General features: G+C 70.5%; 36 protein-coding genes and 1 riboswitch (1 of these 37 cut by a window edge). Of the genes, 14 read left to right on the forward strand and 22 right to left on the reverse strand.

Features of this window, described 5'->3' with window-relative positions:
* The 3 genes in view from L942_RS33080 to L942_RS33090 are tightly spaced (at most 50 nt apart) and all read left to right on the forward strand, a layout consistent with a single transcriptional unit that may run on beyond the window.
* A protein-coding gene (locus L942_RS33080) for a DUF309 domain-containing protein (protein WP_037367827.1) crosses the window boundary here: on the forward strand, nt 1-140 show its end. 325 nt of this gene lie to the left of the window's left edge; only the last 140 of its 465 coding nucleotides appear in the window; its start codon lies beyond the left edge, outside the window; its stop codon occupies nt 138-140.
* A 50-nt stretch (nt 141-190) separates the two neighbouring features.
* A complete protein-coding gene (locus tag L942_RS33085; RefSeq protein ID WP_158684572.1) occupies nt 191-1,156 on the forward strand; it encodes a hypothetical protein in 966 nt (321 codons plus the stop codon).
* Nucleotides 1,153-1,992: a hypothetical protein gene (locus L942_RS33090; protein ID WP_235079549.1), complete on the forward strand. Its 840-nt coding sequence runs from the start codon at nt 1,153-1,155 to the stop codon at nt 1,990-1,992. The genes L942_RS33085 and L942_RS33090 overlap by 4 nt, the downstream gene beginning before the upstream one ends.
* Before the next feature lie 4 nt (nt 1,993-1,996).
* On the opposite strand, the gene L942_RS33095 is transcribed toward L942_RS33090, so the two are convergent.
* Entirely contained in the window at nt 1,997-2,620 is a 624-nt protein-coding gene (locus L942_RS33095; RefSeq protein ID WP_037367828.1) for an MBL fold metallo-hydrolase, read from the reverse strand.
* A 94-nt stretch (nt 2,621-2,714) separates the two neighbouring features.
* Between L942_RS33095 and L942_RS33100 the strand changes: the two genes are divergently transcribed.
* Complete coding sequence (locus L942_RS33100; protein ID WP_037367829.1) at nt 2,715-3,935, forward strand: NADH:flavin oxidoreductase/NADH oxidase family protein; 1,221 nt, start codon at nt 2,715-2,717, stop codon at nt 3,933-3,935.
* On the opposite strand, the gene L942_RS33105 is transcribed toward L942_RS33100, so the two are convergent.
* The 5 genes from L942_RS33105 to pdxR all read right to left on the reverse strand — a co-directional run bounded on the left by L942_RS33105 (nt 3,895) and on the right by pdxR (nt 10,906).
* Entirely contained in the window at nt 3,895-4,542 is a 648-nt protein-coding gene (locus tag L942_RS33105) for a Pr6Pr family membrane protein (RefSeq protein ID WP_037367831.1), read from the reverse strand. The genes L942_RS33100 and L942_RS33105 overlap by 41 nt on opposite strands.
* 102 nt (nt 4,543-4,644) lie before the next feature.
* Entirely contained in the window at nt 4,645-5,949 is a 1,305-nt protein-coding gene (locus L942_RS33110; RefSeq protein ID WP_235079550.1) for a S53 family peptidase, read from the reverse strand.
* Between the two features lie 157 nt (nt 5,950-6,106).
* Entirely contained in the window at nt 6,107-7,705 is a 1,599-nt protein-coding gene (locus L942_RS33115; protein ID WP_235079551.1) for an ATP-dependent DNA ligase, read from the reverse strand.
* Between the two features lie 69 nt (nt 7,706-7,774).
* A complete protein-coding gene (locus L942_RS33120; protein WP_037367907.1) occupies nt 7,775-9,454 on the reverse strand; it encodes a PstS family phosphate ABC transporter substrate-binding protein in 1,680 nt (559 codons plus the stop codon).
* Between the two features lie 90 nt (nt 9,455-9,544).
* On the reverse strand, nt 9,545-10,906 hold the full coding sequence (gene pdxR, locus L942_RS33125) for a MocR-like pyridoxine biosynthesis transcription factor PdxR (RefSeq protein WP_081655333.1): 1,362 nt from the start codon (nt 10,904-10,906) through the stop codon (nt 9,545-9,547).
* A gap of 88 nt (nt 10,907-10,994) precedes the next feature.
* Here pdxR and L942_RS33130 point away from each other — a divergent pair, with 88 nt between their 5' ends.
* Complete coding sequence (locus L942_RS33130; RefSeq protein ID WP_235079552.1) at nt 10,995-11,894, forward strand: DMT family transporter; 900 nt, start codon at nt 10,995-10,997, stop codon at nt 11,892-11,894.
* Nucleotides 11,895-11,896: 2 nt separating this feature from the next.
* Here L942_RS33130 and L942_RS33135 read toward each other — a convergent pair whose 3' ends face one another.
* Nucleotides 11,897-13,294 carry a class II fumarate hydratase gene (locus tag L942_RS33135; protein WP_037367834.1) on the reverse strand — a complete coding sequence of 466 codons (1,398 nt, stop codon included), beginning with the start codon at nt 13,292-13,294 and terminating at the stop codon, nt 11,897-11,899.
* A gap of 116 nt (nt 13,295-13,410) precedes the next feature.
* Here L942_RS33135 and L942_RS33140 point away from each other — a divergent pair, with 116 nt between their 5' ends.
* Complete coding sequence (locus L942_RS33140) at nt 13,411-14,382, forward strand: NAD(P)/FAD-dependent oxidoreductase (protein WP_037367836.1); 972 nt, start codon at nt 13,411-13,413, stop codon at nt 14,380-14,382.
* A gap of 1 nt (nt 14,383) precedes the next feature.
* Here the strand turns inward: L942_RS33140 and L942_RS33145 are convergent, their stop codons facing one another.
* From L942_RS33145 to L942_RS33170, 6 genes are all read right to left on the reverse strand, one after another.
* Nucleotides 14,384-15,136: a S1 family peptidase gene (locus tag L942_RS33145; protein WP_037367837.1), complete on the reverse strand. Its 753-nt coding sequence runs from the start codon at nt 15,134-15,136 to the stop codon at nt 14,384-14,386.
* A gap of 19 nt (nt 15,137-15,155) precedes the next feature.
* Entirely contained in the window at nt 15,156-16,211 is a 1,056-nt protein-coding gene (gene glpX, locus L942_RS33150; protein ID WP_037367838.1) for a class II fructose-bisphosphatase, read from the reverse strand.
* 89 nt (nt 16,212-16,300) lie between these two features.
* Entirely contained in the window at nt 16,301-16,525 is a 225-nt protein-coding gene (locus tag L942_RS33155; protein WP_037367840.1) for an exodeoxyribonuclease VII small subunit, read from the reverse strand.
* On the reverse strand, nt 16,522-16,977 hold the full coding sequence (locus L942_RS33160; RefSeq protein WP_037367841.1) for a hypothetical protein: 456 nt from the start codon (nt 16,975-16,977) through the stop codon (nt 16,522-16,524). Before L942_RS33160 ends, L942_RS33155 begins: the two co-directional genes overlap by 4 nt.
* Nucleotides 16,977-18,242 carry an exodeoxyribonuclease VII large subunit gene (gene xseA, locus L942_RS33165; RefSeq protein WP_037367842.1) on the reverse strand — a complete coding sequence of 422 codons (1,266 nt, stop codon included), beginning with the start codon at nt 18,240-18,242 and terminating at the stop codon, nt 16,977-16,979. Before xseA ends, L942_RS33160 begins: the two co-directional genes overlap by 1 nt.
* Nucleotides 18,239-18,871 carry a lipid droplet-associated protein gene (locus L942_RS33170; protein WP_037367843.1) on the reverse strand — a complete coding sequence of 211 codons (633 nt, stop codon included), beginning with the start codon at nt 18,869-18,871 and terminating at the stop codon, nt 18,239-18,241. The genes xseA and L942_RS33170 overlap by 4 nt, the downstream gene beginning before the upstream one ends.
* Nucleotides 18,872-19,021: 150 nt before the next feature.
* On the opposite strand from L942_RS33170, the gene L942_RS33175 reads away from it, so the two are divergent.
* Nucleotides 19,022-20,032 carry a 4-hydroxy-3-methylbut-2-enyl diphosphate reductase gene (locus L942_RS33175; protein ID WP_037367845.1) on the forward strand — a complete coding sequence of 337 codons (1,011 nt, stop codon included), beginning with the start codon at nt 19,022-19,024 and terminating at the stop codon, nt 20,030-20,032.
* Between the two features lie 136 nt (nt 20,033-20,168).
* On the opposite strand, the gene L942_RS33180 is transcribed toward L942_RS33175, so the two are convergent.
* Together L942_RS33180 and rmuC are read right to left on the reverse strand one after the other, a co-directional pair.
* Nucleotides 20,169-21,065, reverse strand: a complete 897-nt coding sequence (locus tag L942_RS33180; RefSeq protein ID WP_037367846.1) for a DUF6542 domain-containing protein — start codon at nt 21,063-21,065, stop codon at nt 20,169-20,171.
* A 1,453-nt stretch (nt 21,066-22,518) separates the two neighbouring features.
* A complete protein-coding gene (rmuC, locus tag L942_RS33185) occupies nt 22,519-23,433 on the reverse strand; it encodes a DNA recombination protein RmuC (RefSeq protein ID WP_037367848.1) in 915 nt (304 codons plus the stop codon).
* Between the two features lie 228 nt (nt 23,434-23,661).
* Here rmuC and L942_RS33190 point away from each other — a divergent pair, with 228 nt between their 5' ends.
* A complete protein-coding gene (locus tag L942_RS33190) occupies nt 23,662-24,816 on the forward strand; it encodes an exonuclease SbcCD subunit D (protein ID WP_037367910.1) in 1,155 nt (384 codons plus the stop codon).
* Nucleotides 24,813-27,776, forward strand: coding sequence for an AAA family ATPase (locus L942_RS33195; RefSeq protein ID WP_037367850.1), 2,964 nt, complete (start codon nt 24,813-24,815; stop codon nt 27,774-27,776). Before L942_RS33190 ends, L942_RS33195 begins: the two co-directional genes overlap by 4 nt.
* Before the next feature lie 1,114 nt (nt 27,777-28,890).
* On the opposite strand, the gene L942_RS33200 is transcribed toward L942_RS33195, so the two are convergent.
* Nucleotides 28,891-29,394, reverse strand: a complete 504-nt coding sequence (locus L942_RS33200; RefSeq protein WP_037367852.1) for a methylated-DNA--[protein]-cysteine S-methyltransferase — start codon at nt 29,392-29,394, stop codon at nt 28,891-28,893.
* Nucleotides 29,395-29,407: 13 nt separating this feature from the next.
* Nucleotides 29,408-30,817, reverse strand: coding sequence for a DNA-3-methyladenine glycosylase 2 family protein (locus tag L942_RS33205; RefSeq protein ID WP_037367912.1), 1,410 nt, complete (start codon nt 30,815-30,817; stop codon nt 29,408-29,410).
* 102 nt (nt 30,818-30,919) lie between these two features.
* Between L942_RS33205 and ychF the strand changes: the two genes are divergently transcribed.
* A complete protein-coding gene (gene ychF, locus L942_RS33210; protein WP_037367853.1) occupies nt 30,920-32,002 on the forward strand; it encodes a redox-regulated ATPase YchF in 1,083 nt (360 codons plus the stop codon).
* A gap of 63 nt (nt 32,003-32,065) precedes the next feature.
* Here ychF and L942_RS33215 read toward each other — a convergent pair whose 3' ends face one another.
* Nucleotides 32,066-32,656, reverse strand: a complete 591-nt coding sequence (locus tag L942_RS33215; RefSeq protein WP_037367855.1) for a cysteine hydrolase family protein — start codon at nt 32,654-32,656, stop codon at nt 32,066-32,068.
* Between the two features lie 103 nt (nt 32,657-32,759).
* On the opposite strand from L942_RS33215, the gene L942_RS33220 reads away from it, so the two are divergent.
* Nucleotides 32,760-33,740, forward strand: coding sequence for a GlxA family transcriptional regulator (locus L942_RS33220; RefSeq protein WP_037367856.1), 981 nt, complete (start codon nt 32,760-32,762; stop codon nt 33,738-33,740).
* Between the two features lie 422 nt (nt 33,741-34,162).
* Here L942_RS33220 and L942_RS33225 read toward each other — a convergent pair whose 3' ends face one another.
* Entirely contained in the window at nt 34,163-34,453 is a 291-nt protein-coding gene (locus L942_RS33225; protein ID WP_037367858.1) for a 4a-hydroxytetrahydrobiopterin dehydratase, read from the reverse strand.
* Between the two features lie 24 nt (nt 34,454-34,477).
* A riboswitch (TPP riboswitch) is annotated at nt 34,478-34,590 on the forward strand.
* A gap of 31 nt (nt 34,591-34,621) precedes the next feature.
* On the opposite strand from L942_RS33225, the gene L942_RS33230 reads away from it, so the two are divergent.
* The 3 genes from L942_RS33230 to L942_RS33240 are packed head-to-tail and all read left to right on the forward strand — an operon-like array spanning nt 34,622 to nt 38,306.
* On the forward strand, nt 34,622-35,689 hold the full coding sequence (locus L942_RS33230; protein ID WP_037367914.1) for a thiamine ABC transporter substrate-binding protein: 1,068 nt from the start codon (nt 34,622-34,624) through the stop codon (nt 35,687-35,689).
* Complete coding sequence (locus L942_RS33235) at nt 35,665-37,302, forward strand: ABC transporter permease (protein WP_235079554.1); 1,638 nt, start codon at nt 35,665-35,667, stop codon at nt 37,300-37,302. The genes L942_RS33230 and L942_RS33235 overlap by 25 nt, the downstream gene beginning before the upstream one ends.
* Nucleotides 37,302-38,306, forward strand: a complete 1,005-nt coding sequence (locus tag L942_RS33240) for an ABC transporter ATP-binding protein (RefSeq protein ID WP_037367859.1) — start codon at nt 37,302-37,304, stop codon at nt 38,304-38,306. Before L942_RS33235 ends, L942_RS33240 begins: the two co-directional genes overlap by 1 nt.
* An 8-nt stretch (nt 38,307-38,314) precedes the next feature.
* On the opposite strand, the gene L942_RS33245 is transcribed toward L942_RS33240, so the two are convergent.
* Genes L942_RS33245 through L942_RS33255 form a run of 3 tightly spaced genes read right to left on the reverse strand, consistent with a single transcriptional unit; the run spans nt 38,315 to nt 41,320 of the window.
* Nucleotides 38,315-39,193, reverse strand: a complete 879-nt coding sequence (locus L942_RS33245; RefSeq protein WP_037367862.1) for an ABC transporter permease — start codon at nt 39,191-39,193, stop codon at nt 38,315-38,317.
* Between the two features lie 34 nt (nt 39,194-39,227).
* Nucleotides 39,228-40,229 (reverse strand): ABC transporter ATP-binding protein, encoded by a 1,002-nt coding sequence (locus tag L942_RS33250; RefSeq protein WP_037367863.1) that lies wholly within the window; start codon nt 40,227-40,229, stop codon nt 39,228-39,230.
* Complete coding sequence (locus L942_RS33255) at nt 40,226-41,320, reverse strand: LolA family protein (protein ID WP_037367864.1); 1,095 nt, start codon at nt 41,318-41,320, stop codon at nt 40,226-40,228. The genes L942_RS33250 and L942_RS33255 overlap by 4 nt, the downstream gene beginning before the upstream one ends.
* Nucleotides 41,321-41,569 lie beyond the last annotated feature (249 nt).

A 41,569-nucleotide genomic window follows, 5' to 3' on the forward strand; every position in this document is an offset into this window, starting at 1 on the left:
GTGCGGAGAACATCGCGCCGTTCCGGGAGAAGCCGCACGGGGTGGACGTGGCCGGGTTGCAGCAGTGGGCGCAAGCGCTTGCGGCGGAGGCTCGGGAGCGGGCTCGGGTGGTCCCGGAGGTTCCTCGGCTGGCTCGGTAATTTTCCCGATTCGCCGGTGGCGCCCGGCTGCGGTCACTACTGTGCTGAGCGTGACGGAGACCGACGAAGCGGTACCGCCAGAACCGACGATCACGGTCGCCTGGCTCGCCGGTGTGGTGCTGGCCGGCATCGGCGCTGGGCTGGCTCTGGTCGCGCTCACCTTGCCGTGGATTGTCGCGGACGCCGGCCGGAACCTGCACAGCCGCGGGCTGGCGGTGAGCGAGATCGGCAGCCAAGGGCTGATGTTCGCGGTGCTGCTGGTCGTCATGGCGATCGTCGCGGCCGCTTCGCTTTCGGCGAGCCGGCGTCCGACACTGGCCGTCCGGTGGTTTTCGACGTTCGTGGGGCCCATGTTGCCGGTGCTGGCGATTCTGCTGGGTTCACTGCCCTCGAAGGCGGCGCTGACCGCCGCGTATGGCCCGACGTCGCTCACCCTCAGCGCTAAGCCCGCCCAAGGGCTGATCCTGTTCACCTTCGGCACGGCACTGCTCGGGTTCGGGCCGATGCTCGCCAGCTGGATGTCGGGTCCGGCGGTGACCATTCGTCGACCGAGTCCCCGGCCCGCCCGGCGACGCTCCGCCGCGCCGGTGCCGGTGGTGCTGGCTCTTGCCCTGGTGCCGGCGGTGCTGTCGTTTTCGCTGCCGTGGTTCACCACGGAAACCAACGGCGCTCCGCCGCCCGCGCTGGCGGCGAACTGGCTGCTCGTTTACCAGATCGCCCTGGCCTCGGTGCTGGTGCTGGCGGTTGGCGCGGCGTTGACCGCGGGCCGGGTTCGCTGGGGCTTCCGGACCGCGGCGCTGTATGTGTGCGCGGGTGTTTGGGGCGTGCTCGGCGGGTGCGTTTTGTTGTTCTGGGATCCGCTCGGACTCGCCGACCGGCTCGACGTCGAACTCGGCACGGTCCAGATCGGCGGCGGGTACCTGGCCGCCGTGATCGCGGTGCCGTTGCTGCTGCTCGCCCTGTGGGCGGCGCCCGCTCCGGAGGTTTCGCAACCAGCGCTGGAGGATGCCGCGTGAACCGACGGCCGAAGCGGGTCGCCGGGCGTCTCTCGGCCCCGGAGCCGGCGAAACGCGCGAGCCGGTTGCAGACGCTGCTCAAGGGACCTAAACGGATCGTCGCGGCAGTCGCCACCCTGTTGCTCGCCGCGGTCGTTCCCTGGGCCGCGCCCTGGCTGGTCGACCGGGGCAAGGACGTCTTCGGCGGGGAGCCGGTCACCGCGTCCAGCCACGACTTCCCGGATGTGGTCGCCGGGCGGTACTGGGCGACCGCCGCCACGATCACCGGGCAGCCCGAGTCGGTCGGGTTCGAGATATTCCAGCGCGAGGGCGCCCAGCTCGGCGTTTCCGGCCACGAGATCGCCTTGACCAGCAACCGGTCCGGCCGGATCGACCTCGTCCGCATCACCGCTGTGGTGGAGCAGCGGCTCGCTCCGCTGTCGGGGACCGCGTACGTCCAGGATCCGCAGGGCACCGCGGAAGAACCGATCATGGACTTCCACCTGGACTCCGGGGACGACGTGCCGGCGCTGGTGGCCGGACCCGACCCGGACCGAGCGAGCAGGCCCTACCTCGCGGACGGCAAGCTCCAATACCTGGAGAGCGGACAGACTCTCCACCTCATTCTCCGGGGCTCGACGCACCGGTGCTTTTGCACTTGGCGGGTGCGGATCGAGTACTCCTACCGCGGAGACCGGCGAACGCTCACCCTGCCGCCGCCCGGCTCGCCCGGCTTCAAGACCACCGCTTGGGGCTTCCACCGGGTCGAGTACAACCAGAACACCGCCGACGGCGGTGGCGCGAAGCGGTTCGACTGCACCTCGGAGCCGGCGAAGTGCCGCACGGCTCCGAGGTGACCCGCTAGGCGTCCGGCCAGTCGGCCGACGCGGCTTTTTCCTTGCCGATCGTCGTCGCTTCGCCATGGCCGGTGCGGACGATCGTCGCGTCGGGGAGGGGGAAGAGGCGGTCTCGGATGGATTTCACGATGGTCGGGTAGTCGGAGTACGAGCGGCCGGTCGCGCCGGGCCCGCCGTGGAACAGGGTGTCTCCGGTGAACAGGACTGCCAGGTCGGGGCTGTGCAGGCAGATCGCGCCGGGGGCGTGGCCGGGCGTGTGCAGCACGGTGAGGTCGGTGCCGGCGACGGTGATGACCTGTCCGTCGGCCAGGTCGCCGTCGGGCGCGCGGTCCGGGTGGGTCAGGTCCCAGACGACCCGGTCGGCCGGGTGCAGCAGGATCGGCGCGCCGGTGCGGTCGGCCAGCGCGGGGGCGGCGTTGACGTGGTCGTTGTGCGCGTGGGTGCAGACGATCGCGCGGACCGTGCGGTCTCCGACCACGTCGGCGATCGCGTCCGCGTCGTGCGCGGCGTCGATCACGATCACCTCGGAGCCGTCGCCGACTATCCAGACGTTGTTGTCCACGTCCCAGCTGCCGCCGTCGAGCTCGAACACGCCCGACGTGACCAGGTTCTGCACTATGGCCGTCATGCCGCAGACCCTAGTGGCCCGCGAGGCATACCGCCGGTACTTACTTTCGAGTATTCTTACTCGCGGTAAGTTAGCCGCGACGACGGGACCGCTCATGACTGACCCCCGGGATCTGCTCGCCGAGCCGCTCAAGCTGCAGTGCGGGGCCGTGCTGCCGCATCGTCTCGCGAAGTCCGCGCTCAGCGAGCAGCTCGGCGACCGGCGCAATGCGCCATCCGCCGAACTCGCGCAGCTGTACCGGACCTGGGCTCGCGGGGGCGCTGGACTGCTGGTGACCGGCAATGTGATGGTCGATCCCACCGCGCTCGGGGAACCGCGCAACGTCGCGGTGCCCGCTGTTCCGGATCCGGCGGTGTACCGGTCGTGGGCGCGGTCCGTGGACGGGACGGACGCGCAGTTGTGGGTGCAGCTCAACCATCCTGGCCGGCAGAGTCCTCGGTACTTGTCCCGGCAGCCGGTCGCGCCGTCGGCGGTGCCGTTCGGCGATCGAGGGGTGCGGACGGCGTTCGCCGCGCCGCGAGCGTTGACCGGGGACGAGATCGAAGCGGTGGTGGAGCGGTTCGCGTTGTCGGCGCGGACGTTCGTCGACGCCGGATTCGCCGGCATCCAGATCCACGGTGCGCACGGGTACCTGATTTCGCAGTTCCTCTCGCCGTTGGTGAATCGGCGCGACGACGAGTGGGGACGCGACCGCAGCCGGTTCCTGCTCGAGGTGGTGCGCGCGGTCCGCGCCGCGGTGGGGGATCGGGTGCCGGTTTCGGTGAAGCTCAACAGCGCTGATTTCCAGCGCGGCGGCTTCGCCGAGGACGAGTCGTTGCGAGTTGTTCGCGCGCTGGGCGAGGCGGGCATCGACCTGCTGGAGATTTCCGGCGGTACGTACGAGCGGGCTGCGATGATGGGGTCCGGCCGGGCGAGCACGCAGCGGCGCGAAGCGTATTTCCTGGACTACGCGGCGAAAGCCCGGCAGGTCAGCGACGTCGCGCTGATGGTCACCGGCGGGTTCACCACGGCGGCCGGGATGGCGGAGGCGCTGGAATCCGGCGCGCTGGACGTGATCGGGATCGGCCGTCCGTTCACTGTGGACCCCGCGTTGCCGGGACGGCTGCTCGCGGGCGAGGACGTCCGCGCCGAACGGCGTTGCCCGCACACGGGAATCCGGCTCGCCGACAGCCTGCTCGAGATCCAGTGGCACACCCAGCAGATGCACCGCGTCGCCGCGGGCAAACCGGTCGACCTGAAGCGCGGCGCGTGGCGGACGCTTGCCCAGGCCGGACTCAGCGATCCGCTGAACGCGTTTCGGCGGGTGCGCGCGTGAGCTTTCGGTCGGCGACCCGGGCACCGCTGGCGAGCACGATGAAGAAGGCGCCGATGAACAGGCAGTTCAGCGCGACCTGTCCGTAACCGAGGCGATCGGCGTTGACGAACGGATACGGGTAATAGCCGTCGATCGCGCCGCGGACGAGCGTGAAAGCCAGCCACACCAAGGGATACAGGAGCGACCACCAGACGGTGCGCCATTCCAGCACGCGCGGAGCGAAGAACAACCAGCCGAGCACGCACAGCACCGGCGTGACCCGGTGCAGCAGGATGTCCGCGGCGAGCCCGAGCCCGTGGAGTTCGTACAGCCCGGCGAGCGCGACCTGGTAGACGACGCCGGTGACCACGATCCCGACCAGCGCGTCCAGCCACAGCACCCGCATCAGCGGCGAGGCGCCGCGCCCGCGAGCGAAAGCCGCAGCGGTGACCAGGACGAGCACGTTCGAGAGGATCGTGAAGTAGGTGAACAGGTTCGCCAGCCGTCCGCCGAAACTGGCGTACTGTCCCTGCCTCGGCACCAGCGCGACGATCTGGATCACGAGCGCGGCCAGCACGACGACCGCGGTCACCCCGAACCACAGCCGGGCCAACGCTTTCGACGACATACCGCTGACACTACGGGTTCCGAGGCGGTCCTCCCGGCCCGACACGACCATGATTGATCGAGCCGGGCCGGGCGCCCCGTTCGCGACTGGGCGACTACCGCATCACCGCACCGCCTTGACCAGCGCGGGCACGAAGACCGACGCGTCGATCGTTCCCCAGCCGCTCGCGATGTCGTAGCCCGGACCGGCCTTGAACCCTTCGACGCCGTACTGGCTGTTGTCCCCCTTGGTGACGTCGACGATCCCGGCCGCGGTGCCCTTCGGGCCCAGCTTCGAGTACAGCGCCGGGTTGATCTGGCCCAGCCGGCCGTGATTGGCCTGCACCGCCAACGCCAGCACCCCGGCGAACAGCGGTGCCGACTGCGACGTGCCCTGGACGCCTTCCATGCTGATGTCCGGGTAGGCCCGCATCGTGCTGCCGGTGATCTGCTTGACGCGGTTCTGCCAGGACGGCCGCGCGTACGCCTTCGACAGGCCCGCACCTTCGCTGAACCCGTTGTCCGCCGCGTTGACGAGGTCGTCCGGCTGAGTGCGGACGCCGTTCGCGTCCAAGTGCAGCTGCGTGCCGCCCAGTGCGGTGACGTTCGGGTCGCTGGCCGGCCAGCTCGCCACGCGGTACGGATACCTGCCGGTGCCTTGCAGGTACGCCCCGGTCGGGCCGTCGTCGCCGGACGACGCGACCAGCGTGACGCCCGCCTTGCTCGCCCGCTCCAGCGCCGGGTCGAGGGTCTTGATCGACTCGAACGACGGGAAGTTCTCCTCGGTGGTGCCGAAGCTCATCGAGACCACGTCGGCGATCCGGTGCTCGGTCAGGTAGTCGACGGCGTGCATCATTTCCGGCAGACCGGCGAAGCCCTGCGTCTCGGCGACCGGCGTGGCCGCGACGACGATCTTCGCGGCCGGAGCCATCGCGTGCATCATCGTGACGTCGAGATCGGTTTCTCCGCCCCACGACTGGCAGGTGGCGGTGTCGACCCCGGGATCGGTGCACGCGGGGACCGCACCGGACGGCTGCAGCACCTCGACGTTCGCCGGCGGCAGGCCGTGCTGCCGCGAGTATTCGTCCAGCACCTGCTTGACCTTGTCGTCGCCGAACGACACCAGCGTGGCCACGGTGGACCCGGCGCCGGTGATGCCCTGGTTCCACAGCTTCGTGGCGTTGTACGCGCCGCTTTCCTTCGGCAGTTTGGCCATCGCCGCGTTGAGCCGCGCCACCCGCTCCTGCACCGTGGTCGCGCCGACGAACGACTGCGCGGCAGCCGAGAAGTGGTGTCGCGACGGCTGTGCCGGCGGCGCGGGCGCGGCACTGGCCGGTGCCGCCACCACGGTGGCGGCGAGCGCCACGCCCGCCAGCAGGGTCATCGGCCGCCCGAATCCCCGGACGGCTGATTTCACCCGGAACGTCATGCTTTTCTCCTATCGACGCAGGCCAGTGCTTCCACTCTCGGGTACGCGGCCCTGGGCGCGACATCGACTTTCGTCGGGCGTTTTCCGGAATACGGCGAGGAAAACTGCCCGATGTCCGTAATGTGCCCACTCCTCCGGGGACCGCGGTCGGCGAGCATCATCCTCGCGCCTCCCCGGAACCGGGCTGGTCGTCGGGACCAGTCCGCACCGCGGCACCGGGCTGCCCCTCGGCCGCCGCCGGACGGCTGCCGCGCAGCAACCCCCGGACGGTGTCGATGGTGTCGGCCTCGCCCGGATCCTTGTCCGGCCGGTACCGCACCACCCGCGCGAACCGCAGCGCCAGCCCGCCCGGATACCGCGTGCTGACCTGCGCCCCGTCCAGTTCGATCTCGACCACCATCTCCGGGCGCACGTGGACGGTCCACCGGTCGCGGTGCGTCTCGATCTCCTGGAACCGCTCGGTCTGCCAGGCCAGCAGTTCGTCGGTGAGCCCCTTGAACGTCTTGCCCACCATGATCGGCGGCCCGCCGTCCGGGTCGCGCGCGCCGAGGTGCAGGTTCGACAGCTTGCCGGTGCGCCGCCCGTGGCCCCATTCCGCCGCCAGCACCACCAGATCGATGGTGTGCACCGGTTTCACCTTCAGCCACGCCCGCCCGCGCCGCCCGGCCGCGTAGATCGAATCCAGGTCCTTCACCATCACGCCCTCGTGCCCGGCGTCCATCGCCGCCTCGAGCACCGCCGCCGGTGACTCCGGCCGGACCGCGCCGGGGATCACGTGCTCGCCCGCGACCCGGCGCAGTGCCTCGTTGCGTTCGGCCAAGGGCGCGTCGAGCAGATCGACCCCGTCCAGATGCAGGCAGTCGAAGAAGTACGGCCGCAGCAGCAACGCCCGCACCTGTTCCTCCCGCGTGCTGCCGAACCGGCTCATCGTTTCCTGGAACGGACGCGGCCGCCCGTCGTCGGTGAGCGCGAGTGTTTCGCCGTCCAGCACCACCGATTCGCACGGCAGGGCCCGCACCAATTCGACCAGTTCGGCGACGCTGCCGGTGATCTCCCGCAGCGTCCTCGTGTACACGTGCACTTCCGCGCCGCGGCGGTGCACCTGGATCCGCGCACCGTCCATTTTGTACTCGACGATCGTGTTTCCGTGCTCGGTGACGGCCTCCTCCAGCGATTCCGCCGGGGACGCGAGCATCGGCCGCACCGGACGCCCCAGCTCGAGCCCGAACGCGGCGAGCGCCGCCGCGCCCCCGGTCAGCGCCGCCTGCCCGGTGACCGGCAGCCGTCCGGACAGCATGAACGCCCGCCGCACCTGGTCCACCTCGACCTCAGCCGCCGCCGCGACCGCGTCGACCATCACGCCCTCCAGCGCGCCCTGCCGCAATTCCCCGGTGACCAGCCGGAAGACGAACTCCTGTTCGGCACGGGTGAGCCGGGAGAACAGCGCGGTGAGCGCCTCGGCCCGGCGCTTCACCGAACCCGCGCCCGCCGCGGCCGCGACTTCGGTGAGCGCGGCGTCGACCTCCGCCACCGAGACCGCAGGCTCGGCCGCGGGTTCGACGGCGAGGTCGGCGAGCGTGCGCCAGCCCGCGCCGAGCCGGTCCTGCGCGGTCTGCCCGGTGAGGTACGCGATCACCGCGGGCAGTTCGCCGGGTTCGGCCGCGCGCAGCACGGCGGCCAGCACGGCGATCTTCGTTTTCCGTGACCGCGTGGCCGCCAGTTCGGCGGAGGCGGTGACGAGGTCGGTGAACAACACCCGGCCATCATCGCCCCCGCCACCGACAAAAACTCCCGCGCCAGCCTCGACCGGGTGAAAAGGAGCTGGTCAGGCATCCGGACGAGTGCAATGCTGGTCCAGCAGCCCCTGTTTCGTCACACACGGCGTGTACCCTGCGTCCTGCAATTCCGCCCGGGCCGTGCTGCTGCGCAGATAGTCGATGAACAGCTTCAGCAGCGAATCGTTCTCCGGCACGCCCTTGGTGTAGAGGTACTCGACCGTCCAGAAGCGATAGCCCGCGTCGATGCTGGTCACGTCGGGGTAGCGGTCGTCGAGTTTGGCCATCGCGACCCGGCCGGCCGCCGCGGCGATCTTGGCCGCCGGCACGTCCGCGTAGCCGATCGCGCCGGGGGTGTCGCCGACGGCGCGCAGCAGCTCGTCGGTGGTCCCGCGTTCGCAGCGCACCACCGCGGCGTGCGGGGCGCGGGTCGGCGCCAGGCAGTCGTCCGACGACAGCCCGGGCTCGGCCGCGCCCAGCACTTTCTCTTCGAAAGTCTTGCGCGTGCCCGATTCCTGCCCGCGTCCGACGACTCGGATCGGGATCGACGGACCCTCGCGCAGTTGTGCCCAGTCGGTGTACTTCCCGCTGAAGATGCCGCGCACCTGCTCGCCGCTCAGGTGGTCGACGCCGACGGATTTGTTCACCACCAGGCTGTACACGAGCACCGCGACCGGTTGCGTGACCAGATCCGGTCCGGCGTCCGAAGCCTTGCCGTCGGACAGCACGGCCAGGCTGTCTTTCTGGTCCGCTGGCAACGGTCCCAGCTCGCGCACCGCGGACACGCTTCCGACTGCCTGGGTCGTGATCGTCGCACCGGGACATTGCCGGTGGTACTCCGTCGCGACGCTGTTCATGATCCGCGCGAACGCGCTGGATCCGTGCACCGAAAGGGATCCGGTGCCGCACCCGGGCTCGGATCCGCGGGACGCGGCGACCAGGAGCATGCTGAGCAACGCCCCGGTCAGCAGCACTCCGATCGCTCCGGTGACCACCGGCCACGAAAGCCAGCGCTGTTTGCGTTCGTCTTTGATCCGCCCGCCGCTGAGCCTTCCGGTGACGTGCAGTTCCTTGGACAGCGGCCCGCCTCGCCAGTCGTCCGGTTCGCGCAGCACGACCACGAGCTTGAACTTTTCCCGTCGCTTCAACGAAAGCTGCTCGAGGCGGACGCCGTGCCACTGCGGCGCCGGGGCGGCCGGGGCGTCGGGTTGCCGCAGCAGCGCGGTCAGCCGCTGCGGCAGCAACGCCCGTACTCCGGACAGCCGCGCGGTTCCGTTGTCCGGTGCGGGCTCGTCGTGAGTAAAGAATTCAAGCCCGTTTCGGACCACTTCGCGCAGGCCGTCTTTGGCATCGGACACGCGCGCGTCCCACACCACCCGCCTGCCGAAGGTGAACTGCAGCGGATGTTCCCAGTCGCCGGGGCCGATGTCGAAGCTGCCCGTGTTGCGGATCCGGATCACGACCACGCTGAGCGGTTCCAGCAGCCGCACGGTGCGTTCGAGCTGCGGATCCGCTTGCACCGCGCCGTTGCCGGAGTCGCCGAGCGGGATCGGGTTGAGGCCGATCTTGGAGTTGTACAGCTCCCGGTAGATGACGCGCCTGCGGCGGATCACGTAGCGGTCGACGACCGGGGCGAGGATCGTCGCGCCCGCGACGACCGCGATCGGCACGATGCCGCGACCGGACGTGAGCACTTCGGCGAGCGCTCGCAGGACATCTCCGAAACTCACGGTCGCCTCCCCCTCGCCGCTCCCGGGAATGTCCACAGTAAGCGGCGACCCAGGGACCCCTCCCCGGTGCACCAGGTGTTCACCAGCGGTTCAACCGGCCGATGCGATCCGGTCGACGGCGGCGCGAAGCCGGTCCGGCGGAAGCGCGGCGTACCCGAGCACGAGACCCGGATATCCCGCCGCGGCATGGGAATAAGTCGACAAAGCCGGGGCGTGCACGCCCGCCGCGGCGAGTTTCTCCTGCAGCCGCACGTCATCGGTGCCGTCCGGGAGCCGGACGACCAGGTGCAATCCGGCGGCGATCCCGACCGGCCGCCACCGCGGCAACCGCTGGGCGAGCGCTTCGATGAGCGCGTCGCGCCGGGCGCGGTACAGCCGTCGCGTGCGGCGCAGATGCCGGTCGTACCCGCCGGTGGCGATCAGCTGCGCGAGCGCGGCTTGCGGGAGCGGCGGGCAGCCGAGGTCGTGCATTTCCTTGACCCGGGCCACCGCGTCGCGCAGCCGTCGCGGCGGAATGAGCCAGCCGATCCGCAACGCTGGGGCGAGCACCTTGCTGACGCTGCCGATATACGCGACGTGATCCGGCGCGAGCGCACGCATCGCGCCCAGCGCGGGGCGGTCGTAGCGATGTTCGGCGTCGTAGTCGTCTTCCAGGATGAGCCCGCCAGTTTCCGCCGCCCACGTCAGCAGCTGCCGACGGCGTTCCGGATGCAACGCGACACCGAGCGGGAATTGGTGCGCGGCGGTGACCAAAACGACGGAGCAGTCTGAAGTGGACAGTTTCGCGACGTCGATGCCCTTGTCGTCGACCGGAATTCCGATCGGCGTCAGTCCGTGGTCGCACAGGAGGTTCGCCTGCCCGGGGTGGCTCGGGTCTTCGACGGCGATGCGCTGGTCCGGCAAGGCGTCTGCCAGCAGCGACAACGCTTCCGCGGCTCCGCTGGTGATCACGATGTCGTCCGGGTTCGCCGGCAGCGCACGGACTCGCCCAAGGTAGGCGGCCAGCTCCGTGCGCAATGCCGGATGTCCGGTCGGATCGGGGTAGCCGAGGCCGCGGTCCGGCGTCGCGTTCAGCGCTTCTCGTTCAGCGGCAAGCCATTCGGCCCGCGGGAAGGCCGACAACGCGGGCAGGCCGGGGCGCAGGTCGAACTCCCAGGCTGGCGCTTTCGGCGTGCTGGCCCGAGGATTCGGTGCGGTACCGTCGATTGGCGCGACGCGAGTGCCCGAGCCGTGCTTGCTCAGCAGGTAACCCTCGGCGGTGAGCTGCTCGTACAGCGCGGTCACAGTGCCGCGCGCGACTCCGAGCTGGCGCGCGAGATCGCGGCTCGACGGCAGCCGGGTGCCGGCCGCCAGCCGTCCGGTGCGGATCGCGTCGCGCAACGCGGCTTCGATGGCGCGACCACGGCGGCCGCCGGTGACGGCGGGCAGAAGCAGCTCGCGGAGGGTCTCCACGGCCACGACAGTACGGCGAAGTGGTCCAGTTAGGCCAGAGCCGAGTGGTCCTTCTGGATAGACCACTCTCCGCTGAAGACTGAGCGGCGTGAGACGTTCGATGGTGCTGTCAGGGGTGGCCGGCGCGGTGCTGGTCGGCGGATCGGTGCCGGTCACCGGCATGCTGGACGGATATCCGGTGATCACCGGGCAGGCGTTGCGGTACGCGCTCGGCGGGCTTTTGCTGCTCGGCTGGGCCAAGGTCACGCGCAGCCCGCTGCCGCGGCCGAAACTGGGCGATCTGCCGACCCTGCTCGGCCTCGCCGCGACCGGGATGATCGGCTTCCAGGCCTGCCTGCTGCTGGCGCAGCGCTACGCGGAACCCAGTGCGGTAGCGGCGTTCCTCGGGGCCAGCCCGCTCGTGCTCGCCCTGCTCGCGCCGATGCTCGACGGTCGCCGTCCGTCCGCCGCTCCGATCGTCGGATCGGTGCTCGCCGGGCTCGGCATCGTGGTGCTGTCCGGCGGCGGATCCGCTTCCGCGCCAGGGCTGCTGCTGGCTGCGCTGGCGATGTTGTGCGAAGCGTCGTTCACCCTGCTCGCCGTGGGATTGCTGCGTCGCCTCGGACCGTTGGCGACCTCGACGTGGAGCTGTTTCACCGCTGCGGCAAGCGGTTCCTTGGCCGGGACGGTGGTCGATCCGGCCGGAGCCTGGCGATGGCCGAACGCGCGCGAACTCGTCGCGTTGCTGTTGCTGGCGGTTTTGGTGACCGCGGTGGCATTCGTGCTCTGGTACAGCTGCGTTGCGGGGCTGGGCGCGGACCGGGCGGGCGTGCTGATCGGGCTGATGCCGGTGTCCGGACTGGTGGTCGCGGTGTTGATCGGCGCGCAACGGTTCGAGCTCACGGATTTCGCTGGCGTCACCTTGGTCGCCGCGGGAGTCGCATGCGGACTGTGGAAACGCGAAGCGGCTCGCCCGGAAGTGCCCGAACGAGCCGCCACGACCTGCTGAAACTACTTGCCGCCGCTCGCCATCCGCAGCACGTCGAGCGCCTCGTCCAGCTGCGCTTCGGTGAGCTTGCCGTCGCGGACGTATCCGCGTTCCAGCACGACCTCGCGGATCGTCTTGAGTTCCTTGAGCGCCTGCTTCGCCACCGCGGCCGCTTCCTCGTAGCCGATGTACTTGTTGAGCGGAGTGACGATCGACGGCGACCCCTCGGCGTACTGCCGGGCGCGCTCGGCGTTCGCGGTGACCCCGGCGAACACCTTGTCCGCCAGCAGCCGCGAGACGGCCGCGAGCAGCCGCGCCGATTCGAGCACGTTGCGCGCGATGACCGGCAGGTTCACGTTGAGCTGGAAGTTGCCCGCCGCCCCGGCGAACGCGACCGCCGCGTCGTTGCCGACGACCTGCGCGACGACCTGCAGCGTCGCCTCCGGGATGACCGGGTTGACCTTGCCCGGCATGATCGACGAACCCGGCTGCAGGTCCGGCAGCGCCAGCTCGGCCAGGCCGGTGCGCGGGCCGGAGCCCAGCCAGCGCAGGTCGTTCGCGATCTTGTTGAGCGACACGGCGACCGTGCGCAGGTGCCCGGAGGTCTCGACCACGCTGTCCTGCGTCGCCTGCGCCTCGAAGTGGTTGCGGGCCTCGGTGAGCGGCAACCCGGTGAGCTGGGCCAGTTCGGCCGAGACCACCGCGCCGAAGCCGTCGGGGGCGTTGAGACCGGAGCCGACCGCGGTGCCGCCGATCGGCAGTTCGCCCAGGCGCGGCAGGCCGGACTGCAGCCGTTCGATGCCGAACCGGATCTGCGCGGCCCACGCGCCCGCCTCCTGGCCGAGCGTGATCGGCACGGCGTCCATCAGGTGCGTACGGCCGGACTTGACGACGTCCTGCCACTCGTCGGCACGCGCCTCGATCGCGCCCGCGAGGTGCTCCAGCGCGGGGATGACGTCGGTGAGGACGGCCTCGGTGGCGGCGACGTGGATCGTCGTCGGGAAGGTGTCGTTCGACGACTGCGACGCGTTGACGTGGTCGTTCGGGTGCACGTCGCGGCCGAGCGCACGGGTGGCCAGCGTCGCGATGACCTCGTTCGCGTTCATGTTGGACGACGTGCCCGAGCCGGTCTGGAAGACGTCGATCGGGAAGTGCGCGTCGTGCTTGCCCTCGGCGACCTCGTCGGCGGCCTTCGCGATCGCGTCGGCGACGTCGGCGTCGAGGACGCCAAGACGCGCGTTCACGCGGGCGGCGGCGGCCTTCAACAGGCCCAGCGCGCGGATCTGGGCGCGCTCGAGACCGCGGCCGGAGATGGGGAAGTTCTCGACGGCACGCTGCGTCTGCGCGCGGTAAAGCGCGTCGACCGGGACGCGGACCTCACCCATCGTGTCGTGTTCGATCCGGTATTCCTGTTCAGCCATGCCTTCGATTCTGGCCCCGATTCGGGCAACTGGCCGGGTGTTGTCGCCCACCCCGACGACTAAGCTCGGTGGTGTTCTCGATCACCGCCACCCGCCACTGGCATGGAGCGAGCCTCATGGATTACGACCTCGTCGTCATCGGAGCCGGTCCCACCGGCCTCTTCGCCGCCTACTACGCGGGATTCCGCGGCCTGTCGATGGCCGTCGTCGATTCGCTGCCCGAACCGGGCGGCCAGGTCACCGCGATGTATCCGGAGAAGATGATCTACGACGTCGGCGGGTTCCCCGCGGTCCGCGGCCGCGATCTCGTGCAGGGCCTCGTGGACCAGGCCGCGCCGTGGAAACCGGATTACCTGCTCGGCCGGAAGGCGGAGAAGCTGGAGAGCGTCGACGGAGGTCTCGAACTGACCCTCGACGGCGGCGACGTGCTGCGCGCGGGCGCGGTCCTGATCACCGCGGGCATCGGCGAGTTCACTCCGCGTCCGCTGCCCGCCGGGGACGGCTGGCTCGGCCGGGGAATGGTCCATTTCGTTCCGTCGCTCGCGGCGCACGCGGGCCAGCACGTGGTCGTGGTCGGCGGCGGGGATTCGGCGTTCGACTGGTGCCTGGCGCTGCACCCGGTAGCGGCGAGCGTGACGCTCGTGCACCGGCGCGCCAAGTTCCGGGCCGCGGAATCGATCGTGCGGCAGGTGCGGGAGCTGGGCGTGCGGCTGGTCACGGACGCCGAGGTGGCGCGCTTCGTGGAAGCCCCGGACGGTTCCCTGGCGGCGGTCGACGTGACGGTGAAGGGCGGCACGGACGAGCAGCTGCGCGCGGACGCGGTGGTCGCGGCACTGGGATTCACCGCGGATTTGGGGCCGATCGAGAGCTGGGGGCTGGAAATCGACCACCGGGCCATTTCGGTGGATTCGACGATGGCGACCGCGCGGCCGAGGGTTTACGCGGCGGGGGATGTGGCGGCGTACCCGGGGAAGGTGAAACTGATCGCGACCGGGTTCGGGGAGGCGGCGACGGCGGTGAACAACATCGCGGTCGCGTTGAATCCCGAGGCGCATTTGTTCCCCGGGCATTCGAGCAACGTCGAGTGAATCAGCCGGTTTTCTCCGCCAGCCAAGGCTGGTACGCCACCGCCGAGGTCGCGATCGACGGAGCCGAACCGCAGGTCGACGAATGGTTGCCCGGGCGGCTGACCATTCCGGCCAGCACCCACCGGTCGCCGTCGCGGATCAGTTCCGGGCCGCCGGAATCGCCGTAGCAGGAACCGGATCCGCCGGGGCTTTCCGTGCACAGCTCGGAGGTTCCGTCGAACGCCGCCGTGCATTTCGCGCCCGGCACCAATTGCGTGTCGAGCTGGCGCAGCGTTTTCGACACCGGACCGCAGTTCGGCGTCGCGCACGTCTGGCCCCAGCCGATGACCCGGACCGCCGTGCCCGGCGACGCCGAACCGCCGATCGAGATCGGCGCGGCTTTCACCGGTGCGGTCATCCGGATGAGTCCGACGTCGCCGGTTTGCGTTTCTGCGTTGAAGTGCGGGTGCAGCACGAATTCCGCTGCTTGGGGAGTTTCCCCGCCGTCGTCGGCGTCGTTGCTGCCGACGCGCAATCCGATCGTCGCCGGGTCTTTCGCGGACAGGCAGTGCGCCGCGGTGACCACCCAGGTCGGCGTGATCAGCGCACCGCCGCAGAACAGCGCGCCGCCCGAGGTGTGCAGGGACACCGCGAACGGATACGGCTGGTCCGCGTCGGTTCCGCCGACGATGGAACGGCCCGCCGAAGCGCTGCCCGCGCTGAGCACGACTCCGGTGAGGACAGTCAGCACCAGCGCGAACAGCCGTTTCGACACCGGGAAACTCCTTGGCAGATCAGGGAAGCGGAGGCACCACGTGCTCGTCGTCGAGGTCGAGGTTCCCGTCGAAGTTGACCGACGAGTACGCCCGCAGCTTCTCGAGGCGGTGGTAGCCGTCGATCATTCTGACCGTCCCGGACTTGGACCGCATGACGATCGACTGCGTCGTCGCGCCGCCCGCCCGGTAGTGGACGCCGCGCAGCAGGTCGCCGTCGGTGACTCCGGTCGCGCAGAAGAACACGTTGTCGCCGGTGACCAGGTCGTCGTTGAGCAGGATCCGGTCCAGGTCGTGGCCCGCGGCGAGAGCTTTCTCGCGCTCCGCGTCGTCCTTCGGCCACAGCCGGCCCTGCAGTTCGCCGCCGAGGCACTTCATCGCGCACGCGGCGATGATGCCCTCGGGGGTGCCGCCGATGCCGAGCAGCATGTCGACGCCGGTGGTCGGCCGGGCCGCGGCGATCGCGCCCGCGACGTCGCCGTCGGAGATGAACCGGATCCGGGCACCCGCCTCGCGGACCTCTTTGACCAGCTGCTCGTGCCGCGGCCGGTCGAGGATGCAGACCGTCACGTCGCTGACGCTGGAGTTCTTCGCCTTCGCGACGCGCCGGATGTTCTCCGCGACCGGGGCGGAGATGTCCACCTTGCCCGCCGCGTCCGGGCCGACGGCCAGCTTCTCCATGTAGAACACCGCGGACGGGTCGAACATCGCGCCGCGCTCGGCGACGGCGAGCACGGCCAGCGCGTTCGGCATGCCCTTCGCCATCAGCGTGGTGCCGTCGACCGGGTCGACCGCGACATCGCAGTCCGGGCCGTCGCCGTTGCCGACTTCTTCGCCGTTGAACAGCATCGGCGCTTCGTCCTTCTCGCCCTCGCCGATGACGACGACGCCGCGCATCGAGACGGTGGAGACGAGCTGGCGCATCGCGTCGACGGCAGCCCCGTCGCCGCCGATCTTGTCGCCGCGGCCGACCCAGCGGCCGGCGGCCATCGCGGCTGCCTCGGTCACCCGCACCAGTTCCATGGCGAGGTTGCGATCAGGCGCTTCGCGTCGGCTGCGGTCACTGGCGGTGGTCATGGTGGCCTCCCGGAACACGGTTCGTCAGCGGGTGCCCAGTCTGTCAGATCCCGGGACCACCTGACCGATTCAGCCACGCATGGTGCACGTCACTCTGTGTCGTCGTCGGTCTCCACCGAGGCCAGCGCGGCCTCGATCCGCTCGCGGGCGCCTTCCAGATGCCGCTCGCACACCTTGGCGAGCCGCTCGCCCTTCTCCCAGAGTTCGAGCGACTGCTCCAGGGAAAGCCCGCCGGCTTCCAGCTCCTTCACGACCTCGACGAGCTGATCGCGGGCCTGCTCGTAACCGAGTCCGGCGGTGTCTGCTTCGCTCACGTTCTCCGACCTTGTGGTGCACGGGGCTGTCGGCGCAGACTACCGCGTCCGGCGGCGGTCCCGGGGACGCTGGATCCGGCCCGCTGCGGGCACGCGACCACCGCACTCGCCATCGCGTGGTCGTACCCGACGAACGCCAGCGCGAACTCCTGTCCGTCACCGTCCGCGATGGCGTCCTCGAGGTTTTCCTGCGCGCTCGCCACCCGGCGCCGGTGGCCGGTCCCTTCGGCGAACCACCAGCGGACGCCGACGTGCTCCGAAGTCGCCTCGGACAGCCGCCTGAGCTGGGGCGCCAGGCCCCGCCGGGCCGCGGTGCCGCAGCCGGCGAGCAGCGCCGTCCAGCATTCGTCGGCCGCGCGGTCGGTGACCAGGGCCTGCCGCAGCAGGAGACCGGCGTTGAGCCGGGCCGCGGCGTCTACCGTGAGCGGGAGGAACGCCGGGGCTCGGTGCATCACGGCCGGTCTCCTTCCGGTACGGGGGTCGTCGGCTCGACGGAGTCGGCCACCGCGTGGATCGCCCCGTCGGCGACCCGTACGCGCAGCCGCGCACCGTCCTCGATCTGGGAGACGGAGCGGAGCACGTGGAGGTTGCCCGCGGAATCAGTGAACTGGACGACGGCGTATCCGCGCTCCATCGTCGCCGCCGGGCCGAGCGCGGCCAGCCTGCCCCGCGCGTTCGCGACTTCCGCCTGGTCTTTGGCGAGCAGGCTGAGCATCGCGCGACGGCCGCGCTCGCGGTGCATCTCGACGTCGCTGAGCCGGCGTTCGATCGGACCCAGCGGATCGGCCAGCGACGGACGGCTGCGCAGCTGGGTCAGCAGCCGCGTCTCCCGGTCGACCCAGCCGTGCAGCGCACGCCGGCCGCGGTCGCGCATCTGCCGCACCCGCGCGGTTTCTTCGCGGACGTCCGGCACGATGCGCTTGCTCGCGTCAGTCGGAGTGGAGCAGCGCAGGTCGGCGACGTGGTCGAGCAGCGGGGAGTCCGGCTCGTGCCCGATCGCGCTGACGATCGGCGTGCCCGCGGCCGCGACCGCCCGGCACAGTGCTTCGTCGGAAAACGGCAGCAGGTCCTCGACGCTGCCGCCGCCGCGGGCGATGACGATCACGTCGACGTCCGGGTCTTTGTCCAAGATGGACAGTGCGCGCAGGATCTGCGGCACGGCCTGCGAACCCTGCACAGCGGTGTTCAGCACCTTGAACAACACGTGCGGCCAGCGGGCCTGCGCGTTCGCCAGCACGTCCCGCTCGGCCGCCGACGCGCGTCCGGTGATCAGCCCGATTCCCTTGGGCAGAAAGGGAATCGGCCGCTTCCGTTCGCGGGCGAACATGCCCTCGGCGGCCAGCAGCTTGCGCAGTCGTTCGATCCGCGCGAGCAGTTCGCCGATGCCGACCGCGCGGATCTGGTCCGCGCGCAGGCTCAGCGTGCCGCGGCCGAAGAAGAACGACGGCTTGGCGTGAATGACGATCCGGTCGCCTTCGCGCAGCGGCGTCGGCAGTTCGCGCACCAGCCACATCGGACAGGTGACGGACATCGAGACGTCCGCGGACGGGTCGCGCAGGGTCAGGAACGCGGTCTGCGTGCCGGGCCGCGCGTTCATCTGCGTGACCTGGCCTTCGACCCAGACGTCGCCGAGCCGGTGGACCCAGTCGCCGATTTTGCGCGCGACAGTGCGGACCGGCCACGGATTCTCCGCGCTGGTGGCGGGGTCGTTGCTCACTGGCCTTCCGCGGGGTCGCCCGGTTGTTCCTCGGCCTTGCGCGCATTGCCGATCCGCCGCGCGAGCATGCCGACGAACGACGCGCGATCGGCGTTGGCCTTCTCGTACTCCAGCAGCTCTTCGAGCTGGGGCACGGTCAGCCGGCGCAGCCGGGCGCGCAGCTGCGGCAAGGTCAGGTCGTCGTAATTGCCCAGCCCGGCCGGGCCGGAGCTGTCGTTCTCGCCGTCGGAGTGCTCCTCGGCGAGCGCGCGGGTCTCCTCGATCCACGGGTCGTCGACGGTGTCCGCGGCGAGGTCCGGCGGCTGCGTGCGGTGGCCGTTGGTGCGCGGCTCGGGCAGGTCGTCGACCGGTACGAGCGTGGGCCGCGACGGGGTGAACTCGGGCTCGGCGTCCTCGTCGAACGTGGCCCAGCTGGGCGTGTCCTCGACCGGACGCAGCATCGACAACGCGTCGTCGCCCTTGATGGCCAGCTCGGTGACGTGCTGCTGGACGCGCATGGACAGCTGCAGCACCTGGCTCACGACGGTGACCGGCAGGCCGGTGAGCTGCTTCGGGAGCTCACGAACCCGCTCGGCGGTGGTGACGGCGAGGCCCGCGGCGACCCGGAGGGGGAGCGGGAGTGGCTTCATGGGTCCAGCGTGCCGCATCCGGGCTGTTCTGCCCAACCGAACGGGTGGCCAGGGGCGCCGGACGTGATGCCCGGCACAGCCTGAACGGCCGCCGCCATCATCCGAACGAGGACTTCAACCCCGGCTCGGCACTGCCCGTACCCTGGAGGCATGACTTCAGCGAGTCCCGGAACCGAACCCGCCGGTACCCCGACGATCTCCCGGTCCGGCGCCGCCAAACGCGTGCTGCTCGCGAAGCCGCGCGGTTACTGCGCCGGCGTTGACCGCGCGGTCGTCGCCGTGGAGAAGGCGCTCGAGCTGTACGGGCCCCCGGTGTACGTGCGCAAGGAAATCGTGCACAACCGGCACGTCGTCGACACCCTGCGCGAACGGGGCGTGATCTTCGTCGACGAGACGTCCGAGGTGCCCGAGGGCGCGCTGGTCGTGTTCTCCGCGCACGGTGTCTCGCCCGCGGTGCACGCCGAGGCCGCGGAGCGGAACCTGCGCACCATCGACGCGACCTGCCCGCTGGTCACCAAGGTGCACAAAGAGGTCAACCGCTTCGCGAAGGACGACTACGACATCCTGCTCATCGGCCACGAGGGCCACGAGGAGGTCGAGGGCACGGCGGGCGAGGCGCCGGACAAGGTGCAGCTGGTCGACAAGCCCGAGGACGTCGACAAGGTCGACGTGCGCGATCCGTCGAAGGTGATCTGGCTCTCGCAGACCACGCTGTCGGTGGACGAGACGATGGAACGCGTCGACCAGTTGCGCGACCGCTTCCCGACCTTGGCCGACCCGCCCAGCGACGACATCTGCTACGCCACCACCAACCGCCAGGTCGCGGTCAAGGCGATGGCCCCGGAGTGCGATCTGGTGCTGGTCGTCGGCTCGAAGAACTCGTCCAACTCGAAGCGGCTGGTCGAGGTCGCGTTGAAGGCCGGAGCGTCGGCTTCGCACCTGGTCGACTTCGCTTCGGAGGTCGACGAGGCGTGGCTGGAAGGCGTGTCGACGGTCGGGGTCACGTCGGGGGCTTCGGTGCCGGACGTGCTGGTGATGGACCTGCTGAAGTGGCTCGCCGAGCGCGGGTACGGGCAGGTCGACGAGGTGACGACGGCGAACGAGAAGATCGCGTTCGCGTTGCCGAAGGAGCTTCGGAAGGCTGCTAAGTCGGAGTCCTGAGGCCGCTTTCGCAGCGGCTGCTGTTCCGTTGTGTGCTGCGTGCGGTACACCGGAAACTGTTTTGCCACAACGAAAGGCCGCCGATCCCGGTGCGGGATTCGGCGGCCTTTCGTTGCTTCTGGATGGAACGCACTGGTCAGCCTTCGTCCTCCCAGGGACGCTGGCGACGAGGCGGTTCCCGGTGAGGCGGACGCGGACGGCCGGGCGGCGGCTCGTCCCCGCGCGGCCGACGCCGCGGCGGCGGAGGTGCGTCGCCCCGCGGATCACGACGGCGCGGATCTCCTTCCGGCGGCCGGGGCCGACGCCCCTCCGGCGGCGGCTTGCGGGCACCGCGCGGAGCGTTGGGGTCCAACGGGTCGCGCCGAGGACGCGCCCCCGGGTCGGCAGGCGGACGCGGACGGCGCGGCGGAGGAGCGTCGAGATCGCGGTCCCGCGGCGGACGGCGGCGGTTGCCCGGAGGCGGGGTCTGCCCGGCCCGACCGGCTGGCGGCCGCGTGCGCGGACGGCTGGCGGCTTTGTCGTCCTCGTCGCGAGAACGCGGAGCCTTGCCGTCCTTGATCTTGACCGGCGCGTCCGGGTCGCGTTCGCGGTAGATCCGGAAGAAGCCGAACAGCAGCGTGACGCCAGTGGTGACCGCCATCGTCGGGAAGCCCTTGATCAGCGGCGTTCCGATGTTGAGCAGCTTCGAGAGAGTGTCGCTGGCTTCCGGACCCCCGCCGGTCAGCAGCACCACGCCCGGCACGGTGACGGCGAGCACCAGCGGCGGCTGCACCATCGGACCGAACAGTCCGCGTCTTTGCACCGCGCCGACCGCGATCACGGCCCCGAGGAAGTAGCCCGCTTTGAAAACAAACCCGAGGCTGCCGGAGGACTTCTCGTCGATGATGGCGCCGAGCACTGCCAAGCCGAAGCCCACGAGCACGGCCGCCCACCAGGGCAGGCCGCGCCTCGTGCCGACGACGAGACGCTCGTCCCACGGCACGGGGGCGTCATCGGCATCAGGATCGCTCTGGCGATCGCGTATCGCGGTCACGAGGCACACCGTAGCCCGTACTTGTCACGATCTTGTTGGCACTGCCGAGGACAGCACGAAGCAGCCACTCGACCGCATGACATCTCTTTCGGTCGAGCGGTACCCGCGGTGCGGCCTTCCCGCCCCGCTCCGCCGGACGGGGAACCAGTGGACCAGACCTCTGACCAGCGATGATACCGACGGTATGGCCTGGCCGCCCGTTTCCCGGTCCTGCTCTCACCCCAGGCTAGGCCACTGGCCGACGACGGCAACCGCGGCGCCGCCGGTCGTGTTCCGGAACATTCGCCGTTCTGGAACTTGACCGGGAATTGACGTTCCCGTGAGCCGGCTGAGCGCCCGGATCCTGCCCGCCCGACGCCGCAACCATGCCCTTTCGCCCGCCCCGGCGGCGGTGTCCAACCTGGACTCTGCCGTTGGTTCCGGGCAATCCGGACTCCGGTCTGGGCCGTCCGGGCACCCAGCCACGGGGCGGCCTTGGCGGACCATGCACGGGGGCTCGTGGCGCCGCCCAGTCGCCGACGCGGATCACCGCTCATCGGGACGGTGGCCTGGCGACTTTGGACGCCCGCCCGGCGCGCGGTGACGCACTGCCGCTTACGGCAACGCCCGAGCGAGACCGCATGCGCACCCTCCGGACGTCCGAGCCCGGACGTTAAGCCGTCTCGCTGCCCGGCTCGCTCCGGCCGGACGACGCCGGACCCGATGCGCCACGTAGGCTCCGTCCGCCAGTTCGCGCCGTTGAGGACGCCAAGAGGCTCGCCAGGCCACGGTGCCCCGGACTTGCCAGACCACCTCACCGGGCCATGCGCCGAGGCCCACCAAGCCTCTTGCCAAGGCGCTCACCGAGCCTCTTGCCAAGGCGCTCACCGAGCCGCTTACCAAGCCAGCTCACCAAGCCAGCTCACCAAGCCACGAAGCGGTGCCTCGCTCGCCGGTTTGTGCCGCGGCGCGCGCGACCCAATCCGCGCCGCCGTGCCTCGCCGTGCCAACTTGCATCGCCAGGTCTCGGCCAGCCGGACTGTGCAGCCCTTGCTCCACCGGATCCGCGCGCAGTCGTGCCTGGCCGTGCCAGCTCGCATCGCCAGGTCTCGGCCAGCCGGGCTGTGCCAGCCCTGGCCCCCGCCGGATCCGCGCCCCAGCCGTGCCTCGCCGTGCCGACTCGTGCCGCGGTGGCTCGATCCGCCGGACCGCGCCTGGCTTGGGCTCGCCGGATCCGTGCCTGGCCGCTCGCCGCCGAACCGTGACGCCGTGCTCGAACCGGCCAAGCCACGCGGCCGCCGCACCACCGCGCCGGGTAGAGGCCCCGCCCTGCTGGCAGCGCCGTCAGGCCTCAAGCGTCAGCCCGAGTCCCGTGTGCAGGCGTCCCAAGCCACACTGCCGGAGCCGTACCGCGCAGGCACACCATCGATCGTCCGATCGCGAGTGTCGAGCCCGCGGCCATCGCGCCGCGACCTCAACCAGCTGCCACCTCGTCTCCCTTCCGCAGTTGCGGCACCGGTGCCGGACTGCCCGACGCGTCGGTGAGCGGCGCGACCGTCGCGCGGAACGACTCCAGTGCCTCGAGTTCCCGGCGGCGGGCCGAGATGAAGCGCTGCAGGTGCGTGGTGGACAGATTCAGCGCTTCGACCGCGTTGCCCGCCGCTCGGTGTGCGGCGGCGGCACCCGCGCGCACTTGCTCGACGTCTTCGACGAGCGCGCGGTCGCTGGCGGCGAACAGCGCCGCCGACGCGAGCACTCCGAATCCCGTGGGGCCACACAGGAACACGCGGCGATCGATCAACCAGCGCAGCAATTCGGGATCGGTGTCGAGAGCCGCGACGACCGCCGCGTCGGACGGGACGAACATGATGGTGCCGTAGATCGCGTCTGCCCAGCGCTGATAGCCCTTGCCCGCCAGCTCCGCCGCGCGGGAACGCAGCTGCCGGACATGGACGCGCAGCGCGTCGAGCCGTTCTTCCGGGTCGTCGGTCTCGACCGCCTCCGCCCAGATCGCCATGCTCGCCTTCGCGTCGACCGGTACCGCGCGGCCGCCGCCGACATTCAGCACCAGGTCGGGCTTCGCGCTTCCGCCGCCGCCCAGATCGGTCTGCAGGGTGAAGTGCAGTCCCTCCCGCAGTCCGAGGGCGCGCGCCGTTTCCACCAGCACCTGTTCGCCGAGTTCGCCGCGGCCGTGGATCGATGCGAACGCCACCTCGTACCGGCGCAGTGCGAGCTGCTGCTGGTCGCCTTTCGCGCGCTCTGCCGCCACGAGCCGCGCGGCTGCGTCCGCGCGGCGCATTCCGTCGTTGTACAGCCGCCACAGCGCGACTACCGCGACGCACAGGAGCAGCGCGAGCACGACGGCCGCGGTGGTGATCACCGTCTCCACCCGGTCCTCCTCTCCGTCGGGTCCGGCGGGTGTCCGGACGCGAGACATCATGGCGGACCGCACCGACAAAAACCGGCGCGCACGGTCGCGCTGTGTAGCTGACCTGCGACTTTCCAGATCGGGGCTGGGCGTGTCCGCCGCGGACCTGATCGGCTTCGTACACACGTTCGAGTGGGGTACCGGCGTGCCTACCGGATTTCGTCGGGGTCAGCTCCTAACGTGGTCGCCGTGAGAGTCCTCCATACCTCTGATTGGCACGTCGGCCGCACGTTCCACGGCGCCGATCTGCTTACCGAACAGGAGGCCGCCCTCACGCACATCGCCGAACTCGTCGACCGCGAGTCGGTCGACGTCGTGGTGGTGGCCGGTGACATCTACGACCGGGCGGTGCCGTCCGCCGAAGCCGTCCGCGTCGCCACGGCCGCGATGACCCGCATCCGCCGGGCGGGTGCGGAACTCGTGGTCACGCCCGGCAACCACGATTCGGCGGCGCGGCTCGGCGCGTTCGCCGAATTCGCGGCGGCGGGCGGGCTGCACGTCCGCGCGACCGTCGAAGGGATCGCGGAACCCGTTGTGCTGCAGGACGAACACGGCCCGGTCGCGTTCTACGGCATTCCGTATCTCGAACCCGAGCCGTCGCGGCACGCGCTGGGCGTGCCGGAGGCGCGCGGCCACGCCGGCGTGCTCGGCGAGGCGATGCGGCGGGTGCGGGACGATCTGGCCGCTCGTCCAGGCACTCGATCCGTAGTGCTGGCACACGCTTTCGTCACCGGCGGCGAGGCCAGCGAATCGGAACGCACCATCGCGGTGGGCGGGGTCGAGCAGGTTCCCGGCTCGGTCTTCGACGGCGTGGACTATGTCGCGCTCGGGCATCTGCACGGACCGCAGACGCTCGCGGAGCACCTCCGGTACTCCGGAAGTCCGCTGGCGTATTCGTTTTCCGAAGCGCGCCAACGCAAATCGGTGTGGTTCGTGGATCTCGACGCCAGCGGTCTGGCCGAGGTTCGCCGGCACGAGCTGCCCGTGCCGCGTCCGCTCGCGACGCTCTCCGGAGAGCTCGCCGATTTGCTCGAGGACCCGGAACACGAGCAATGGCGCGAGTATTTCCTCTCGATCACGGTCACTGATCGAGTGCGCCCGATCGATGCGATGCGGTTGTTGCAGGATCGTTTTCCCTATGCGGTGCACATGGATTGGCGTCCCGACGGCGGGGTCGCAGGCACCGAGCTGAAGTACGCCGAGGCGGTGCGCGGGCGTAGCGACATCGAGATCGCGCGCAGTTTCCTCGACGACTGCCGCGGCGCTCCGCCGACCGAACGCGAGGAGCGGCTCGTGCACCTCGCGCTCGAAGCAGCGAACCGAGCGGCGGTGGAGAAGCTGTGAGGCTGCATCTGCTGGAGGTGGAAGCCTTCGGCCCCTACGCGGGTCGGGAGGTGGTCGACTTCGACGCCCTCGGCACCGACGGGCTGTTCCTTCTCCACGGCGACACCGGTGCGGGCAAAACTACGCTGCTCGACGCGATCGCGTTCGCGTTGTTCGGCGTGGTGCCGGGCGCGCGCGGCGACGTCAAGCGGTTGCGATGCGATCTCGCCGCACCGGATCGGCGGACGGAGGTCGTGCTGGAGCTGACCGTGCAGGGCCAGCGGCTGCGGATCGTGCGCAGCCCGGAGTACCAGCGGCCGAAGAAACGCGGCGACGGGTTCACCACGCAGCAGGCCCGGGTTTCGCTCACCTGGGTCGGCGAACCGCCCGCTGGGCTGCCGCCGGACGGAAGCATCCGCATCGACGAGGTGGCGCGCACCGTCGAGCGGCTGCTGGGCATGACGGCAGCACAGTTCTTCCAGGTCGTGCTTCTGCCGCAAGGAGAATTCGCGAAGTTCCTCCGCAGCGACACCACAGAACGCGAGAAGCTGCTGGAACGGCTTTTCGGCACCGAGCGGTTCTCCGACGTCGAACGCTGGTTCGCGGACCTTCGAGCGGAACGCGGCCGGTCGCTGGAAAAGCGGCAGCAGGAGGTTCGCGAACTGCTCGCCCGCTACGCCCAGGAAGCGCAGCAGGAGCCGCCGGAGGAAGGGCAGCCGGAGTGGGTCGAGGCGGTGCTGGCCGAGGTCGCCGCCCGGGCCGAGGCGGCGGAAACCGAGGCAGCGCAAGCACGTTCGGCGGCGAAGGCCGCTGAGGTCGCGCTACGGGAGGCGGAAGAAGACGCGGAAAAGATCCGCCGGGTCCGCACCGCGCATACCCGGTTGACGCAAGTCGCCGAGCAAGCGGCTGAACGTGCTGAGTGGACGGAAGAGATCGCGGCGGCTCGGCGCGCTGCCGCGGTGGTTCCCGAAGCCGAGCTGATGGACCGGCGCACGGCCGAGCTCGGTGATGCGCAGGTGCTGGTCGCGGACCGCATCCGAGACCTCGCCGACCTCGGTTTCGATGCGGTCGGGCTCGCCGTCGCCGACTTGCGCGAGCGTGCGGGTTCCGTTCGCGAGGAGGCAGGTGCGCTCGCCGAGCTGGCCGCGGAAGCGAACCAGCAGAAGACCGATGAGCAACGCCGTGCGGAGCGGCAGAAAGTCGCGGAGAAAGCCGCCGAACAGGTTGCCGTACTTGTGGAGCGGCTGGCCGAGTTGCCCGGTCTGATAGCCACCGCGCGTACTGAAGCGACGGTGGCGGGAGAAGCCGCGGCGAAATTGGATGGGGCGAAATCCCGCGTCGAAGAGCGGACCTCGCTCACTCGTGCGGCCGAGGAGCTGCCGCCAGCTGAAGCCAGGGTCGAGCGCGGCGAAGCGAAACTGCGCGAGGTGGTGGACGCGCACCAGGCGGCTCGGCAACGTCGGCTGGACCTTCGCGAACGGCGTCTCGACGGGATGGCAGCAGAGCTGGCTGCTGGCTTGGCCGAGGGAACGGCGTGTCCGGTGTGCGGGTCGGCCGAACATCCGGCACCGGCGAACCATGACGCACCGTTGGTGGACGAGGCGGAAGAACGCGCTGCCGAAGACGCCGAGCAAAAGGCGTCGGCATTGCGTCAGCGAGTGGTGTCTGCGCTGGAAGAGGCCAAGGCGCGGGTTGTCTTCTTGCGCGAACGGTTGGACGGACGCACTGCGGAGGAGATCGCGAGCGCGCTGACCGAAGCCCGCGCGGTCGTCGCGGAACTCTCCGACAAGGCGCAGCGCAGGGACCAGCTGAACGCGAAGGTTGCGGAGCTGGAGCGCGATGCCGAGAAGCTGGGTGAACAGCGTCGTCTCGCCGAGCAGACGGTCACGGAGGCGACCAGCGAGATCCGGGCGTTGGACGAGCGGATGGCCGAGCGCGAACAGCGGCTCATCGCGGGACGGGGCGACTTCCCGGACGTTCCCGCCCGACGGCAGCACCTGCTCACGTTCGCCGGCGCGCTGGACCTGGCAGCAGAGGCGCACAACGCGGTGTCCGGAGCGGAGGCCCGGCTGGCGGAGCAACGAGACCTGGTGGAAATCTCGTTGCATGCCAAGGGATTCTCGACCCTGGAGGAAATGCGCGCCGCGGTGCGGACCGACGAGCAGATCACGAAGCTCGAGCAGGGGCTCGCCGAGGCGGACGCGATGGCCGCAGGTGCGCGGGAGATGCTCGCGCAACCCGAACTGTTCGGGATCTCGCCGGACGACGTGGTGGACGTCGCGCCGCTGGCCGAGCGGGCGAAGGAGACGCGGGCTCGCGCGGACACCGCTTTCGCCGCGCAGCAAGCGGTGTCGGCGCAACACCGCGAACTGGTGAAGCTCGCCGGACGGTTGAGCACCGCGCTGTCGGAGTTGCGGCCGCTGGAAGAGGAATACGCCGAACTTCGGGCACTATCCGAAGTGGTCAATGGGCGAGGGCAGAACGCGCGGAAGATGTCGTTGCGCTCGTATGTCCTGGCGGCTCGGCTGGAAGAGGTCGCGCTCGCGGCGACCGCGCGGCTGCGGACCATGAGCCAGGGCCGCTACTCGTTCGTGCACTCCGACGCGGCCGGCGCGCGCGGCACGAGGGGCGGCCTCGGCCTCGACGTGCTGGACGACTACTCCGGCACAGTGCGCCCAGCGAAAACACTCTCGGGCGGCGAGTCTTTCCTGGCGTCGCTGTCGCTCGCGCTGGGCCTGGCCGATGTGGTGGCGGGCGAAACCGGCGGTGCGCTGCTCGACACCCTCTTCGTGGACGAAGGTTTCGGCACCCTGGACGCCGAAACGCTGGACGTGGTGATGAACATCCTCGACGAACTCCGCGCCGGCGGTCGCGTGGTGGGCTTGGTGTCGCACGTCGAGGAACTCCGCCAGCGCATCCCGACGCGGCTGCGGGTGCGGAAGTCCCGCATCGGGTCGAGAGTGGAGCTGCAGATGGCCTGAGGAGAGCAGGGACGGTCCTGCGCCGGGTGCCAGTTTGGCTCCAGCGCCGAGCCACCGCCGGGTCGGCTGGCGCGGGTCGGCAGCCGTGTTAGGGCGATCGCGCGCACAGCTCGCCAGCCCGTCCGCGGAGCACCGGCACCACGACTGCAGGGTTGGCCGGGTGCGGCTAGCCGGTTGGCGGGCTGAGTGCCGAACCAGGGCGGCCACTGCGGTGGTGGGCGAGTTGGCTTGCCGATGGCGGTCGGCCAGTGCCGTAGTGAGCGGAGCGATTGCTGCGGCGGTGAGCCGGGCAGGTGCCCGACCGTGGGGTGAAAAGTGCTGTGGTGAGCGATTGCTGCGAGGTGACCTGAGCGGCCGCTGCCAGTGGCGGGCCGGTGCCGTGGCGAGCGGCGCTGTCGGGTGGGCAGGCGTCTCGCACGCGGAGCGTGCGGTGCTGCCAGCGGTGGCCAGCCGGGTGCCGCAGTGAGTGGTTGCTGCGGTGGTGGGCGCAGCCGAGTGCTCTCGCAACCTCCGCGTGCGAGAGGTTGGACAGCCGTGGCGGTGCTGGGCGTACGTCGCGCTGTGGGACGAGCCACTGCTACCGGCGGGGGTAGCCGGTGCCGCGGTGAGTTGCCGCTTGCGCGGTCGCGAGCAAGTGTTGCCAATGGTGGGCAGTTGTGGCGGCGGCGGGCTCTCGCACGCGGAGCGTGCATCCGTTGTGGTGGGGCCGAGCCCGTGAGAGCAGCGACGGGCACCCCTTCGCAGTAGTCAGCAGCTGCTGCGGCGGTGAGCCGAGCGGGTGCTGCCACCGCTGGACGGAAAGTGCCACGGTGAGCGGTTGCCGCCGGGTGTCCGGTCAGCACCGCAGTGGTCGGCTGCTGCTAGCGGTGGCTGGAGAATGCCGCCGTGGGGGCTGGCAAGCGCCGCAGTGTGCGCCCGCTGCCGTGGAGCCCGGCTGGTGCTGGCGGTGGTCGGCGGACTGTGCCGGGTGAGCGGCAATCGCGGTGACGGAGCCGGGCGAGCAGTTGGCGGGACAGCCAACCGTCAAGTGACCGGCCAGCCAGCCCCGCCAGAGCATCGAGCCGCCACCTCGACCGCGCCCAAAGAAGCCAGCCAGTCTCCCCGGCGGAGACCGTCAGGCGGACGCCTCGTGGTGCAGCAGCCACCGCTTCGCGGCCACGCCCCAGCGGAAGTTGCCGATTGCTCCGCCGGTTCGGACGACTCGGTGGCAGGGCACGAACAGTGCCGCCGCGTTGCGGGCGCAGGCGGTCGCTGCGGCGCGGACTGCCGAGGGGTTGCCAGACAGGGCGGCGTACTCCGCGTAGCTCACCGGGCTGCCTGCCGGCACCTTGCGCAGCATCTCCCACGCGTGCTCGCGGAACGGGCCCGACCGTTGGCGTACCTCGATATCGGCGACGGCGTCGAGGTCGCCGCCGTGGTAGCTGCGGACGGCGGCGGTTACCGGGCCCAGGTCGCGGCGTTCGGTCAGGGTCGTCGGGGCCAAGGACAGCGAGATGAGCGGCGTCAGCTCGGCGACGTCGCCGGTCCAGCCGGAGGCCAGTACTGCGCCGTCGCCGGTCACTACCGCGGTGAACGGGCCGATTTTGGTGTCCAAAGTGGACCAGAAGGCGGTGGGCACGGGAAAAGTCTCCTCAAGCGGTCAGGGAACTGAGATAGCGGCTGGCGTAAGAACTCCACGGCTGCCAATCGCGTGCGGAGGTCGCCAGGTCGATGCCCAGCTCAGCCGCGCCTCGGCGGACGGCTGGGTCGGCGGTCAGCAGGACGTCGGGAGCACCCAGCAGGCGCATCACGACGTAGTCGGCGGTAGCCGGATCGACGCCGGTCGCGAGCATCTCCGCGCGCAACTCGTCGGCGTCCCGGCCCACGTGCAGGTCGAGTTCACCTGCGGCGATCGCCGCCGCGACCTTCTTGACCTGCGGCTTTACGTCTGACTCCGCGATGGCGGACGGCGTCGGGAAGAGAGTGGTCAGGGCGTCCATGGGCAGGTCGGCGGGCGGGACTGCTTCGCCGAGGCAAACGACCTCCGTCACTTCCTCGCCGAGCATGGCTCGAAGCAGGACTTCCGGGCCGTCGACAGCGCCGGGTACGCGGATGCCCGGGACGGCGGCCACCAGCGGGGCCAGCGCCGCGTCCGCCGAGAGCACGCGCGAGACGGCCTCCGGATCAGCGTCCAGGTCCAGCAACCGCCGTACCCGGCTCACGGCGCTGCTCAAGTCGCGCAGGTCCGAAAGCGCCAGATCGCACTGCACGTAGCCAGCCTGCGGAACGACCCACACCGAACCCGGCCCGTGGGGCAGCCGCAGGGTGCGGCCGTAGCCGTCCGCCGAGACCGCTTCGATGCCTGGCAGCGCGCGGGAAGCGTGGTAGTTCAGCACGCCGGCAGCGTCGAACGGGGCACGGAACGGCAGACGAAGGCTGAGCCGCGTCGCGCCGGTGGGTTCGTTGCGGTTTCCGCGGCGAAGCGAAGCTGCACGGAGCTGCGACGGGGTCGTCGCGAACACCTCGCGGATCGTCTCGTTGAACTGCCGGATGCTGGAGAACCCGGCCGCGAACGCGACGTCCGTCAGCGGCAGCTGCGACATTTCGATCAGCAGCCGGGCGGAGTGCGCTCGGTGGGCTCGGGCGAGACGGATCGGGCCCGCGCCCAGTTCGGCAGTCAGCACGCGTCCGAGCTGGCGTTCCGAGTAGCCGAGCTGACGGGCCAGACCGGGCACGCCCTCTCGCTCGACCAGGCCGTCCGAGATCAAGCGCATCGCACGGGCGGCCAGGTCGGCGCGCACGTTCCAGTCCGGCGAACCCGGGACCGCGTCCGGCAAGCAGCGGCGGCACGCGCGGAAACCGCCGGCCTGCGCGGCCGCCGAGGTGGGGTAGAAGCGGACGTTCTGCGCCTTCGGCGTGAGCGCCGGGCAGGACGGGCGGCAATAGATCCCGGTGGTGCGCACCGCCATGATGAACTGGCCATCGAACCGCTGGTCGCGGGCGGTCACCGCGCGGTAGCAGCGCTCGGTGTCGCGCCAGATCGGGATGGTCGAGGTAGCCATGCCGTCGATCATGCCAGCAGGTGAGAGCCCCGACTGGCGGAAATCCGACACGACGTTACCGGGTCGGCGGGGGTCCGTGCGCGGCACGTAGACTTACCGGTCGTGAGTCTCACCCTCGGTATCGTCGGCCTGCCCAACGTCGGCAAGTCCACCCTGTTCAACGCGCTGACGCGCAACGACGTGCTCGCCGCGAACTACCCGTTCGCCACGATCGAGCCCAACGTCGGCGTCGTGCCGCTGCCGGACCCGCGGCTGGACAAGCTGGCCGAGCTCTTCTCGTCGGAGAAGACCGTGCCCGCCGTGGTGTCCTTTGTGGACATCGCGGGCATCGTGAAGGGCGCGTCCGAGGGTGCCGGGCTCGGCAACAAGTTCCTCGCGAACATCCGCGAGGCCAACGCGATCTGCCAGGTCATCCGCGTGTTCGACGACCCGGACGTGGTGCACGTCGACGGCCGGATCGACCCGATGTCCGACATCGAGACGATCAACACCGAGCTGATCCTCGCCGACCTGCAGACGCTCGAGAAGGCGCTGCCGCGGCTGGAGAAAGAGGCCCGCACCAAGAAGGAAGCGCGGCCAGCGCTCGAAAACGCCCAGAAGGCCAAGGAAATCCTCGACTCCGGGCGCACGCTGTTCCAGGCGCAGAAGGACATCGACGGCGAGGCGCTGCGCGAACTGAGCCTGCTCACCACGAAGCCGTTCCTGTATGTCTTCAACGCCGACGAGGCCGTGCTCACCGACGAGGCGCGCCGGGAGGAGCTGGCGAAGCTCGTCGCCCCGGCGGACGCGGTGTTCCTCGACGCGAAGGTCGAAGCCGAACTGCTGGAGCTGGACGACGAGGAGTCCGTGCGCGAGCTGCTGGAGTCCGTCGGCCAGCTGGAACCCGGCCTGCACGCGCTGGCCCGCGCGGGTTTCCACACGCTCGGCCTGCAGACGTACCTCACAGCCGGCCCGAAGGAATCCCGCGCCTGGACGATCCCGCAGGGCGCGACCGCCCCGCAGGCCGCCGGCGTCATCCACACGGACTTCGAGCGCGGCTTCATCAAGGCCGAGGTCGTGTCGTTCGAGGACCTGGTAGAGGCGGGCTCGATGGCGGCCGCGCGCTCGGCGGGCAAGGTCCGCATGGAGGGCAAGGACTACGTGATGGCGGACGGCGACGTCGTCGAGTTCCGCTTCAACGTCTGACCGGTCCGCTGCTAGAAGACGGTCGGCCTCGGCAGGACGACGGTCCAGCCGAGGCCGAGGCGTTCAGTTCAGTTCGGCAACGCTAGAAACGACCACGCCGTAAAGATCACCGATGGTCGCCAAAGCGCTGTTGTGCATTTGCGCAGCGCTGACTTCCCCGCCCGGACCGGGCAACGGCCGCGTGGCGCAGGCGTCGGCGACGACAGTCGGGTGGTTGCCGCGCAGGAACGCGCCTTCGGTGGTGAACGTGACGCACATGTTGGTCATGAACCCGGCGATCACCACGTTCTTGTGCCCGGCCGCGTCGACCCGCTCGCCCAGGTCGGTGTTCACGAAGGAGTTCGGCGCGCCCTTGACGACGACCGGCTCGTCCTCGATCGGGGCGACGTCCGGGTGGATGCCGCCGATCTCGGCGCGGATGTCGTACGCCGTGCCCTCGCCGCCGTCGTTGACGACGTGGAGCACCGTCGCTCCGGCCGCGCGTGCCTTGGCGAGCAACTGCCGAGCCGCGGTCAACGCCGGTCGCCAGCCCTCCAGTTCCATCACGCCGCGGGTGTAGGTGTTCTGGTAGTCGACCAGGATCAGCGTCGCGTCCGCCAGCGTCGCCGGGGTCTGGTCGAGACCGTTCAGCTCCCGCAGCGTTTTCCTTGCCATGGTGGGGTTTCCTCTCGTTTCTGGTTCGCACGATCGACGCTAGACTCGGCTCCGGATGTCGGCAATGACATGCGAAGCGCAGAAACCGACATGGGGTGGCGCGATGAAGAGAACGGTGGTCGTGGTCCTGTTCGACCGGATCGACCTGCTCGACGTGACCGGTCCCGCCGAGGTGTTTTCCTTGCTGCAGCGGGAAATGAACCGCCCGACGGGCTATGAAGTCGTGCTCGCGGCGGCGTCGCTGGACCCGGTGACCACCTCGGCCGGAGTGCGGGTCCTGCCGGACGTGACGTTCGCGGAGCTGTCCCGGATCGACACCCTGATCGTGCCGGGCGCGGTGACGACGGGCGAGCGCGGCGAGATCGTCGCTCGATGCGACCCCGCGGTGGTCGAGGAAGTGCGCCGGCTGGCTGGACGGACGCGCCGGGTGGCGTCGGTCTGCGTCGGTGCGCACATCCTCGCCGCGGCGGGGCTGCTCGACGGCAAACGCGCCACGACGCACTGGTCAACGGCTCGGCAGCTGGCCGCGGAGCATCCGGAGGTGACCGTCGACGCGGACCCGATTTTCATCCGCGACGGTTCCGTGTGGACCGGGGCTGGGCTGAGCGCGTGCCTCGACCTCGCGCTGGCGCTGGTGGCCGACGATTTCGGCCCGGAATTAGCCTCGCGGGTGGCTCGTCAGCTGGTGATGTTCCTGCGGCGGCCCGGCGGGCAGAGCCAGTTCAGCGTGTCGCTGGAGCCCGCGTCCGCGACCCGGCGGGTGGACGAGCTGCGGCAGCACATCGCCGCTCATCTGGCGGAACCGCTGACGGTATCCGACCTCGCCGCGCACGCGCACGTGACGGATCGGCAGATCACCCGGGTGTTCAAGGCGGAGCTGGGGATGACTCCGGCCGCCTACGTCGAGCACGCTCGGGTCGAGGCGGCGAGGCATCGGCTGGAGACGACAGACGAAACGTTGTCGCGGATCGCCGGCGCTTGCGGGTTCGGAACGGTGTCGACGCTGAACCGGTCGTTCCGGCGCACGTTGAACACGACGCCCAGCGAATACCGGGAGCGGTTCCGGCTCGTCTCGAGCGCCTGACCGGCGCGGGGCGGACCGACGGCCCGCCCGGCTGCCGCGGTGCGGCCGAGTCGCTCAGCCGAGCAGTCCCAGCACCACCATCGACAGGAGAACGACAGCGGTCGAGAACGCCGCGACCCAGGTGCGCTGGGCGGCGGTGAGCTGGGCGGATGTGCTGTTCATGGCGGGTTCCTAGCGGGGGAGTGCCGACGATTCCGCTGGGTTAGCGCCTTGATCTAGCCCACTGTTACCGCTTGTGATCAAGGTCACGACGGTTGCGCGCGGTGTGCCACAGCACCCCGCCCGCGGCGGCCACCATCAGGCCGAACGAACCCATTCCCACCACGAGTGCCTGGACCATGCTGGCCTCCTTGCGTCGCCTCTGTTCGGAAGACGCGCGAAGGGGCCGCTCATGGTGCCAGGGTTGCCGACGTCACACCTGGTCAGCGAGCCGCGAGGACCTCGTCGATCTGCCTGGCCAAGGCGAAGTCGCGGTCGGTCAGCCCGCCTTCGGAATGGGTGCTGAGGCGGAAGGTCAGGGTGCGCCAGCGGATGTCGATGTCCGGATGGTGGTCGGCCTCCTCGGCCAGTTCGGCCACCCGGTCCACCACCTCGATCGCCGCCGGGAAGGACGGGAGTTCGGCGGTCCGCACGATGGTCGCCTCCTCGCGCTGCCACTCCGGGACGGTGCCGAGGGCCTGCTCTACTGCCGAGTCGCTCAATAGCTGAGTCATCCCTCCATGGTGTCGGCTACGCTGCGGCATTGCCACGGGAGTCCGGTACGCCGGGCTGAGAGGCGGGTCCGACAGCCCGCGACCGTTCGCACCTGGATCCGGATCATGCCGGCGTAGGGAGGCCGCGTCGCTCTCCCCCGTCCGGCGCAGTGCAGGAGGGGAAGAATGATGTCGCGGACCGTCCGCACGGCGGCAGCCCTTGCCGCGGTTTCGGTGCTCGCCAGCGCCTGCTCGCTGTCCGGCGGCGACTCCGGCGGGTCGTCCGCGAACCCGGATCAGCAGACGCCGACCGTCACGCTGGTCACGCACGATTCGTTCGCCGCGCCGCAGGACGTGCTCGACGCCTTCCAGCGTCAGTCCGGGATCAAGCTCAAGATCCTCAAGTCCGGCGACGCCGGCGCGCTCACCAACAAGCTCGTGCTCACCAAGGGCAGCCCGATCGGCGACGTCGCATACGGCGTCGACAACACCTTCGCGTCGCGCGCGCTCAGCGAGGGCGTCTTCCAGCCTTACACCAGCCCGGAGGCCGACCGCGGGCCGCAGCGCTACTCGGTCGATCCGCAGCACCGACTGTCCGCGGTCGACCTCGGCGACGTCTGCGTGAACATCGACCCGGCGTACTTCGCGAGCAAGGGCCTCCCGGAACCGAAGAGCTACGACGACCTCGCCGACCCGAAGTACAAGGACCTGACCGTCGCGGAGAGCCCGGCCACCGCGTCGCCGGGGCTGGCCTTCCTGCTCGGCACGATCGCGAAGTACGGCGAGAACGGCTGGCAGGGCTACTGGCAGAAGCTGAAGGCCAACGGCCTCAAGACGGTCAGCGGCTGGGAGGAGGCCTACACCAAGGACTTCTCCGGCTCGTCGGGCAAGGGCCCGCGGCCGATCGTCGTTTCCTACGCCTCGTCGCCCGCCGCGGAGGTCGGCGAGGACGGCAAACCGCGGACCAAGGCGCTGCTCGACACCTGCTTCCGCCAGGTCGAGTACGCGGGCGTGCTCACCAACGGCAAGCAGATCCCGCAGGCGCAGAAGGTCGTCGACTTCCTGTTGTCGCAGCAGTTCCAGACGACGGTCGCGGCGAACATGTACGTCTACCCGGCGCGCCAGGGCGTTGAACTGCCGGCCGGCTGGGCCACCGCGGCTCCGCTGCCGCAGGCGCCGGCCACCATGCCCGCGGACAAGGTGCAGGCCGGCCGGGAGAAGTGGATCGGGGAATGGCGCTCGCTCATGGGCGCGTGATCCCCGCGCGCACCATCGGGCTCACGCTGCTCGGCTTGTTGCCGGTCGCGTTCCTGGTGGTGTTCTTCGCCTGGCCGGTCGTCGCGATCGTCGGCCGGGGGTTTTCCGCGGGCGGCGTCGACACCGTGCTCGGCGACCCGCAGACGTGGCGGCTCGCCGGATTCACGCTGGCCAGCGCGGCCGCGTCGACCGTCGTCGCGGTGCTCGCCGGGCTGCCGGTGGCGTACTTGCTGGCGAGGGTCCGGCTGCCGGGCGTCGGAGTGGCGCGGACGATCGTGCTGGTCCCGTTCGTGCTGCCGACGGTCGTCGTCGGGCTGGCGTTCCGGGCGATCTGGCCGGACGGCGGCGTGCTGCCGCTCATCCTGGCCAACGCGTTTTTCAACGTCGCCGTCGTCGCACGCACGGTCGCCGGACTGTGGGCGCACCTCGATCCGCGCGCGACCGAGGCCGCGCGGGCGCTCGGGGCCTCGCCGTGGCGGGCGTTCCGGTCGGTGACGCTGCCCGCGCTCGGCCCGGCGGTCGCGTCCGCGGCGGCGGTGGTGTTTCTGTTCTGCGCCACCAGTTTCGGCGTGGTGCTGATCCTCGGCGGCGGCAGTTATCGAACGCTGGAGACCGAGATCTACCTCCGGACGGTCGACCTGCTCGACCTCTCCGGCGCGGCCGCGTTGTCGCTCGTCCAGTTCGCGGCCGTCGTCGCCGCGCTGGTGCTCGGCGCGATGGCGCGCCGGAAACGGGAGAACGCGGTGAAGCTGCGGTCCGCGCGGGTCACCGCACGCCGGCCGCGCGGCGGGGAATGGTGGACGGTCGGGGCCGCGGTGGTGGTGCTCGGTCTGCTGCTCACACCGATCGTCTCGCTCCTGGTCGAGTCGGTGTCCGGAGCGGACGGATGGAGCCTCGCCGGATACCGGGCGCTGAACACCGTCGGGCAGAACGACGCGCTGCAGGTCTCCGGCTGGATCGCGGCACAGAATTCGCTCGCCGCGGCCACCGACGCGACCCTGCTGGCGATGGCCGTCGGACTGGTCGCCAGCGTCGTGTTGGTGGCGCTTCGCCGTTCGCCGGGCGGGCTCGCGCGCGGGATGGGCGAGACCATGGACATCGCGTTGATGCTGCCGCTGGGGGTGTCCGCGGTGACCGTCGGTTTCGGTTATCTCGTGACGCTCGACGCGCTGCCCGGAGACCTGCGCACGTCGCCGATGCTCGTGCCGTTCGCGCAGGCGCTGGTGATCATGCCGCTCGTGGTGCGGATGATCCTGCCGGTGCTGCGCGCGGTCGACGTCCGGTTGCGCCAGGCCGCCGCGACGCTCGGCGCGAGCCCGGCGCGCGTGTGGCGGGAGATCGACTTTCCGCTGGTCGCGCGGTCGGTGGTGGCCGCGGCGGGCTTCGGATACATCGTCGCGCTCGGCGAGTTCGGCGCGACGAGCTTCCTCGCCCGGCCGGACGCGCCGACGCTCCCGGTGGCCGTCGCGACGCTGATCAGCCGGCCGGGAGAGCTGAACAACCAAATGGCGTACGCCTCGTGCGCCCTGCTCATGGTGGTGACTGTGGTGGCGGTGGCGCTGATCGACCGGTTCGGCTCGGTCCGCGGCCGCAGCACGGTCGGGGAGTTCTGATGGCGCTGGCGGTACGGGACCTGACTGTCCATTATGGAGCGTTCGCCGCGGTCCGCGACGCGAAGCTGGACATCGCCGACGGCGAGGTGCTCGCGTTGCTGGGCCCGTCCGGTTCCGGCAAGTCGACCCTGCTGCGCGCGATCACCGGACTGGAACCGGTGTCGTCCGGTTCGGTGTCGTGGGACGGTGCCGATCTCGCCGCGGTGCCGGTGCACAAGCGCGAATTCGGCTTGGTCTTCCAGGACGGACAGCTGTTTCCGCACCGCGACGTCGCCGCGAACATCGCGTTCGGCCTGCGGATGCACGGCGTGCCTCGCGAACGGCACGCGGCGCGCGTCCAAGAACTGCTGAAACTGGTCGGCCTCGAAGGCTACGAACGGCGCCGGGTCACCGAGCTGTCCGGCGGACAGGCGCAGCGGGTCGCGTTGGCCCGTGCGCTCGCGCCGGAGCCGCGGTTGCTGCTGCTGGACGAACCACTGTCCGGTTTGGACGCCGGACTGCGGGAGCAGCTGGCGATCGACCTGGCGGATCTGTTGCGGCGCAGCAAGATCACCGCGCTCCTGGTGACGCACGATCAGGAGGAAGCTTTCACGCTCGCCGATCGCGTGGCGGTGCTCGACGCCGGGGAGATCCGGCAGGAGGGCGCGGTCCGGTCGGTGTGGAACAAACCGGTGGACGACCACGTGGCGCGTTTCCTCGGCGTCACCACGTTCCTGGACGGCACCGCCGCCGACGGCGTGGTGCGGACCGAGCTGGGCGTCGTCGAGCTGGCAGTGGACGACGGGCCGGTCCGGCTCGGGTTTCGCCCGCACGGCCTGCGGGTCGCCGCGGAAGGCGTGCCCGGAGAAGTGACCGCGGCGGTGCACCGGCGGGAGCATCTGCGGCTGGTCGTCCGATGCGGAGAGTCCACTGTGGACGCGGTCGCCCCGGCCGGAGCGGACTTCCGGGCGGGCGATCCCGTCCGGCTCGAACCGGATCCGGACGGGATCGCTGTGGTGGGCTGAACCCCAGGTCAGCCGTCCCGGGTGACGAGGCGCGCGTAGGCCAGCGACAGCCCGACCAGGATGTAGCAGGCCGCGCGGACCACGCCTTCGCCGAGCATCGACAGCGACATCGGATCCTGCAGGACCGACGCCGGGGCCAGCGCCCAGTTTTGCGTGAGCAGGAACGGGTGCAGCCACTTCAGCGAGTCGAGGAAGCCGAGGATGGTGAACACGATGTTCGCGGCCAGCACCGAGGCGACCACGAGCATCGGGTGTTCGGTCCAGCTCGACACCGCCAGCGCGATCGCGCCGACCGCCCAGAGCTGAAGCACGATCCAGCCGCCGACGAGCAGGATCCGCAGAAGTGCCTCGCCGAGGGACAGCGTGGTGCCCGACAGCGTGAACAGCGAGTCCGTGCCGTTGATGATCAACCCGGTGGCCACCCCGGTCACGCACATCGCGAGCACCGCGACCAGGGACACCGTCGCCACCCCGAACGCCTTGACCGCCAGCAGCCGTCCCCGGCTGACCGGCGCGACGAGCCAGCCGCGCAGCGTGCCGTGCGCGGCCTCGCCGGCGATCGCGTCCGCGCCGGCCATCGCGGAAGCGAGCGGCAGGAGCAGCGTAAGTGTCATGACCATCGCGGCGACCGGCAGCACGAACGCGTTGTTGACCGCCGACACCAGCAGCGCGCCGCCGCTGTCGTCCGGAGCGTTGCTCCCCGTGCCCTGCCCGACCAGCGTGAGGCCGATCCCGATCACGATCGGCACCAGCGCCAGCAGCCCCAGCACCGCGAGCGTGCGCGGCCTGCGGAAGATCCAGCGCAGCTCGGCGGCGAACAACCGGAACAGCGGCACCGTGTCGTGCCCGGTCCGGCTCACCGGCACCGAAACAGCCGCGGTAGTCATTTCGCCTCCGCGGGAAGAAGTACGTCGGCGGCAGTCATGCTTCCCCCTCGGATTCCTCGCCGGCCGATTCCCCTTCGGTCAGCCGCGCGAACAGGTCCTCCAGCCCGGTCCGCGCCCGGGTCGCCTCGTGCACCTCGACCCCGGCCTGCACGAGCACCTGCAGCACTCGCGGCGCGGGCGTCGCGGTGAGGTCGACGCGGACGCCGTCCGGGGTCAACCGGGCCCCGATCCGGTTCTCCCGCAACGTTTCCACCGCCTGCTCGGCGTCCGGCGTGCGCACCAGCAGCGCGGCGTTCCCGGATTCCAGCAGGTCAGCCAGTTCGCCCTGCGCGACGACCGTGCCGGACTGCAGCACCGCCACGTGCGTGCAGGTCGCTTCGACCTCGGCGAGCAGGTGCGAGGACACCACCACGGTCACGCCGTCGGAGTGCAGATCGGCGATGATACGGCGGATCTCCCTGGTACCCGCCGGATCCAGCCCGTTGGTGGGTTCGTCGAGCACGACCATCCGGCGCGGCACCAGCAGCGCGCTCGCCAGACCGAGCCGCTGCTTCATGCCGAGCGAATAGCCCTTGTACCGGCGGCGCGCGGCGGCGGTCAGCCCGACCCGGTCCAGCGCGGCGTCGACCGCGCCGGGGATCGCGGACGACGCCAGCCGCGGTTCGGCGGCGGCGAACCGCAGCAGGTTGTCGCGTCCGGAGAGGAACGGGTGGAAGCCCGGTCCCTCGACCAGCGCGCCGACGTCCGGCAGCGCGTGCGCGGACTCCTCCGGCATCTTCCGGCCGAGCAGTTCGACCTCGCCCGCGGTCGGGCGGACGAGCCCGAGCAGCATCCGGATCGTGGTCGTCTTGCCCGAACCGTTGGGCCCGAGCATGCCGAGCACGGCGCCCTCGGGCACGTCCAGGTCCACGTGGTCCACCGCGACCGTGCCGCGGTAGACCTTGCGCACCCCCCGGGTGCGCGCGGCCAGCGGGACCGCCGGGGCGGGCACCTCGTCCGAGATGCCCGCCCCGGTTTCGACCGCGGTGCTGGTCACTTGGCGCCCAGCGCTTCGTAGAGGACCTGCTCCGGGACCGCGCCGGCGGCGAACCGGCCGTCGTCGGTCAGGACCGCGCCGCCCACCTTCGTGGTGAAGAGGTAGCCGCTGCCCCACGGGCCGTTGACCCGCTTGGCGAACCGGCTCAGCATCTTCTGCACGTCCGCGCCCTTTTGCTCGTCCTGCGCCTGCTTCGGCTTCATCAGGTCCGCGGGCACCTTGCCGGTGACGACGGTGTCCCACCCGTCGCCCACGAGCTTGGTGCCCTGCGCGGCTTCATTCGCGATCGCCTTGCTGCGATCGTCCATCTTGGCCTGCTTCTCGGTCACCTTCGCGCCCTTGGGCGGGGTGAAGGCGAACAGGTCAGCCGACTGGTCGGCGAACTCGATCTTGCTGAACGCCAGCTCCAGCGCCGGGGCGGTGGTTCCGTTGCTCAGCACCGAAAGCCGCAGCGGCATCCGGGTCTGCGAGTCGATCGCGACGCGGATCTCGCGCAGCAGCGTGCGTTCGCTCGGCTTAGGCGTGAGGACCAGCTCGTACGCCGGCCGGTCGGCGACCGTGGCCGTGCCGTCGACCGCGACGTTGCTGCTCTCGCGCACCTTGGCGAGCAGTTCCTTGGCCGCGGTGGCCGGGTCGGCGGTCTTGCCCTCGGCGCCCTCGACCGCCTTGTGCTTGGTCGCGACGTCCGCCGGAATCGTGGTCTTGGTCGCGCTGTTGGTCTTGGAGTTGTAGTCCCACACGGTGTTGCCGTTGTGGATGATCGTTTCCTGCGTCTGCCCCTTGGTGAGCGACACCTTCGTCTTGCCGGCGCCGTCGCTGAACACCTGCGCCGAGTCGACGCCCAGCGCGCTCGCCCCCGGGATCGCGCCGGTCGCCATCTTCGGCAGGCCGAGGTCGTTGCTCACCGTCACCGTGCCGTCGAATGGCGCGGGTTTCGCGGTGGCGACCGACTGGACCAAGTCCTCCGCGCTGACCTGAGGCAGCTTCGGCGCGTCCCCCGCCGAGGCAGGCATCGCCACGACGACCAGTCCGCCCACGCCGAGCGCGGTGCCGACGACGGCCGCGGTGATGGCCTTCTTCTTCGGATCCATCTCGTCTCTCCCTGTGTTCCCGGGCTCTGGCGGGCCCGGCTCCCAGTGCAGACGGTGCACTGCCGAGGCTGAGATACCCCTGAATGTTCGGCCCGTTCAGCTGAGATGGCCCTGAGAGTACGCGCGTCAGCTGCACAAACCGGCCATGATGAGGACCGTGAAACCTCGGGTGCTGGTGGTCGACGAGGGCGTGTCAGCGATCTTGTGGGTTGACGGTGTGATCGCCTTGTCAGTGCTGCGCGTCGAGCC

The organism is Amycolatopsis orientalis DSM 43388 (assembly GCF_000411975.1).
Classification (GTDB): domain Bacteria; phylum Actinomycetota; class Actinomycetes; order Mycobacteriales; family Pseudonocardiaceae; genus Amycolatopsis; species Amycolatopsis orientalis_D.

Excerpts from the sequence above, each read along its gene's own strand:
- L942_RS33095 (WP_037367828.1), bottom strand. The coding sequence starts at position 2,620 with ATGACGGCCATAGTGCAGAACCTGGTCACGTCGGGCGTGTTCGAGCTC.
- L942_RS33100 (WP_037367829.1), top strand. The coding sequence starts at position 2,715 with ATGACTGACCCCCGGGATCTGCTCGCCGAGCCGCTCAAGCTGCAGTGC.
- L942_RS33105 (WP_037367831.1), bottom strand. The coding sequence starts at position 4,542 with ATGTCGTCGAAAGCGTTGGCCCGGCTGTGGTTCGGGGTGACCGCGGTC.
- L942_RS33110 (WP_235079550.1), bottom strand. The coding sequence starts at position 5,949 with ATGACGTTCCGGGTGAAATCAGCCGTCCGGGGATTCGGGCGGCCGATG.
- L942_RS33135 (WP_037367834.1), bottom strand. The coding sequence starts at position 13,294 with ATGGCTGAACAGGAATACCGGATCGAACACGACACGATGGGTGAGGTC.
- L942_RS33140 (WP_037367836.1), top strand. The coding sequence starts at position 13,411 with ATGGATTACGACCTCGTCGTCATCGGAGCCGGTCCCACCGGCCTCTTC.
- glpX (WP_037367838.1), bottom strand. The coding sequence starts at position 16,211 with ATGACCACCGCCAGTGACCGCAGCCGACGCGAAGCGCCTGATCGCAAC.
- L942_RS33160 (WP_037367841.1), bottom strand. The coding sequence starts at position 16,977 with ATGCACCGAGCCCCGGCGTTCCTCCCGCTCACGGTAGACGCCGCGGCC.
- L942_RS33170 (WP_037367843.1), bottom strand. The coding sequence starts at position 18,871 with ATGAAGCCACTCCCGCTCCCCCTCCGGGTCGCCGCGGGCCTCGCCGTC.
- L942_RS33175 (WP_037367845.1), top strand. The coding sequence starts at position 19,022 with ATGACTTCAGCGAGTCCCGGAACCGAACCCGCCGGTACCCCGACGATC.
- L942_RS33205 (WP_037367912.1), bottom strand. The coding sequence starts at position 30,817 with ATGGCTACCTCGACCATCCCGATCTGGCGCGACACCGAGCGCTGCTAC.
- L942_RS33215 (WP_037367855.1), bottom strand. The coding sequence starts at position 32,656 with ATGGCAAGGAAAACGCTGCGGGAGCTGAACGGTCTCGACCAGACCCCG.
- L942_RS33220 (WP_037367856.1), top strand. The coding sequence starts at position 32,760 with ATGAAGAGAACGGTGGTCGTGGTCCTGTTCGACCGGATCGACCTGCTC.
- L942_RS33225 (WP_037367858.1), bottom strand. The coding sequence starts at position 34,453 with ATGACTCAGCTATTGAGCGACTCGGCAGTAGAGCAGGCCCTCGGCACC.
- L942_RS33230 (WP_037367914.1), top strand. The coding sequence starts at position 34,622 with ATGTCGCGGACCGTCCGCACGGCGGCAGCCCTTGCCGCGGTTTCGGTG.
- L942_RS33235 (WP_235079554.1), top strand. The coding sequence starts at position 35,665 with ATGGCGCTCGCTCATGGGCGCGTGATCCCCGCGCGCACCATCGGGCTC.
- L942_RS33240 (WP_037367859.1), top strand. The coding sequence starts at position 37,302 with ATGGCGCTGGCGGTACGGGACCTGACTGTCCATTATGGAGCGTTCGCC.
- L942_RS33245 (WP_037367862.1), bottom strand. The coding sequence starts at position 39,193 with ATGACTACCGCGGCTGTTTCGGTGCCGGTGAGCCGGACCGGGCACGAC.
- L942_RS33255 (WP_037367864.1), bottom strand. The coding sequence starts at position 41,320 with ATGGATCCGAAGAAGAAGGCCATCACCGCGGCCGTCGTCGGCACCGCG.